36 protein-coding genes and 1 pseudogene (1 of these 37 cut by a window edge) are annotated in these 45,213 nt (G+C 58.6%); 14 read left to right on the top strand and 23 right to left on the bottom strand.

The genetic code is table 11. The annotated features are described in order from the left end of the window. The 5 genes from JTJ32_RS25080 to JTJ32_RS25060 form a co-directional block, all read left to right on the top strand. A partial coding sequence (locus JTJ32_RS25080; protein WP_328823994.1) for an RHS repeat-associated core domain-containing protein occupies positions 1-2,835 on the top strand: 2,835 nt, incomplete at its 5' end. A 313-nt stretch (positions 2,836-3,148) separates the two neighbouring features. Next, on the top strand, positions 3,149-3,700 hold the full coding sequence (locus JTJ32_RS25075; protein WP_099227236.1) for a fimbrial protein: 552 nt from the start codon (positions 3,149-3,151) through the stop codon (positions 3,698-3,700). Between the two features lie 98 nt (positions 3,701-3,798). Beyond that, a complete protein-coding gene (locus JTJ32_RS25070) occupies positions 3,799-4,551 on the top strand; it encodes a fimbrial biogenesis chaperone (protein ID WP_099227235.1) in 753 nt (250 codons plus the stop codon). A gap of 39 nt (positions 4,552-4,590) precedes the next feature. Next, positions 4,591-7,095: a fimbria/pilus outer membrane usher protein gene (locus JTJ32_RS25065; protein ID WP_210043648.1), complete on the top strand. Its 2,505-nt coding sequence runs from the start codon at positions 4,591-4,593 to the stop codon at positions 7,093-7,095. A gap of 49 nt (positions 7,096-7,144) precedes the next feature. Next, positions 7,145-8,218 carry a fimbrial protein gene (locus tag JTJ32_RS25060; RefSeq protein WP_099227233.1) on the top strand — a complete coding sequence of 358 codons (1,074 nt, stop codon included), beginning with the start codon at positions 7,145-7,147 and terminating at the stop codon, positions 8,216-8,218. A gap of 13 nt (positions 8,219-8,231) precedes the next feature. Here the strand turns inward: JTJ32_RS25060 and JTJ32_RS25055 are convergent, their stop codons facing one another. The 3 genes from JTJ32_RS25055 to JTJ32_RS25045 form a co-directional block, all read right to left on the bottom strand. Further along, positions 8,232-9,683 carry a hypothetical protein gene (locus JTJ32_RS25055; protein WP_236059449.1) on the bottom strand — a complete coding sequence of 484 codons (1,452 nt, stop codon included), beginning with the start codon at positions 9,681-9,683 and terminating at the stop codon, positions 8,232-8,234. A 145-nt stretch (positions 9,684-9,828) separates the two neighbouring features. After that, a complete protein-coding gene (locus tag JTJ32_RS25050; RefSeq protein WP_210043647.1) occupies positions 9,829-12,009 on the bottom strand; it encodes an autotransporter outer membrane beta-barrel domain-containing protein in 2,181 nt (726 codons plus the stop codon). A 205-nt stretch (positions 12,010-12,214) separates the two neighbouring features. Next, positions 12,215-14,230, bottom strand: coding sequence for a hypothetical protein (locus tag JTJ32_RS25045; RefSeq protein ID WP_236059446.1), 2,016 nt, complete (start codon positions 14,228-14,230; stop codon positions 12,215-12,217). A gap of 305 nt (positions 14,231-14,535) precedes the next feature. On the opposite strand from JTJ32_RS25045, the gene JTJ32_RS25040 reads away from it, so the two are divergent. From JTJ32_RS25040 to JTJ32_RS25030, 3 genes and pseudogenes are all read left to right on the top strand, one after another. After that, a complete protein-coding gene (locus JTJ32_RS25040; RefSeq protein WP_184323297.1) occupies positions 14,536-15,285 on the top strand; it encodes a response regulator in 750 nt (249 codons plus the stop codon). Then, positions 15,282-16,337, top strand: coding sequence for a sensor histidine kinase (locus tag JTJ32_RS25035; RefSeq protein ID WP_099227230.1), 1,056 nt, complete (start codon positions 15,282-15,284; stop codon positions 16,335-16,337). The genes JTJ32_RS25040 and JTJ32_RS25035 overlap by 4 nt, the downstream gene beginning before the upstream one ends. A 158-nt stretch (positions 16,338-16,495) precedes the next feature. Further along, positions 16,496-16,588, top strand: a pseudogene (locus JTJ32_RS25030) (EF-hand domain-containing protein); the annotation flags it as partial. Positions 16,589-16,651: 63 nt separating this feature from the next. On the opposite strand, the gene JTJ32_RS25025 reads toward JTJ32_RS25030, so the two are convergent. The 8 genes from JTJ32_RS25025 to JTJ32_RS24990 all read right to left on the bottom strand — a co-directional run bounded on the left by JTJ32_RS25025 (position 16,652) and on the right by JTJ32_RS24990 (position 23,076). After that, entirely contained in the window at positions 16,652-17,701 is a 1,050-nt protein-coding gene (locus JTJ32_RS25025) for an AI-2E family transporter (protein WP_210043646.1), read from the bottom strand. A gap of 91 nt (positions 17,702-17,792) precedes the next feature. Then, a complete protein-coding gene (locus tag JTJ32_RS25020; protein WP_408004639.1) occupies positions 17,793-18,623 on the bottom strand; it encodes a DUF4892 domain-containing protein in 831 nt (276 codons plus the stop codon). Positions 18,624-18,750: 127 nt separating this feature from the next. Then, positions 18,751-19,602, bottom strand: a complete 852-nt coding sequence (locus tag JTJ32_RS25015; protein WP_210043644.1) for an alpha/beta fold hydrolase — start codon at positions 19,600-19,602, stop codon at positions 18,751-18,753. After that, positions 19,599-20,420: an alpha/beta fold hydrolase gene (locus JTJ32_RS25010; protein WP_210043650.1), complete on the bottom strand. Its 822-nt coding sequence runs from the start codon at positions 20,418-20,420 to the stop codon at positions 19,599-19,601. Before JTJ32_RS25010 ends, JTJ32_RS25015 begins: the two co-directional genes overlap by 4 nt. Before the next feature lie 297 nt (positions 20,421-20,717). Next, complete coding sequence (locus JTJ32_RS25005; RefSeq protein ID WP_099227225.1) at positions 20,718-21,161, bottom strand: hotdog fold thioesterase; 444 nt, start codon at positions 21,159-21,161, stop codon at positions 20,718-20,720. Positions 21,162-21,228: 67 nt separating this feature from the next. Beyond that, positions 21,229-21,684 carry a phosphohistidine phosphatase SixA gene (gene sixA / locus JTJ32_RS25000; protein ID WP_210043643.1) on the bottom strand — a complete coding sequence of 152 codons (456 nt, stop codon included), beginning with the start codon at positions 21,682-21,684 and terminating at the stop codon, positions 21,229-21,231. After that, a complete protein-coding gene (locus JTJ32_RS24995; protein ID WP_210043642.1) occupies positions 21,681-22,025 on the bottom strand; it encodes a DUF4389 domain-containing protein in 345 nt (114 codons plus the stop codon). Before JTJ32_RS24995 ends, sixA begins: the two co-directional genes overlap by 4 nt. A 25-nt stretch (positions 22,026-22,050) precedes the next feature. Next, entirely contained in the window at positions 22,051-23,076 is a 1,026-nt protein-coding gene (locus JTJ32_RS24990) for an NAD(P)H-dependent glycerol-3-phosphate dehydrogenase (protein ID WP_099227222.1), read from the bottom strand. Positions 23,077-23,360: 284 nt separating this feature from the next. Between JTJ32_RS24990 and JTJ32_RS24985 the strand changes: the two genes are divergently transcribed. The 4 genes from JTJ32_RS24985 (at position 23,361) to JTJ32_RS24970 (ending at position 28,304) form a co-directional block, all read left to right on the top strand. Further along, positions 23,361-25,286 carry a response regulator gene (locus JTJ32_RS24985; protein ID WP_210043641.1) on the top strand — a complete coding sequence of 642 codons (1,926 nt, stop codon included), beginning with the start codon at positions 23,361-23,363 and terminating at the stop codon, positions 25,284-25,286. A gap of 220 nt (positions 25,287-25,506) precedes the next feature. Next, complete coding sequence (gene fabA / locus JTJ32_RS24980; protein ID WP_024686114.1) at positions 25,507-26,022, top strand: 3-hydroxyacyl-[acyl-carrier-protein] dehydratase FabA; 516 nt, start codon at positions 25,507-25,509, stop codon at positions 26,020-26,022. A 10-nt stretch (positions 26,023-26,032) separates the two neighbouring features. Then, the gene (gene fabB, locus JTJ32_RS24975; protein WP_099227220.1) at positions 26,033-27,250 is read left to right on the top strand and encodes a beta-ketoacyl-ACP synthase I; all 1,218 of its coding nucleotides are present in this window, start codon (positions 26,033-26,035) and stop codon (positions 27,248-27,250) included. 202 nt (positions 27,251-27,452) lie between these two features. Then, positions 27,453-28,304 (top strand): pirin family protein, encoded by an 852-nt coding sequence (locus tag JTJ32_RS24970; RefSeq protein ID WP_210043640.1) that lies wholly within the window; start codon positions 27,453-27,455, stop codon positions 28,302-28,304. A 17-nt stretch (positions 28,305-28,321) separates the two neighbouring features. Here the strand turns inward: JTJ32_RS24970 and JTJ32_RS24965 are convergent, their stop codons facing one another. After that, the gene (locus tag JTJ32_RS24965) at positions 28,322-29,056 is read right to left on the bottom strand and encodes a dienelactone hydrolase family protein (RefSeq protein WP_210043639.1); all 735 of its coding nucleotides are present in this window, start codon (positions 29,054-29,056) and stop codon (positions 28,322-28,324) included. 91 nt (positions 29,057-29,147) lie between these two features. Next, positions 29,148-31,055, bottom strand: a complete 1,908-nt coding sequence (gene htpG / locus JTJ32_RS24960) for a molecular chaperone HtpG (protein WP_210043638.1) — start codon at positions 31,053-31,055, stop codon at positions 29,148-29,150. Between the two features lie 333 nt (positions 31,056-31,388). On the opposite strand from htpG, the gene JTJ32_RS24955 reads away from it, so the two are divergent. After that, positions 31,389-31,661: a hypothetical protein gene (locus JTJ32_RS24955; RefSeq protein ID WP_004882571.1), complete on the top strand. Its 273-nt coding sequence runs from the start codon at positions 31,389-31,391 to the stop codon at positions 31,659-31,661. 81 nt (positions 31,662-31,742) lie between these two features. Here JTJ32_RS24955 and brnQ read toward each other — a convergent pair whose 3' ends face one another. The 10 genes from brnQ to sdhC all read right to left on the bottom strand — a co-directional run bounded on the left by brnQ (position 31,743) and on the right by sdhC (position 44,827). Then, on the bottom strand, positions 31,743-33,056 hold the full coding sequence (brnQ, locus tag JTJ32_RS24950) for a branched-chain amino acid transport system II carrier protein (protein WP_210043637.1): 1,314 nt from the start codon (positions 33,054-33,056) through the stop codon (positions 31,743-31,745). A gap of 317 nt (positions 33,057-33,373) precedes the next feature. Next, positions 33,374-34,255 carry a succinate--CoA ligase subunit alpha gene (gene sucD, locus JTJ32_RS24945; RefSeq protein WP_004882573.1) on the bottom strand — a complete coding sequence of 294 codons (882 nt, stop codon included), beginning with the start codon at positions 34,253-34,255 and terminating at the stop codon, positions 33,374-33,376. Then, positions 34,255-35,421 carry an ADP-forming succinate--CoA ligase subunit beta gene (gene sucC / locus JTJ32_RS24940; protein ID WP_004882574.1) on the bottom strand — a complete coding sequence of 389 codons (1,167 nt, stop codon included), beginning with the start codon at positions 35,419-35,421 and terminating at the stop codon, positions 34,255-34,257. The genes sucD and sucC overlap by 1 nt, the downstream gene beginning before the upstream one ends. Positions 35,422-35,627: 206 nt before the next feature. After that, a complete protein-coding gene (lpdA, locus tag JTJ32_RS24935) occupies positions 35,628-37,064 on the bottom strand; it encodes a dihydrolipoyl dehydrogenase (RefSeq protein WP_099227216.1) in 1,437 nt (478 codons plus the stop codon). Between the two features lie 164 nt (positions 37,065-37,228). Next, a complete protein-coding gene (odhB, locus tag JTJ32_RS24930) occupies positions 37,229-38,452 on the bottom strand; it encodes a 2-oxoglutarate dehydrogenase complex dihydrolipoyllysine-residue succinyltransferase (protein WP_210043636.1) in 1,224 nt (407 codons plus the stop codon). A 41-nt stretch (positions 38,453-38,493) separates the two neighbouring features. Next, entirely contained in the window at positions 38,494-41,325 is a 2,832-nt protein-coding gene (locus JTJ32_RS24925; RefSeq protein WP_184323285.1) for a 2-oxoglutarate dehydrogenase E1 component, read from the bottom strand. Positions 41,326-41,585: 260 nt separating this feature from the next. Continuing rightward, a complete protein-coding gene (locus tag JTJ32_RS24920) occupies positions 41,586-42,290 on the bottom strand; it encodes a succinate dehydrogenase iron-sulfur subunit (RefSeq protein ID WP_004882578.1) in 705 nt (234 codons plus the stop codon). Positions 42,291-42,302: 12 nt separating this feature from the next. After that, a complete protein-coding gene (gene sdhA, locus JTJ32_RS24915; protein ID WP_099227213.1) occupies positions 42,303-44,075 on the bottom strand; it encodes a succinate dehydrogenase flavoprotein subunit in 1,773 nt (590 codons plus the stop codon). Between the two features lie 3 nt (positions 44,076-44,078). Continuing rightward, on the bottom strand, positions 44,079-44,447 hold the full coding sequence (sdhD, locus tag JTJ32_RS24910) for a succinate dehydrogenase, hydrophobic membrane anchor protein (RefSeq protein ID WP_004882580.1): 369 nt from the start codon (positions 44,445-44,447) through the stop codon (positions 44,079-44,081). After that, positions 44,441-44,827, bottom strand: a complete 387-nt coding sequence (gene sdhC / locus JTJ32_RS24905; RefSeq protein WP_004882581.1) for a succinate dehydrogenase, cytochrome b556 subunit — start codon at positions 44,825-44,827, stop codon at positions 44,441-44,443. Before sdhC ends, sdhD begins: the two co-directional genes overlap by 7 nt. Positions 44,828-45,177: 350 nt before the next feature. On the opposite strand from sdhC, the gene gltA reads away from it, so the two are divergent. Further along, positions 45,178-45,213, top strand: the start of a protein-coding gene (gene gltA / locus JTJ32_RS24900) for a citrate synthase (protein ID WP_004882582.1). Its footprint extends 1,254 nt past the window's final position; 36 of the gene's 1,290 nt are visible here — the first part of the coding sequence; the start codon lies at positions 45,178-45,180; its stop codon lies beyond the right edge, outside the window.

Below are 45,213 nucleotides of genomic sequence, written 5' to 3'. Positions count from 1 at the left end.
CTGACGCGCCATTTCGGCTACGACGACTGGGGCCAGCAGATCAGTGAAACCGGACCGGATGGAGTGGTCAGTTTCAATGTGACGAACCCTTTTGGCTGGACCACCGACCAGGGCTGGTACATGCCCGCGCGCAGTACCTGGCGACAATCACGACGTGACGATCCGCAACGACACGGCATGACCGAGACGCGATTGAACCTGTTCGGCAAGCCGGAAAGCGTCGAACGCTTCCTGGATGACAACGGCAGCCTTCTCCCTGATAAAAGACAGAGCCTGGGACGCCAGGTCTATCGCTACGACGGGCTGGGCCGTGCTGTAGAAGAAATCGATACGCTGGGTCACTCCAACCGCTATCGATACGATGCGTTCGATCGTCTTGTAGAAAACGTGCTGCCTGACGACACCGGTATTTTGCGCGAATACGCCGCTCACAGCGCCGGATCACTTGCCAGTCGACTAAGCATTCGCCGGCCCGGTCAGCTAAAACCCGATGTGGAAGCAGGCGAGCAATCATTCGATGGTCTGGGCCGGCTGACGCACCTCAAGGTCGGACCAAGAAACGAATACTATCGCTACGACGGCGGCCAGACGCTCGTCAGCGAGCGCATCACACCAGGCAAGCAATCAATCCACTACGCTTACACCCCAGGCTTGACCAGCGAACCGACCAGCACCGAGGCCGTAGACGAAAAAGCGACCTTCAGTTACGACTTCAAAAGTGCGTACATGACCTCGTCATCCAACAGCCAGGGCAAACGCCACTACGAATATGATGCTGCCGGAAATTTGAAAAGCGACATATGGGAAGCCAATAACACTAAATGGACCACTGAATACCTCAGCTCCCTGCAGGGTCGTTTATTGCAACGCAACGAGGTGAGCGGGTTGAAGACATTGCTGGGCCATGACGCGCTGGGGCGCACGGAAAGCATCAGCCAGCATCGCCTCAGGGCTGCACTGCACTACGATGCGCTGGGACGTATGCAGCGCATCGTGACCACCGACACCGACCGAAGGGTCAGCCTGCAAACCCGCCTGGAGTACGACGACTTCGACCGCGAAATATCGCGTACGCTGAGCCTTGACGGCCAACCTGACCGCACCCTGAGCCAGGTATGGCGAGTGGATGACCAGTTGCAAAGCCGACACCTGCAGGAGGCGGATACCAGCCTGCTGCTCGAGCAGTTTGCCTACGACAGCCGCGGGCGCCTGATCCTGCATACCTGCTTAGGCCTCAATCTGCCCCTCGATCGTTATGGTTATGAAATTGTCAGCCAGGGCTTTCGCTTCGATGCGCAGGACAACATCACATCGACCGTTACCCGGTTTGCTGATGGCACCATGAATCGAACCCAATACAGCTACAGTGCACAAGACACTTTTCAGCTGGTGCGGGTCAGCCACAGCCATCCTCGTTACAAACCACAAACGACTGACTTCAGCTATGACGACGACGGCAATCTGAAGAAAGATGAACTGGGGCAACAGTTGACCTACGACAGCCAGAGTCGGTTGCTGTCTGTGCACAGCGACAACGGCACCCCCCTGAATCAGTTTCACTATGACGGCCATAATCATCTGGTCGGCGTCATTGAAGGCGGTCAACCAGCCGCTCTGCGCTTCTATGCAGGCAACCGCCTGAGCGCCATGATTCAGGATCAGAGCACCGTCCAGTACCTGTATAGCGGCGACATGCCGCTTGGCCAACAAAAAGTCGATGCGCAGGCAGAGACTCGCCTGTTGATGACCAATGCCAGCAATACCGTGCTTGGAGAAAGCACCGAAGGGGCTCTGCGCCTGGCAACGTACAGCGCCTACGGTGAAGCCAGTGGCGATGAATTGCACTGCCAATTGGGTTTCAATGGGGAATTGCGCGACACAGTAAGCGATTGGTATCTGCTGGGCAGAGGTTACCGGGCCTACAATCCGGCGCTGATGCGCTTCCATAGCCCGGATGCCTTGAGCCCTTTCGGTAGCGGCGGGCTAAATCCGTACAGTTACTGCCTGGGCAATCCGATTGCCTTTCAAGACCCGACCGGGCACAGCGTCGGCAAACTGCCGTACCGTAACTTCGAACCCAACCGGACCGCGATTTTCACCAGCCTGCTGCTGACAGCGGCATTCACAGCGCTGGCGGTTACGACACTGGGCTCAACGGCACCGGTAATCGGATTGTCGCTCACCGGGATAGCCCTGGATATTGTCAGTACGGGTTTCCATGTTGCGGCATTCAGTCAGAGCGACCCGGAAAAGGCCCAGAAGCAGTTCGAGACCGGTAATGTATTTGCACAGACGGGCATGATCCTGGGTTTGGTATCCATAGCAAGTATGGCGAAAGGAGCAAGCAAGGGTACGCTGAAGGCAGCGGCAAGCGCTGAGGACTTGACAGGTTTGTCCAGAAGGGCAAGTAGCGCGGAGTCGGCAAGTAGCAGCTACTTCGACACTTATTGGGTAGAAGGCGGAGAAGAGATGATGAGCGGACTGAACTACATGGAAAACAGAAACCGTCTCTGGCTACGACGCGGATTTGGAAACAAGGTAAACATGAACACTCCGGTCGGTACAGGCTCTGCCAAATTTGCCGATCTCTTCGACGATGCCGGAGGGTACGTAAAAGGAGATCTTCAGATGGGTGATTACGAAACGCTGCAAAATCCACTGTTCGGCCGCCGCCATTCAGCGCCTGCTTCATTGGGCAGCAACACGCCTGCCAGTCCGCCGGCTTCTCCGGTCCCCCCTAAAGTCACACCGGTTCATCAGACGAGCTACATTGCAGCCGCTCAAAGGGCGCGTGGCATTTCACCGCATGATGCCAGCAAACTTCCTGCTATGTAACAACCTACATGGCAGCGGAAAACATCAGGACGAACTTCAGTCGCGACGCCCGGCGGTCATGCTTATCAGACGCTGACGACTGAAGTCACCTCACACACACTAAGGAAGATTCGCACACACGTACGGATTTCTCCTATATCTGCCTGATCTATTCACAACTAATCTGTGCGCCGCTTGTAGGACGATACTTACAAATATTTCGCAACAAACCTACCAGCATGGAAACATCAACTTACTTATAACCCTGTAAGCCGAACAGTTGTGCAGCTCGTTCAAAAGACAGAAGCATCAACTGCCTTTAAAGGAATATTCAATGAAACGCTCTTTGCTCGTACTGCCGTTAGCCGTGATTCTGAACACCGCGAGTATGTCGACGTTCGCCAACAGCGGCACGATCAACTTCACCGGCAGCATCACCTCCACCACTTGCCCGATCCAGATCATTGATCCCGTTACCGGCAATCCGACCGGTAGCCTGGTTAACATAGGTACCGTTTCGGCCAGCCAGTTCACCGTCGCCGGCCAGGAAGTCGGCAACCGCGGATTCGGCCTGCGCCTGATCCCCGGAGGTGGTTGCACTGTCAACGCAGGCGATACCGCAGCCGTAACGTTTACCGGCGTCAAGGACACCACCGGTGACTACTTCGCGTTCAAACCTGTCAACGGCCCAGCGTCCGGCGTCGTTGCCTCGATCCGTGACGACAAGGGCGCCCTGGTCGCCAACGGCAAGGCATCCCGCGATTTCGACCTGGACGTTACTGCGCCAACCGACATGATGTTCTATGTCGCACACCGCTCCACTTCCGCCACCGTCACTGCTGGCAGCACCGAAGCAGACGTACGCTTCACCATCGCCATCAACTGATCACCGCCCGCTCGCCGCGCCACCCGCGCTTGCGGAGGGACGGCGAGTCTCGCTCGATGAGCGTTATCGCAGATCCGCATCCTGCAACAGGTACACCCATGTCGCTCTCTACCTTGCTGCCAGTACGCCGCGCTTTGACGGTTTGCCTGGCCGTTTCATTGTTGGCCGGATATTTGCCCTTCGGCCATGCCGCACTTGTTGTCAGTGGCACACGTGTTGTCTTCCCAGGCGACAAGCGCAGCGTTTCGCTCATTGTCTCCAACCCGGGTGAAAGGACCTATGCAGTCCAGACCTGGGTAAATACTGTGGCAGACGACACCACAACTGCCGTGCCCTTTATCACCAGTCCGCCGTTGTTCAAACTTGAACCCGGCAAGGAACAACAGGTCAAGCTCAACGGCCTGCCAAACGATTTGCCAAGTGATCGGGAATCGCTTTTCTACTTCAATGTGCAGGAAATCCCCGAAGCGCAGAAGAGTGATCAGAACAATGCGCTCAACATCGCTTTGCGAACCCGTCTGAAGCTGTTCTATCGCCCTGCCGGGTTAAAGGGCAACCCGGTGGAATCTCTGCGGGAACTGCAATGGTCGGTTGACCGGGTCGGTGACAGGGCGCAACTAAGGGTCGACAACCCTACCCCTTTTCATATGTCCTTCATTCGCATCGATATCAAAGGCAACGGGCAATACCTGCGCCTCAACAGCCCGGCAATGGCAGCCCCCATGAGCAGCCAGACCTACGTGCTCAGTGGTATCGACCCCGCCGACGGACTGCAGGTCACTTTTGCCAACCTGAACGATTACGGCGGCATCACACCCGACCTGACGGCCAGGGTTCGGGTCAGTCCCTGATCACTCATCCGCTTCAGTCGCACAGCCAGGAATTCCTTCATGCTTTTTTTCACAGGACCGTCGTGTCTGACGGCCCACCTGCGCCTGACATTCATCTTGATCGTCAGCAGCAGCGCATGGCCGTGGCACGCCAACGTTCATGCCAGCGACTTCCAGTCAGGTTTCATGCGCCAGAACGGCACTGAGGGTGCTGCGGCTGCGACGTTGGCCCTTGCAAACCTGGACAACGAAGACAATATCGCGCCAGGCCGCTATCACGTGAGCATTCTGGTCAATCTGAACCACTTCGATGAGCGAGCCATTGAGTTTTTCCCGGCTGATGGACAGCAGCGCCTGATGCCATGCCTTTCCCGAGGCCTGCTGGAAGAGATCGGGGTTCGCCTGGCCAGTCTCGTCTCCCCAACGCCTGCAGGTGACGCTTGTATTGATCTCGCCACGTTGATTTCCGGAGCGGGAGTCAGCTTCGACAGCAGGAGGCTGACCCTGTCATTGTCTATCCCGCAAATCGCTCTGCGTCGTGACGTGGTTGGCTACGTCGACCCGGCTCGCTGGGACTCAGGCATCAACGCCGCTTTCGTCAACTATCAGGTATCGGCCCAACAGGGCTCCAGCCAATATGGCGGCAATCAAAACAGTGATGACCTGTACCTTAAAGGTGGTTTCAACCTGGACGGTTGGCGGTTTCGCAGCAGCCAGTCGTTGCGCCGGAACAATCAGGGACAGCGTGAATGGACGAGAGCCTATACCTACGTGCAACGCGATTTGCCGGGTACTCGGGCCAATGTAACGCTGGGTGAAACCTTCACCTCCGGAGAGGTATTCAGAAGTCTGCCGCTCAAAGGCATGGTGATTGCAACTGATATGGAGATGTTGCCGGATGTGCTGCAAGGCTACGCACCGGTGATTCGGGGTGTCGCCAACAGCCGTGCAAAACTTGAGGTCTTCAACAACGGCTACCCGCTCTACTCGACCTATGTCAGCGCTGGCCCCTATGAAATCGACGATCTGAGTCTGGGGGGCGGCAGCGGCGAACTGGAAGTGGTCCTGACCGAAGCCGACGGCCGCATCAGGCGTTTTACACAGCCTTACTCCACGCTTGGCAATCTCATGCGCGAAGGCGTCTGGCGCTATAGCGCCTCCTTGGGCCGGTACAACGCCACGGGCAACCTGGAGACCCCCTTGCTGATGCAAGGCAGTCTGGCCATCGGCACCGGGTGGGACTTCACATTGTATGGAGGCCTGCAAGGCAGCGAATTTTACCGTGCAGGCAATCTCGGCGTGGCGCGTGACCTTGGTGTACTGGGTGCTCTGGCTATCGATGTGACTCGCTCGACCGCCGATCTGGATGCCCCTGACACCACCAGCGTCTCCGGTCTGAGCTACGCCATAAAGTATGGCAAGGCCTTCGATACCGACACGACGTTGCGTTTCGCCGGCTACCGCTACTCCACCGAAGGTTATCGGGATTTTGATGAGTCCGTGCGTGAGCGCCGTCGGGATCGCTCATTTCGAGGCAGCCGACGCAGCCGACTGGAGGCAGCAGTGTTTCAGAACCTGGGCAGGACCAGCTCCTTGAGCCTGACCCTTTCACAGGAGGATTTCTGGAACAGCAGCTATCAGCAGCGCCAGTTTCAGCTCAACTTCAGCCACCATTACCAAGGCGTGAGCTACACGCTGTTCGCCTCGCAGTCGCTGAACGACGAGCGCTCGCGCAATGATCGACAGTTCGGCCTGAGCCTCTCCTTTCCGCTGGAACTGGGGCACTCGAACTTCGCAACCCTGGGCTATAACAACCAGAATGGTCAACATAGCCAGACAGCACGCCTGACTGGCAGCGCCCATGAAAACCGCCTGGGCTATAGCGCGTCCCTCAACAGGGATCAGAATCAGCGTCAATCGGCCTCACTGTCTGCCTCCTGGCAGGCGCCCTACGCCAGCCTCGGCGCGGGTATCAATCAGGGCAGCGATTATCGAAGCGCCTCGCTCAACGCCAGCGGCGCGGTACTGCTGCATGGCGAGGGAATCGAGCTGGGCCCTTACCTGAGCGATACCTCGGCACTGGTTGAAGTACCAGGCGTTGCCGATGTAGGCATCAGCAACGCTGCGGGGGTCAGCACCAATGCACAAGGTTTTGCACTTGTGCCTTACATGCGCCCCTACCGGGTCAACCGCGTGGCGCTGAAAACCGATGATCTGGGCCCGGATGTGGAGATCGACAACGGCGTGGCACAGGTGGTGCCGCGACGTGGCGCAGTGGTCAAAACCACGTTTGCAAACCGATCGATCAGCCGCATGATCCTGACGCTCCGTACTCGCAAGGGCCAGCCGCTACCGTTCGGTGCACAGGTCAGCGATGCGACAGGTCAAGTGCTCGCCGTCGTCGGCCAGGGGGGCCAGGTACTGCTGGCCATCGGCGAACAGCCACAGACGCTGGAGGTACGCTGGGGACAACAATCCGAACAGACCTGCCAAATCGATCTGAATCCTGGCTCGATGGAACAACGACAGGGCTATCGCCTGCAGACATTGACGTGCAGCCCATGATTCGAACTCGCAGGCCGGTCTTGTTCCGGCGCCTTACAGGACATCTTGCATGAAGTTTCCATCACAATTACGCAACGTCTCTCTTGTGTTGCTGGCAGGTTTCGAGATGCAACAGGCTCTGGCGCAGAGCACCTGCTGGGTCAGACCCGACAACGTACACACAATGACTTACCCGCTCGGTCTCGGCACCGTCTATGTGCCAAAGGATGCCAAAACCGGTAGCGTCATCGGTGTATTCGATCAACCTTTCTCGCTGACGTCCAATGAAGGCCGCTTCGTACAGTGTGAAAACGATGGTGCTCACACGCTGGCGTTCAACGCTGTGGCACAGGCACCCATCCATGCCGGGACGCTGCCGCCTGTCATGGGGGAGGACGTTAACGGAAAAGTATTCGAAACAGGCATCTCAGGAGTCGGCGCGATGATCAGACTCGGACACCCTTTTGACGGTGTGGCACCGGGCTCCTTCGTCCCGTTGACCCGACCGGTGGTGCCGTTCAACGCGTTACTGACTGCCGATGTCACCCTGCCCGTCAACCCGCTGACCGGCAGGGTCACGCTCATCAAGACCGGGCCGATTCTACCCGGACCACAGGTTGTGGACACTGCCTTGTTCTATGGCAGGTTCAGCCTGATTCCACGAACCATGGAATTTCAGCTCAGGGCAACGGTGATGCAGGCACAATGCGACTCCGCGGTAGTCAGTGACGATCCGGTCAAGCTGGGCGACTGGAGCAGCGCACACTTTACGGCTCCGGGAACAGGTACGACACCCGTCACGTTCAGTATTCGTCTGGGCAACTGCGAATCCGATCCGGGCGATGTCAACATCGCCTGGGCCAATATTCGACTCGATGGTGTCAGCGGCTCAGTACCGGTTCCCGGCGTGAGCGGGGCATTTTCCCTGACCAGCGACTCCACGGCCCAAGGAATCGCTGTGCAAATCATGCGCAGTGATGGAACGACGCCAATACCGCTGGGCCAGGATGTGCCGATGATCACGGTATCGCCAGGCAACACGGTGCTGGACATGAGCGCCCGCTATTACCAGATTGAGGATAAGACACAGGTCAGGCCTGGACTCGCCAAAGGGGCTCTGAACTTTACCGTCAGCTATCAATGACCGTATGGGATGTTCACTGCACCAGCGTCAGGTTCAGCGTCGGGAACAGTTCCTCGCTCGCCCCATTATCGAAGCTGACCTTGACCTCGACGGTCAGCGCACCCAATGGAATGGTTTGCAGGTCAGCTTTTTGCACGTCCACCGCCAGATAGCCAGTATCGATGTCGTGCTGAGTCACGGCGTAACGATCCAGTGCCGGCAGAGGCGAACCCGTGGATAGCAACGTGAGGCTGACCTGCTGGGCAACCGCCATAAACATCCAACGGCTCAGTCTGAACGTTGCATACCCATCCACATTGGCGAGGCTGAGCCGGCCGGATGAAATGCCCGGACGGGCACACTGGACTGTCGGCCAGCGCTCGCCTGCAAGCCTCTGCACGCTCAACTCATGATGATCCGACTCCACAACAGACCCGTTACCGCTTACCCGGTAATACACCGGGATGTTTCTGCCCATATGCGGGGGAACGTACTCCGGCGGTACACTGAATCGTTTGCCGGTCAGGTCCGCCGCCCTGGTTTGATACTCGCCATAGGTTCCAGGGGTGGACCATTGTACTTCGATCACATCGCCGGGCTTGAAGACTGCGGTATCGGGGATCACAACCGTCACGCCACCACGAGCACTATAAGGATCAAGGCGGCTGCTGATCGAGCTGCCGACAGCCTCTGCCACCGTGGGGCTGGGCAGCAGACGCGGAACCGGCTGAGCATTGATCGTAAGTTTGACCCGCTCTGAATAACTCGTCTCGTTTCCTGCCCGGTCGCGCAGTTGATAGAAGGCGAAACGCTCACCATCCCCCCGGTCAACGATCATGCGGCCCGGAAACACCAGCGACAGTGGCTGGCTTTCTCCGCGGGACAGCGTTCGGCTGCCTACCTCATCACCTGGCGACACGTGAGACTGATCGTCGCTCCAGTACCAGACGATGACATCCCCTGGCTTGAAATCCGTATAAACCGGGACTAGCGCTACTGCCTGATCTCCGTGATCAAGCAAATATTGCTCTGTGATGGTGTCCGTATCGAATGCCAATGGGCTGACGAAAGAGCCGATGACTGGCGGTGTCAGGTCGATGCTGACGGGCTGCGTGCCGGAGAAGTTAGTGTCACCATTGGGGGTTATCAATTCGTACCATACCTCATGAAGCCCCTGAACCAGGCGAATCACAGGTACTTCGAACAAAAGCTGGTCCGAGGGTATGACCGGGTACAGGTCACTGTCCCACTCACGCTCCTCAACCAGATGTTGAGTAAGGCCCGTCTTCCAGTACAGACGCAGGACGGTTTTAAAGCCTGAGATTGGAATATGCACCCAGGCGGGGATACTCACTGGCAAGGGACGGGTGACGGCGCTGGCAGGCAGCAGATCAGTTTCATCCCATTGGGGATCGTTGGGCAGCAATGCGGCCACTACTGGCGGGGGCAAGTTTTGTTGCGGGGATTGCTGAGCAGTCGTCATCATGAACTCTCCATCAACATGCCTCCTGGCCAGGAGTCATGACCGGTTAACTGCCATACATTCAATACCTCCATTGCCGATTTCGACACTCTCAGAATTGCGAGGTTGATAGAGAAAAAGGCCGTAATGGCCTTTTTCTTTCTTGCACTTACCAGTTATAACGCAGCCCGATATTGGCACCCCAGGGTTGTTCGATATGATTGCCTCGGCTGTAATCGAAATCGGCATGCACGTGCCACGCGTCCGAGAGGGACATGGCCATGCCTACGCCCAACTCGCCTCGAGAGCCTGATAAATCGTTATTGAATCGGTTGTCATTGACCTGTACTTCATTTTCGTCAATGAACTCATGAACCAGCGCGGCACGGATATAAGGCTGCACAATACGTCCATCACCCACATCGAAGTTACGCCCCGCGGTCCCGCCCAGTTTCGCCAGCAGCGAACCGGTCCGTTCGCCTTCGGCGCGCATGCCGCTGGACAACTCATAGTCCTTGCCGCCGACTACAAGACCGGATACTTGCCCGAAGGGTTCGATGAAGTAACCGTTGGCCAGACGGATGTGTCGACCGATCTCCAGAGACGCACCCACTCCATTATTGTCGTAGTCACTTGTGGCCTGCTGCCCGTCACTCATGGTGACATCAGCTTTGTTACGCAAATGATTGATCTTAACGACGCCGTCAAAGTAATAACCACTCTGTTCGTCCAGCCACGTCGCGTAGGCACCGGCATAGTAGCTGTCGACCGTGCCGGTAGTGCCGCGCTGCAGGTCGAGATCGGACTTGCTGTAGCCGGCCATGACACCCACCAGCCATTGCCCGTCACCCACTGGCAGCGGTGCGTCCGCCCCCAGGCTCAATCCACTCATGGATTGCCGATAGCCGACACCTGCGCTCTGCTCCACATCGTAGCGACTGCCGTAAGCTCGCATCCAGCCCCCGGCGTTACCGGGATGGCTTCGCAACTCGCCCATGCGTGTACGCAACGTCGTCATTTCACCGTACCAGATCGTCGGCGCGGCATTGAACAGAGCCAGCACCGAGCTTGTACCCGGGCTGATCGTCCTGGTAGCGGCATCCAGATACCAATCATTGCCTTCGCGCACCAGATCATAAGACCACGTGCCTTGATCGACAGGCCCGCCTAACAGGCTGAATTGCGCATCCCCATCACCGATATGCACCATGTGCAGGCTCGTATCGTTGAGCGGATCTTCTCCACTGGCGGTCACGGCCAGTTGATGATTGCCACTGGCCGTGCCGGAGACGTCGAGAAAATCGTTCTGGCCTCGAGCGAAATCCGCCTCCATGGCGAAGATGCCGCTGCCCGCAAGATTGTCTACCGACAGCTTGTAAAATGCACCTGGCTTACCGAATCGCACCGTCCCACCTGCCATCGCGAGATTTTCAACCTTGCCGTCGCCGGTCATGACCCACTGCGCATTACTGTTGACGGCAAGGCGCTCGACGTTTTGCAGGTTACCCGTCAGGGTGGCGGAATTCTGAAGCACCAGTTGGGCCGTGGCACCCTCCTCCACGATGACATTGCCGTTCAGTCGACTGTTGTCAACCGTCATGCTTGCAGCAGCACTGCCGGTGACCTCCAGCAAAACGTCTCCCGCCCCTTGAAGCGTCGATCCGTTGTTGACATGGATCTGCGCGGCCGTCGACGGCAGGCCGTAATCGCCCACCAAAATGGCAGCACCGGTCGTGCCCTGTACAGTTGCACCGTCGAGGATCAATGTGTTCGGGGTGGACAGATCGCTGCCTGGGTTAATAGCGACTCCGTTGCCGCCACTGATCGTACCGCCGTAGATGTTTGCCCGCCCGTTACCCATCTGCATACCCCAGGTACCGCCGCTGATCTGAGCGTTGCGAGCGGTGAACTCGCCGAACGTGCCGACCTGGACACCGATCACTCCCCCACTGATGACGCTGTTCTGGACAGTGGCGCTCGATCCACCGGGAACAGTGCTGATGCTACCCAGCGACAATCCTATCGTCGTGCCCGTGATCGTACTGCCGACGATACCGGCAGTGGCGTTCAATAAAGACACGCCTGCACCGGAGCCCGTGACACTGGAACCGTTAAGCACAAGACCTGAGCCCTGCTCGACAATGATATTAAGCGCACCGGCACCATTAGCCGTGAGAGTGGCACCGTTGAAAACACGGTAATCGGTTATCGGTGTGGTCCCATCGATGGTCCTGTCGAACCGTACACCTTCGGCAACGACCTGCTCACCGATCAGCAGAAAAGGAATTAGCGCCAGAGGTTTGAATGAGAATAATAAAAGCGAGCGACCGACAGGCGAGGAATGGTTCATCTAGGGCATCTCCAGACTACGAACTGCTGGTTCGCCTGTCGGCGAACCAGCGAATAACGAAAGGGCGTCAAGAGTAGATAGACACTCCTCCATCTTCTATCAGACAAGTCAACGTTTACCGTAGGAATCTTCCTACAACTAACGGGCGGTCTGAATATCGTTCTGTCGGGATTGCGCACTGCCTCAGTATTGTTCGCTATAACATTCAAGGAAATTCAGGCAAGGACGTTATATTACATGTCCCACTTGGATCACCCAGGTCCTGAATACCGACAACGGTATCGACGAATTGCGAAGTGACGATATTACTATTAATGGACAGTGTATAAATCAAATGAGCATATGCCCAACCATTAGTCGTTTCCAACTGGGCCGGCAGTATATATTTGCTATAAGGCTGCACAAACCATTCGATACCGTTTACGTCTGCATCTGCCCCAATGGTCAACTCCTGGCTCAATTCGGTTCCAGGGACATCCGTCGTCTGGTCTGCCTCTTTCAAGACCCAACTCACGGTAATTTTCTCTCCACCGATCAGGTATCTGGATGCAGGTACGCTCACCCGGTACCCGACCTCACCATCACTGGTACGCTTGCGCAACGAGTCGCAGTTGAGCAGCGAGATACTACCGACACTTGAAATATCCGGGAATGTCGCAGCGGCCAGGATAATTGGCACTGCGTCGACTTTTACCCACGTCTCGTGTGACCGCTGAGGATTGATAAATTCCACATGAGTGATCGTGTAATACACCGGCACGTCGCCCGGCCCACCGGCCTCGATTTCACTCCACCGGACCGTTACTGAAACTTCATCACCGAGGCTTTCAGTGCCGTCGAGCGTAACGGTCGCAGCCAACGCAACGCCATTCCAGTACACCGTGATGACTTCGTCAGCACGGGTAGGACTGTAGAGCTTAATGGTAGCGGTTGCGTCCTTGCCTTGATCGGCATCTATCAGGTGGTCAGGTGTCGCCGAGTCGCCCGTGACGACCACGGGATTCAGAGAGATGTTGACCGGATCCGGCTCATCCGGATTTACAGGCCCCGGGTAGGCAAGATTGACGTCTACCTCAATGCCGTCGGCACTGGGCAGGGGGAAAGGCGTCGTGCCGCGCAGCACCTCGTAGGTGACCGGCACAGTCATGTCATAAGGGGCGGAGACGGGAGCCGTGTACTCGCGCTTGAGGTGCTCCCAACTGACGACAACTTTAACCGGAAAAGGGTTATCCCCTTCCCCGATTCGTTTTGGTGTCAGCTTTGTTGCTCCCCATTTGACCACGACATCGTCATCGGGAATGTACTGATCAAACCCTGGAATCTCGACTGTCACGCCCAGCCGTGCATCCGCCAGGTCGATCAAACCGTCACTGGCCAGCGGAACAACAGGGGGTTTCAGGTTGGCAGGCAATGGCCCTCTCGCGACCGCAACGGTCCGCACACGAGAGGGTCTGCTGCGGTTTCCGGCCTTGTCGAACAGCTCATACGCCACATAGTGATCCCCTGATGGGTAGCGCTCCACCAGATTACGTGCCACCAAGACTCTCCGGTCTGCGGGTAGCAGTTGCGATACATCCGGGACGATCGGTTGATCGGGGGGCGGAACCTTGTCCGACCAGACAATCGCAATCGTTACAAACGCCTTCTTGTCTTCAACAAAATCCGGCACTGTCACGAACACGCCATTGTCGGCGTCAAGCACTGCGTCATCGACTGAGCCGGGGTCATCGATAGCGGGAGGATCGTCAGGACCGTAAGGCGGAGTGCGGTCCACAGTAATCGGCTGGTCCAGGGAGTATTCGATGTTGGCCGAGTTCCAGCCTTTTACACCGTACCTGAAATGGAACAGGCCTTCACTGCGTAGGAAGTGCCTTTGCTCAATGAATCGGTCCAACGGAAAGGTTTCAGTAATAGGAGTGGTGAAGGATTCACTCAAAAGTTCAATGTACTCGCTGGAACCGTCGGGTCGCCATTCAAAGTGCAAATCCTCCAACGCACCGGGCGGTGGATTTGTCTGTCGCCAGTCCTCCACCTTGATCGCGAGATTTCCCTTCAGTGCAGCAATGGGAAGCAGCCCGTCGGCATCTCCAGAAAAGGCATCGACGACGGTGACAGGGGGCAGTTGCATGCTCCTGTAGCTGTTTAATTCCCTCTGTTGCCTGATGTAGCGTTCTCGTACCTGCCTGGCATGCAGTGCATCATATTTGGGTTTTGAAGGCATGGTTGAATCTCCGGTCTGTGCATTGCATAGCCGCTAAGCGGGCCGTCGGCCATGCGGGGCGCGCCGCCCTGCCTGTCAGTGGACATCCAGAGTGAATCAGGCACCACTCCCGGATCTGCCAGCTTGACAACTCATCGCCCGGGGATTTCAGCCGTGACATGGAAAAATGTGTCTGAATTGATACAGTGAGGACATGCGCACGACATTCAGAATCGACACGCTTGCGCACCGCACACCAGACGCCCGAATCCAGCCATGGCAAGCGGCTCGTTCATGACAGGCAGCCAGCGAGACAGCAAACACTTATGCAAGCAATGACCGACAGTGCGGCCGATGATGGGGCCACTGAGCAGCGCTGGACCACCCGCGCCCTGATCGTCGATGACGACGTGGCGATCCGTGAACTGCTGTGTGATTACCTCACGCGCTTCAACATCCAGGCACGCGGCGTGACTGACGGCGCCCAGATGCGCCAGGCCCTGAGCGAGGAAAGCTTCGACGTAGTAGTGCTGGACCTGATGTTGCCCGGCGAAGACGGCCTGTCGCTGTGCCGCTGGCTGCGCAGCACCTCGGACATCCCGATCCTGATGCTGACCGCCCGCTGCGAACCCACCGATCGGATCATCGGCCTGGAACTGGGTGCGGATGACTACATGGCCAAGCCGTTCGAACCCCGCGAGTTGGTCGCGCGCATCCAGACCGTCCTGCGTCGGGTTCGCGATGAACGCAGCGATCAACGCAGCACGATTCGCTTCAACACCTGGCGCCTGAACAGCGTGCTGCGCCAGTTGACCGCGCCTGACGGCCTTGTGGTGCCACTGTCGAACGCCGAGTTTCGCCTGCTTCGGGTCTTCATCGAACGCCCGCATCGCGTGCTGAGCCGCGAGCAGTTGCTGGATGCCGCCCGTGGGCGCTCGATCGAGGCGTTTGATCGCAGCATCGACCTGCTGGTCTCGCGTCTGCGCCAGAAACTGGCTGACGACCCGAAGAACCCGCAACTGATCAAGACTGTACGCGGCGAAGGCTATCTGTTCGATGCCAGGGACCTGGGTTGATCCGCAGGTTCGATACGCTCTTTGCGCGGCTGTTCGGCGGCGCGCTATTGGCCATCCTGCTTGCGCATCTGCTGGCGTTCATATGGTTCATGAATTACGGCATGCACCCTATGCCGCCTCCGCCCATGGTCGAACCCTCTGCGCAACATGATCAAAGCCGTCCGGATAATCAGGGTGAACGACGCAGGCCGCCGAGGCCGCCCTTACTGGGCGGCCCGGTGGTCCCGCTGATCTTTCAATTCATCACCCTGATCATCGCCGCCTGGTACGGCGCCAAGGCGCTGAGCCGTCCCGTACAACGCTTGAGCGACGCCGCCGAACGCCTGAGCGAAAACCTTGACAGCCCGCCGCTGGAAATCTCCGGCCCGCGGGAAGCACGTCAGGCCGCGCAAACCTTCAACCTCATGCAGCACAAGCTGCGCGAGCAGATGCAGCAACGCGGGCGCATGCTCGCAGCGGTTTCTCATGACCTGCGCACCCCCTTGTCGCGGCTCAAGCTGCGTGTCGAACAGATTCAGGAACCCAGGCTGCACGGGCAAATGACCCAGGACCTCAATGACATGATCAACATGCTCGATGCGACCCTGGCATACCTTAACGAACACCGCAGGACCGAAATACTTCAGCAACTGGATCTACAGGCGCTGATCGAATCACAGGCCGAAAACGCCCAGGACAACGGCGACGATGTTCAATACGAGGGCCAGTGTAAACCGCTGAAGACCCAGCCCATGGCGCTGCGCTCATGCCTGCATAATCTGGTCGATAACGCCCTGCGCTATGCCGGCAGCGCCCGGATTGTGATCGAGGACAGTGCTGATGGGGTCAAGGTCTCGGTCATCGATCACGGCCCAGGCATTGCGCCGGAACTGCATGAGAGCGTATTCGAACCGTTCTACCGCCTGGAAGGCTCGCGCAACCGCAACTCAGGTGGCGTCGGCATGGGCATGACCATCGCCCGCGAAGCCGCACGACGCATCGGGGGCGAGCTGACACTTGAACAGACGCCCGGAGGCGGCCTGACAGCGGTGCTGCATTTGCCTCGTCCTTGAACAGCGGCTTATCGGCCTTGTTACACACCTCACCCTCCTCGACAAACGCTGCCTTGAGGCTGCATGCACCGGCACACCGTTGCCGGCCATCGTCATCTCAGGGCAGTGAGCACGATGATCAACGGCATCGGCAACGATGGATTTTCAGCTGAAAGCCCCAGGCCCTGGGCAAGATGATCGCCGCGCTGGGTGAGCGCTATGAAACCGAAGGCAGCAAGCCGGTCGGGCGGTATCTCGATACGGCGGCCTGAGAAACGAAGCCGCCGCCGGTGTCTACCGCGCGACGGGACCGTGATGCAGCGCAAGACATTGAATCAGCGTGGCGTGCGACCACGCTCACTGCCGACCCAATCCGTCAACAGGCTGTAAGCCACTGCCAGCAACGTCGGTCCGATAAACAGACCGATAAACCCGAACGCCAGCAGCCCGCCAAACACCCCCAGCAATACGATCACCAACGGCAAATTGCCGCCGCGGCTGATCAGGTATGGCTTGAGCACGTTGTCCACGCCACTGATGATGAACATGCCCCAGATGCCGAGGAACACGGCCATGCCATATTCGCCCTGCCACACCAGCCAAGCGGTGGCAGGCAGCCACACCAGGGGCGGGCCCATGGGGATCAGGCTGAACAGGAAGGTCAGAATGCCCAGCACCAGCGCGCCGGGAATGCCTGCGATGAGGAAACCGATCAGCGCCAGCACCGCCTGGGCAGCGGCCGTGCCGATCACACCGTTGACCACCCGTTGAACGGTACCGGCGACGAGATCCAGATAATACTGGGCGCGGTCGCCGATCAGGCGTTCCAGCAGGCTGAGCACGAAGGCTGCCAGACGCGGGCCGTCGCGGTAGAAGAAGAACGCGAAGACAATGCTCAGGGTCAGCTCGAGAATGCCGCCGCCGATCTGCGCACTGCGCGCCAGCAGCCAGTTGCCGACTTCGCCCAGATAGGGTTTGACCGTGGCCATGAACGCAGCGCCCTGCTGATCGATGGTGGTCCAGAAACCCACCAGCCGCTCACCCACGATAGGAATACCCGCCAGCCACGCGGGCGGATCAGGCAAGCCATCAACCTGTACATCCCTGACGAACGCCGTCGCGTCACGCACGTGATCGGCCAGGTTGAAACCCAGCCACACCAGTGGCGCTGCCACCAGTAACAGCCAGCACAGGCTCATGACCAGCGCCGCCAACGACTCGCGCCCCTTGAACCAGCGTGTCAGCAGGCGCATCAGCGGCCAGCTGGCAAAGGCCAGCACCGCGCCCCAGACCAGTGCCGACCAGAACGGGGCCATCACCCACAGGCAAGCGCCGAACAGGGCCAGCAGCAGGATCTGAACCAGTAGACGATCGTTGTTGAACATGAAGGGCCTGCAAGAGGAAATCGGAAGTGGCGAGCATAAAGACGAACACGGCTCGCGTCAGCTGTATTCGCCATGGACGGGAAACAGATCGTTAGCGAATCACCTCAATGGACAGACCTTTTTTATCGGTACTGCCGGTTTCCAGCCGTGCCGCACGCACGCCCTTGGCGATCAGCGCCTCGCGCCATGCAGCAGCGTTGGCTCCGGAAACGGTGGCTCGCAAGGTACTGTCAAGGTTGAGTCCGCGCGAGATCAGCGTCACCCAGACCTCCTGGGGTTCGCCACCTAGCCTTGGCAGATCGAGCTTGCCGGTGCTCTTGAGCTGACGCAGCAAGGTGGCCGAGGTGGGCAGGAGATCGCCCAGGGGTGCGGCTGACTCGAACTGCTCGACATGCAGATAGGCGCGACGATTGCCTCGCGTGATGCTGTAAAGCGCAACCAGCGTGTCGGTATTGGGCTCGGCAAGACGCAACAGCAAATAAGCCTGCCGGTCATCAGCACCATACAGTTTGGAGTTGCCGAACACCTCGTTGGCCCACAGGCTGCTCTCACCACAGTCACGGGCCTGACACCAGAACAGCAGCTCGGCACCCTGTTGTTGCAAGGCTTCGCGTGCGGCAGTGAAGGCATCGTCGGAAGCGTGTTCAGCAGGCAGTTGATAGGTGACCGAGGTCAGATTGCCTCGCGCACTGACCTGACCATCGAACCGCAACTGGCCGCTGATCTTGCGGATCGAGCCCATCGGATAGATGCGCTCGAGCTCGGCCCGTGGGCGATAGTCAACGATTTCCGAGCCAGTCAGACGCGGCAGAATCTGCAGGTCCTGACTGCCCGGCAGATCGGCAGCTCCGACCATGGCACTGAAGACCGTCGCAAGGAATGCAACGAATGGAACACTTGATACACGCATGAGTGCTCTCATTGGCAGGCGGACGAAAGTAAAGCGCGAGGGGCATTGCCGACAAGGCAATCTTGCAGAGTGGAGGATAGGTCCATCGTGGTTGGCTCCTGTTTCAACCTGCTCAGCGTCGGCAGTTGCCGACCGCAAGTCAAGAAGCAGCGAAGAAGCGATTGAAACAGCGTGCAACAGCGCACGCGCCCTCCTCATCATCCAGATGCAGATGATGGCCGCCCTGCAAGGTTTCGATGCCGAAAGGCAGACGTTCGATCACCTCGTGTTTTTTCGCCAACATGCCTTGCCGGGCGATGACCAGTTGCGTCGGACAGCGCACATTATTGATGAACGCCATCGCCTGCTCGTGCGTCAGACGCGTCGCAGAAGGCAGCGTCAGGCGGCTGTCGCTGCGCCAGGTGTACCCGCCCGGCACCGGCATCAGTCCGCGCTGCGCCAGCCACTCGGCGGCCTCGCGGCTGACCGCCACCACGCCCTTCATGCGCGCCTGAATGGCCCGGTCCTGATCCTGATAAACCGGCTTTTTCTTGCCGGGCAAAGCCAGTTGTGCCTGCAGCGCAGCGCCCATTCGTTCGGCGGCATCAGCCTCGCCGGTCAGCGGAATCAGGCCGTCGATCAACGCAAGCCGGGCAACCCGTTCAGGCAGCGCGCCGGCCAGCATGACCGAAATGATTGCCCCCAACGAATGCCCCAGCAGCGCGAAGCGCGACCAGCCCAACTGCTCGGCGACCTGTAAAACATCGAACACATAATCGGCCAGGGCATAGCTGGCACCCGCCGGCCGGTGATCGGAATGACCATGTCCGGCAAGGTCCAGCGCCACGATGCGCAGGCCTTCAAGCTTCGGGGCAAGCCGCGCAAAGCTGTTGGCGTTGTCGAGCCAGCCATGCAGCGCGATGACCGGCATGCCGTCTTCAGGACCAAACAGATGCGCCGCCAGCTCAATGTGCCCGAGGCTCAGCCGTACTTCCTCGACAGGACACTTCATGCAGAGGTTTTCCCGGCATGACGTCGTGCGCTGCGTTCATCCCAGCGCATGAACAGTGATTTGAGCAACTGTGCCGTTTCATCCGGCCGCTCCAGTGGAAACATGTGCCCTCCCGGCATCGACAGGTATTCGCCTTCACGCATGCGCCTGGCCAGATAGCCATGGTGCGGCATGATCACACGGCTGTGCTTGCCACGCACCATTGCCAGCGGCACCTTGAGATGCCGCGACGGAAGCGGGCTGGTGTGCGGAATGCTGCGATAAATGCTGATCTCGGTGGCCGGATCGAAGCGCAGGCGCAACTGCTCGCCATCCTGCTGCAGCCCGTGCTGCAGATAGGCGTCCAGGCATTCCGGATCGAACCGGCGAAACAGCGTCTTGCCGGAAAAATAGGCCCGGGCCGATTCCAGGTCGGCGAACGCCTCGCGACGCCCCAGTGTTCGACCCGCAGGCGTGATCCGGTCAATGAACCCCAGGCGCTTGGCTGCGCGGATGAATAACTGATCAGCCAGCCCCAGCACAGGCGAATCGAGCATCACCACCCCGTGGTAAAGCTCAGGGCAACGCAGGGCCGCATGCAAGTGCAACAACCCGCCCAGCGAATGCCCAACCCCCCACACCGGCCCGTCCTGGTCACGCAAATGATGGATCAGTTCATCGACCAGATTCAGCCAGTTGTCGTCGACAGGAAAACGCGGATCATGGGCATGCTGTTCCAGATGCGCGACCGTATATTGAGGTCCCAGCGCAGCGAACAGTTTGCCGTAGGTGGCCGAGGGGAAGCCGTTGGCGTGGGCGAAGAACACGGGCTGGGGCATGCCGATAGACTCAGGGACCGGACGAGTAGCCATTGTGCGCACCGGCCTTGAGCCACGACAACGATTGGAACTGCCATCAAAGGTGTCACTCCGGCCATCGCACCGCGTTAATGCCATGACCAGAGCAAGACGCTTTCACAGCTTCTCGGCAAATCAACCAAACGACGCGTTCATGTAAGCGATCTGAAACTCACAAGCCTGCATGACCAGCGCGCTGACGTCGGCAGAGGGTGCGGATTGGATTGTCTGTAGCCCAAACCGGAACAATGGGCGCCGCTTTGATCGCCAAGACTCGAATCAGCGAGCTGGCGGCTCCTGCCCGTGTGGCACCACCGCGACGGTCAGTCGCGAGATACAGCTCAATTTGCCTTCATCAGTCGTGATTCGAATGTCCCAGACATGGGTGGTGCGACCGAGGTGCACCGGTTTTACCACGCCTGTGACTCGTCCGGAACGCACGCCACGCAGATGGTTGGCGTTGACCTCGAGCCCTACGCAGAAAAATTTGTCCGGATCCACGACCAGATAGCTGGCCATCGAACCCAGTGACTCGGCGAGCACGACCGACGCCCCTCCGTGCAGCAGGCCGAAAGGCTGATGGGTACGCTGATCGACCACCATGCTGGCGGTCAGGGAGTCGTCCGTGAAGGCTTCGAAGCGGATATCCAGCACTTCGCCGATGGTGTTCTTCTGCGCCTTCATCAGGGCGTCGATATCAGGGGTGACACGCCATACACTCATGTTCAGTCCTTTTTATGGTGGGGTGACGCTGGTTTTCACACGGCGAGCGGCCAACTTGCGGGTCCGCTCAAACGTGACGAATGCTGTTGAGGTTCATGCCGCCCGCAAGCACATGCTCGCCTTCCAGCTCGGCAAGGCTGGCCGTACTCATCGGCTCGGCATGCTGATAACTGCCGTGGACCAGCAGCCCGATAAGAGCGCCGACCAAAGGCTGGTGGCTGACCAGCAGGACTTCGTCAACCGCGAGTGTCGCCAGATGGTCCAGAACCTCTCGCGGATCGCTGTCTGGTGTCAGCCAGGACACGGTCACGATCGCGTCATCGAAGCCGAGCGACCTGTGCACCAGTCCGGCCGTCTGCTGCGCGCGGACATAAGGGCTGGCAAGGATTTTCTGCAGTGGCTTGTCGGTCAGGTGGACAGCGCTCTTGAGCACTTCTTCGCGACCGTGAGCGGTCAGTTCTCGCTCGGCATCGCTGCGCGCCCTGGACTGGGCTTCACCGTGGCGCAGCACCCAGACCTTCATAGCTCAGGCTCCTCGTCGCGCACCGGATGCGGTGCCGGCGCAACACAATGCGCCGCTTCGCCCTCCGGAACGCGAGGCGTTGGCCAATCGGCGAACGGCCAGGGTTTCTGATCCGAATGAAAGGTGCCGAAACGGCCAATCTGGGCCAGGAACTGGCTGAGGCTGTCGCCAAAATTCATCAGGCTGCCGCTGGGTGCGCCGTAGATCAGGCGATAGCCCAATTGCACCAGCACCACGCCTGCCAACACCACTTCCGCGACCTGCCAGACAATGATGAACAGCAGCATCCAGAGGATGCGCAGCGCGATGGATTCGTTCTTCTGGGTATTCGACTCGTTCAAGATCCTTCTCCCGGCTGAGGTGGTTTCAATTGAAGCCCGTGATTGAAATGAAGTCGACGTCCGTCTTGGGCTCGGCGCGCATCAGCGCCTCGATCACCTGATTGAGCGTACGACCTTCGAAAAGGATGGCATGCAGGCCCGCGACCAACGGCATATAGACCTGAACTTCCTGGGCTTTGACCTTGAGCACCCTGAGGGTGTTCACCCCTTCTGCAACCTCGCCCAGACGCGTGACAGCCTCGTCCAGCGTCAGCCCCTGGCCCAGCGCGAACCCGACCTGATAATTGCGGCTCTTCGGCGACGAACAGGTGACGATCAGGTCGCCGACTCCGGCCAGCCCCAGAAAGGTCATTGGATTGGCACCCTGGGCCACCGCAAAGCGGGTCATCTCGGCCAGCGCGCGCGTGATCAGCATGCTTTTGGTGTTTTCCCCCATATCCAGTGCCACGGCCATGCCGGCGATGATCGCGTACACGTTCTTCAGCGCCCCGCCCAGTTCGACACCGAACCGGTCAGCGCTGGCATACACACGAAACGTACGACCATGCAGAACAGCCTGCACCTGCTGACACAGCGCCTCGTCTTCGCTGGCGACGACCGTGGCGGTCAACGCATGCTCGGCGATTTCCCGTGCCAGATTTGGTCCGGACAACACACCGATGCGCGCCTGTGGCACGATCTCTTCGAGGATCTGGCTCATCAGCTTGAAGGTCTGTGCTTCGATACCCTTGGTCAGGCTCACCAGCATCTTGCCGCTCAGGCATTCGACGTGAGGTGAAAGCACACTGCGCAGGGCGCTGGAGGGCAATGCGACGAAAATCAGCTCGCTGCCTTCAAGCGTTGCGGCCAGATCGGTGACAGGCTCCACTTCCGGCCGAACCTTGATGCCCTTGAGGTAGCGCGGGTTTTCACGATTGACGCGAATGGCCTCCGCCTGCTCGGGATCACGCATCCACTGGCGAACCTGATGACCGTTTTCGGCCAGAAGATTTGCGATGGCCGTGCCAAAGCTGCCGCCACCAAGAACCGCTACAGGCTGCTGCGTGGTCATAAATCAATCCATCCTGGGCCATTGATTGGCGATGTCGGCATTATACGGAGCGTTGCGTCATCGGCCAGCGTCAAACGCGCCAGAGCCTGTCAGCAAATAATAAGGTGTCTGGAAACTGCCGCCATCTCGGTTAACATGCGCGCACACTGCATGCATTATCGTGAACATCGCCTCTTGCGCAGCCAGACCGATGCCACTGATGCACTGAAACAAACCAGCGAGCGCACCGGCATGGATGCATCAATCGATTTTCAGGGACAGGCCCCTGCCAACCGGGGCTGGCGATGACGTTTCGTCACTGGGACATCAATACCCGCACGCAAATGATCAGCCTCGGCCCGGCGCTGCTTCTGACTGTCCTGCTGATTGGTTTCTTCACGTTCGTGCGCATTCAGGATCTGCGCCAGGAGCTCAATCACACCGGCCAGCTGATCGCCAACCAGTTGGCCCCTGCTGCCGAGCCAGGGCTGCTGGTCGGCGACACCGAAAGCCTCAAGGGCCTGATGCGCGCCACGCTGTCCATGCCCAGTGTTCGCTATGTAGAAATTCAGGACAGCTCCAACACCGTTCTGGTCTACATCGATCAACCACGGGAAAACGAGCACCAGACCCGTCAGATGGAAATTTTCCAGGCACCGGTGCGTGCCCAGCATCTGGTGGTGCAAAAGGCTCCTGCCACAGGCGCGCAAACCCCGACGACAGGCTCCAGACATTATCTGGGCCGGGTATTGGTCGGCATGTCCAGCGAGGCCTTCAACCGACGCCAGCAGGAGATCCTGCTCAAGGCCGGCATCCTGGCGCTGTGCGCACTGTTATTCACCTTTCTGCTGGCCAGACGTCTTGCGCTCAGCCTGTCGCGCCCGATCAGCCGTATGGGTGAAGCCCTGAAGGCCATTCAGCAAGGCGATTACCGAACGCCGCTGCCGGTCAGCGACGATGCCGAGCTTGGCGCGCTGGCGCGGCACATCAATAACCTGGCAGCGAATCTGGACAAGGCCAGTCTGGAGCAGCAGCGTTCCATGGCACAGCTTATCCAGACCCGTGAGGAAGCGGAACAGGCCAACCGTGCCAAATCCGACTTTCTGGCGATGATGAGCCACGAATTGCGCACCCCCATGAACGGTGTGCTGGGCATGCTGCAACTGTTGGAAACGACCCGCATGACCGACGAGCAGAGCGAATATGCTGCGCTCGCGACCGAGTCCACCGAGCATCTTTTGCGGGTCATCAACGACATTCTCGATTTCTCGCGCATCGAACGCGACGCGCTGCAAATGGAAGGCATTGCGTTCAATCTGGCCGAACTGGTCAACGCCTCGACCCAGGCCTTCAACCACAACGCACAGCAGCGCAACCTGCAGCTGAATCTGCACGTTCAGCCCGGTCTGGGATCGCTGACGGTCATTGGCGACCCGACGCGCATCCGGCAGATTCTGGTCAACCTGATCGGCAACGCGCTGAAGTTCACCGAAGAAGGCAGCGTCTGCATCAAGGCTGGCTGGAGCCTGATCGATGACGACCAGTTGCTGTTTGCCTGCACCGTTCAGGACAGCGGGATCGGCATTCATGCCGACATGCTGGAATCCATGTTCGACGCCTTTCAGCAGGCCGACAGCTCCATTTCCAGACGCTACGGCGGAACCGGTCTTGGGCTGCCGATCGCGCGCACGTTGGCCGAGCGCATGGGCGGCACCCTGCACGCACAGAGCGAAGAAGGCCAAGGCTCACTGTTCACCCTGCAGATCCCACTGCCGGTCTCACGGCAACTGCCCGTCGATAAGCGCCAGCCACTGTCGGCCCTGGACGCCTCGGGCAAGGAACGCAGTGTTCTGCTGGTCGAAGACAATCCGGTGAACCGTACCGTGGTCCAGGCGATGCTGCACAATCTGGGATGCCGGGTGGACATCGCCATTGATGGTGCCCAGGCCGTGACCATGGCCAGTGCAGGAGAATACGGTCTGATTCTGATGGACTGCCGACTGCCGGTCATGGACGGCTATGAAGCCACGCGTCGGATCAGGCAGCTGGAAGGTCTTGAGCAACTGCCGATTATCGCTTTGACGGCCAATGCACTGCAGGGTGATCGTGACGCCTGTTTACAGGCGGGCATGGACGACTACCTCGCAAAGCCATTCAAACACGCTGATTTACAGCAGGTTTTGCGGCGCTGGCTATTCTTTCGGACACCTGCGACTGGCGATAAATGTTAAATTGCGGCAGTCTTGACCTTCTGATCGACCCTTAACGGCGGTCGAATGACAAAATTCAGTGCACAGGTGTACTTTGATTTCTCCTGTCCTGTGACTTTCACTACAACGCAACAGTCTATGAGTAGGCTGCCGGACATAGTCCTGGCAAATTAGTCCGCCAGGACTGGCGTTTGGGCCAGTGGCGCCCCAACCTGCCGCACAAGATCATTGAGGAGCTCGCATGACCAAACAACACGCCTTTACCCGGGAAGACCTGCTGCGCTGCAGTCGTGGCGAGCTGTTCGGCCCAGGTAATGCGCAACTGCCCGCCCCCAATATGCTGATGGTTGACCGCATTACGCACATCAGCGAAGAAGGCGGCAAGTTCGGCAAGGGTGAGTTGGTCGCCGAACTCGATATCAATCCTGACCTGTGGTTCTTTGCCTGTCACTTCGAAGGCGACCCTGTAATGCCGGGCTGCCTGGGCCTTGACGCCATGTGGCAACTGGTCGGTTTCTATCTGGGCTGGCAAGGCAACCCCGGCCGCGGGCGTGCCCTGGGTTCGGGTGAAGTGAAGTTTTTCGGCCAGGTCCTCCCGACCGCCAAAAAAGTCACCTATAACATCCATATCAAACGCACCATGCGCGGCAAACTGGTCCTGGCAATCGCCGACGGTACCGTGAGCGTTGATGGTCGCGAAATCTACAGTGCCGAAGGTCTTCGTGTCGGCCTGTTCACTTCCACTGAAAATTTCTAAGGGTAATCGCATGCGCCGCGTCGTTATCACTGGTCTGGGTATTGTTTCCTGCTTGGGCAATGACAAAGACACCGTCACCGCTAACCTGCGTGCCAACCGCCCTGGCATCAAATTCCAGCCGGAATATGCCGAAATGGGTCTGCGTAGCCAGGTTGCCGGCTCCATCGACCTCAACCTCGAAGAACTGATCGATCGCAAGATTTTCCGTTTCGTCGGCCACGCGGCAGCCTATGCCTACCTGGCCATGAAAGACGCCATCGCTGACTCCGGCCTGACCGACGAGCAGGTGTCCAACGTGCGCACCGGCCTGATCGCTGGCAGCGGCGGCGCGTCGACGCTGAATCAGATGGAAGCGCTGGATATCCTGCGTGAAAAAGGCGTCAAGCGCGTCGGCCCTTACCGCGTCACGCGGACCATGGGCAGCACCGTTTCCGCCTGCCTGGCCACGCCCTTCAAGATCAAGGGTGTGAACTACTCCATCTCGTCCGCCTGCGCCACCAGCGCCCACTGCATCGGCAACGCTGTCGAGCAGATCCAGTTGGGCAAGCAGGACATCGTCTTCGCAGGCGGTGGCGAAGAAGAACACTGGAGCCAGTCGTTCCTGTTCGATGCAATGGGCGCGCTGTCGACCCAGTACAACGAGACGCCGGAGAAGGCTTCCCGCGCGTACGACGCCAAGCGTGACGGTTTCGTCATCGCAGGCGGCGGCGGCATGGTCGTGGTCGAGGAGCTGGAACACGCGCTGGCGCGCGGCGCGAAGATCTACGCGGAAATCGTCGGCTACGGCGCGACTTCCGATGGCTATGACATGGTCGCACCAAGCGGCGAAGGTGCCATCCGCTGCATGCAGATGGCACTGTCGACCGTTGAAGGCCCGATCGACTACCTGAACACCCATGGCACCTCGACCCCGGTCGGCGATGAAATGGAAATGAACGGAGTGCGTGCAGTCTTCGGCGACAAAGCCCCGGCGATCAGTTCCACCAAGAGCCTGTCAGGTCACTCGCTGGGCGCCGCTGGCGTTCACGAAGCGATCTACTGCCTGCTGATGATGGAAAACAAGTTCATCGCCGGCTCCGCCAACATCGACGAGCTGGACCCGAAAGTCGCTGACATGCCAATCCTGCTGGAAACACGGGAAAACGCAAAGCTCGATCGCGTCATGAGCAACAGCTTCGGCTTCGGCGGCACCAACGCCACGCTGGTTCTGCAGCGCTACCAAGCGTAAGCAAGAACCCGTGCAAGACAGAAAAGGCGCCTTTCGAGGCGCCTTTTCCGTTTTCGGACTGCGGTACGCAGCAGGCTGGATGAAAACACTTGTCGGGGCGGCTTGCCGCAGGAAATCGGTCATGCCGACCATGACGTTCTCCCCTCGCCCTGCCCGCGTTATGATTCCAGACACTCCCTGACCGACCATCGAGACCCGAACCATGCTCACCCTCACACCACGCGCCGAAACGGTGGAAGGCCAGCCGATTCTGCGTCCCCTGCCCTCCGCACGCTGCCGCAGCATCGGGCCATTCGTATTCTTCGACCACATGCTGGCGACGGATTACCCGCCAGGCACCGGCATGGATATCCGCCAGCACCCGCATATCGGCCTGTCGACGCTGACGTATCTGCTGGAAGGCGAACTGCAGCACAAGGACAGCCTGGGCAGCGACCAGTGCGTCAAGGCAGGAGATGTAAGCTGGATGACGTCAGGCGCAGCCATTGCTCATATCGAACGCACACCGGCCCCCTTGCGGGTGCGCGGCTCGCGCCTGCATGGCCTGCAGATCTGGCTCGCGTCACCTCGCGACCATGAACAAGGTCCAGGTCATTACAGCTATCACCCGGCACACAGCCTGCCGCAACGCGACAATATGGGCATTTTCATACGGATGCTGGCCGGTAGCGGCTTTGGACTGCAATCACCCGTACCGGTGCTCTCAGACACGCTGTACGCCGAATTGCGCCTGCAGACCGCCACAACCCTGGCGATCGAGCCGGAACATCAGGAGCGCGCGCTGTACGTTTTAGAGGGTGAAGCTGCACTGGACGGCACGCCGGTCTTGCCCTGCACGCTGGTCGTGCTGGAGCCGGGAACCACTGTCAATCTGTGCGCGGAAAGCGAATGCCATGCCGTTCTGATAGGCGGCGCAGCACTGGACGGGCCGCGTCGCATGAACTGGAATTTCGTTGCCAGCGATCCCGTACTGATCGAAAGCGCACGCCGTCGATGGGCAGAGGGCGACTGGCCGACCGTTCCGGGAGAAACGGGCCGGATCGAGCTGCCTTGATCCGGCCCTTGATGCTCTTATTTCTCGTTGAACACTTCGTTCAACAGATCGTGCATTGACTTGAAGGCGCGCGCAGCGACCTTGGCGTCGTACATCATCTTGCCCGGAACATTGGCGTGCGGATCGGTGAACGAATGGAAGGCGCCACCGTAGTTGTGCAACTGCCAGTCCACATTCGCCGCATTCATTTCGTCTTCGAACGCCAACTGCTGATCTTTGGGCACCATCGGATCCGATGCGCCGTTCAGGACCAGAACAGATCCCTTGATATTGCCGGCATCGGCAGGGTTTGGCGTGTCCAGCGTGCCATGGAAGGATATGGCTGCCTTGAGGTCTGCGCCGCTGCGTGCCAGCTCCAGTGAACAGCAGCCGCCGAAGCAGAAGCCGAACGTCGCGATACGTTTGGCGTCCAGTGACACACCTGCCTGACTCAGCAGCAGATCAAGACCGGCCTGCATGCGCTTGCGCAGCAATGCACGATCATCTTTCAGCGGCATCATCGCTGCGCCTGCTTCATCACCATTGGCCGGGCGAATTTTCTGACCATAAAGGTCGGCCAGCAGTACCACATAGCCCTGCTCAGCCACGGCCTTGGCGATGTCTTCGGCGCCTTCGCTGACACCCATCCAGTTGGGCGCCATCAGCAGACCCGGACGTGACGAGGTGGCGCTGGCGTCGTACACGAGACGACTTTCATAGGGCTGGCCATCAATCTGATGCACCACGGAACGGACAGTAATCTTGCTGCTCATCGCTGACTCCTGATCATTTGAGTTTCGAAAAAATACAGTGCGAAAGCACAAACAAAAAACCCGCCGAAGCGGGTTTTCTGTCATTCGGTCATCAAACCGACAGTTCTACCAACAGCTTGTTCAGACGGCGCACGTAAGCGGCCGGATCTTTGAGGCTGTCACCGGCAGCCAGTGCAGCCTGATCGAACAGGATGTGCGACAGGTCGCCAAAGCGCTCTTCGCTCTGCTCGGCGTCCAGTTTGCCGATCAGAGGGTGCGCCGGGTTGAACTCGAAGATCGGCTTGGAATCCGGAACCTTCTGACCACTGGCTTCCAGAATCTGACGCATCTGCAAGCCCATGTCCTGCTCGCCGATGGCCAGAATTGCAGGTGAATCGGTCAGACGATGCGACACACGCACTTCACTGACAGACTCGCCCAAGGCCGTCTTGATACGTTCGATCAAGCCTTCCTTGTCCTTGGCGATTTCCTCCTGAGCCTTCTTGTCCTCTTCGGAGTCAAGTTTGCCCAGATCCAGATCACCACGTGCCACATCGACGAAACCCTTGCCATCGAAATCGCTCAGGTAGCTCATCAGCCACTCGTCGATACGGTCGGTCAGCAGCAACACTTCAATGCCTTTCTTGCGGAAGACTTCCAGGTGCGGGCTGTTCTTGACCTGAGCGTAGGACTCGCCGGTCAGGTAGTAGATCTTGTCCTGACCTTCCTTGGCGCGAGCCAGGTACTCGGCCAGAGAAACGCTCTGCTCGCCACTCTCGTCGGAGGTGGAGGCGAAGCGCAGCAGGCCGGCGATCTTCTCCTTGTTGGCGAAGTCTTCTGCCGGGCCTTCCTTGAGGACCTGACCGAAATTCTTCCAGAAGCCCTTGTACTGCTCAGGCTCGTTCTTCGCCAGCTTTTCCAGCATGTCGAGGACGCGCTTGGTCAGCGCCGACTTCATGGAGTCGATGATCGGGTCTTTTTGCAGGATCTCGCGGGACACGTTCAACGACAGGTCATTGGAATCGACCACGCCCTTGATGAAGCGCATGTACAACGGCAGGAACGACTCGGCCTGATCCATGACAAACACGCGCTGCACATACAGCTTCAGGCCACGCGGCGCTTCGCGCTGATACAGGTCGAACGGAGCACGGGCCGGCACATACAGCAACGAGGTGTACTCCAGCTTGCCTTCGACCTTGTTGTGGCTCCAGCTCAGCGGGTTCTCATAGTCATGAGCGACGTGCTTGTAGAACTCCTGATATTCCTCGTCCTTCACGTCGGAACGGGAACGGGTCCACAGCGCGCTGGCGCGGTTGACGGTTTCCCACTCGAGCGCCGGCGCCTCTTCACCTTCTGCCGCCGGAGCCTGCTCTTTCGGCAGCTCGATAGGCAGAGCGATGTGGTCGGAATACTTCTTGATGATGTTGCGCAGACGGTAGCCATCAGCAAACTCGTCTTCGCCGTCCTTAAGGTGCAGGACGATGCGTGTTCCGCGCTCGGCCTTGTCCAGGGTCGCGACTTCGAACTCGCCCTCACCCTTGGACGACCAGTGCACACCTTCGCTGGCAGGCAGGCCCGCGCGGCGACTGAACACCTCAACCTGACTGGCGACAATGAATGCCGAGTAGAAACCGACGCCGAACTGACCGATCAGGTGCGAGTCCTTCTTCTGGTCGCCCGAAAGGTTTTTCATGAAATCAGCTGTACCGGATTTGGCGATGGTCCCCAGATGGGTGATCACATCGTCACGGCTCATACCAATGCCGTTGTCTTCAAGCGTCACGGTCTTCGCGTCCTTGTCGAAGCTCACGCGAATCTTCAGCTCAGCGCCGCCTTCCAGCAACTCAGGCTTGGACAGCGCCTCGAAACGCAATTTGTCGACCGCGTCAGACGCGTTCGAGATCAATTCGCGAAGGAAGATTTCCTTGTTGGAATACAGCGAATGGATCATGAGGTGAAGCAGTTGCTTTACCTCGGTCTGGAAGCCCAGGGTTTCCTTTTGAGTTTCCACACTCATGGTCATCAAACTCCGATCTGGATGGCATAAGCCGCCACGTGAGGCGTGAACCTGTGTGGCAGCGGGTAGTCATCAAAGTGGGGGCTGGACGAGGGATTTCAAGAGCGAAGTAATCAATCGGTGCATTCCGGTTGCCGGCCGGGCCATGAACTTCTTCGTCGCCCCGGATCGGCACGCAGATGAGTAATAGCATCGACTGCTGTCTGCGAGCTGTTTCAGATCGAGGCAACGTGAATAAAACAGTGGGATTAAATAATCTACCGAGTCGCCTGGAACTTAATTTACACGGGCATGCTCTTAGGCACGTGGATACTCAATAAGGAGAAATACCCCATGCGTAAATCTTTAGCCTATGCCTTGATGCTTTCTGCCACTCTGGGTCTTGCCGCCTGCGACAAAAAATCCGAGAACACTCAGCAAGATGCCAATAAAGCTGCCCAACAGTCCCAGGAGTCGATGGAGAAGGCTCAGGAAAAAGTGAACGACGCTGCCAAGGAAAGCCAGGAAGCCGCTCAGAAAAACGCTGAAGCCGCTCAACAGCGCGCGACCGAGAACGCCAACCAGGCTCCGGCCCCGGCGACTGAAGCTGCACCTGCAACCAAGTAAAGATATCGGCTTGCAGAACTACACATAATAAAGCCCGCTTAGGCGGGCTTTATTATTGCGCGTTTAGTTATATGACCGGCCTCATGCCAATGCTTCGCTGCGCTTGCCTTTTATTCTGTCGATAATAATGGCACCCGCCAGCGTTATAACCGATGGAATCAACCATGCCAGGCCCTGCTCACTCAACGGCAAGTTAGCCAGGACGTTCGGCAGGTATTCGGTAAACCCGGCACCTTTTATCGCATCGATCAGCCCGAAGATCAGCGACACCAGCATGACCGGAGCCACTACCCGTCCCTGACGCTGCCAGAAGTCCTTGCAGAAGCTCAACGCGACCAGAACGATGCAGGGCGGATAAATAGCGGTCAGCACCGGAATAGAGAACATGATCAGTTTGGTCAGGCCCAGATTCGACACCAGCAGCGAGAAGACAGCCAGCATCACCACCAGCGTCCTGTAGGACAGCGGCAAGACCTTGGCGAAATACTCGGCACAGGCGCAGGTCAGACCTACCGCCGTCACCAGACACGCCAGGGAAATCAGCACTGCCAGAAAGCTGCTGCCCAGCGAACCGAACGTATGTTGCACATAGGCATGCAACACCACTGCGCCATTGGTGGCGCCCGCAGCCACTGCATGGCTGCCGGAGCCCAGCCGGAACAGGCTGATGTACACCAGCGCCAGCCCTACACCGGCAATCAGTCCGGCGATGATCGCATAACGCGTGATCAGCCGTGGCGATTCGACACCCCGCGAGCGAATGGCGTTGACGATGACGATACCGAAGACCAGAGCCCCCAGCGTGTCCATGGTCAGGTAGCCATTGATGAAGCCCTGCGAGAACGGCGCCGCCGTATAAGCAGGCTCTGCGGTGCCGATGTCACCTGCTGGCAGCGCAAAGGCGGCGATACCCAGAATCGCGAGCGCGAGGATCTTCAATGGCGCGAGAAAGCGCCCTACCGTGTCCAGCAGGCGACCCGGATACAACGACACCCAGAACACCACCAGGAAATAGACCAGGCTATACAGGGCCAGCGCCATTGGGCTGTCACCGGTCAGAGGTGCAAGCCCGACCTCGAAAGAAACCGTGGCCGTGCGAGGTGTGGCGAACAAGGGGCCGACGGCGAGGTAGCACACCGCTGCCAGAATACCGCCCGCAACCTTGCCGATCGGGCTGCTCAGCGTATCCATCGCGCCGCCGACCCTGGCCAGGGCAATCACCGTCACTACCGGCAGACCTACGGCTGTCACCAGAAAGCCCAGCGCGGCGATCCATACATGAGGACCGGCCTGCAGACCCACGATAGGCGGGAAGATGATATTGCCTGCCCCGACGAACAGGGCGAACGTCATAAAACCAAGTGCCAGGATGTCCTGGCCTTTCAACACTTTCATTGCGAAGGACCACACAAAATCGAGATAAGGGAAATGACGTCACCCATGAATGAGGTGAACGCAGCCCGTCAGCGTAAGACGTGGCAGTACCTTGCGACGTGCCCCTTGTGAGGGCGACGCAAAAACGGGGCACAGGGTAGCGAACTCAGGCAACAAATGCACTATCACAGGGCAACCATCCGATATACGCCCTTTATCAGCGCGCCCCTGCATGACAGCGAATACCGACCTGCCCTGTGAAGCTTTATCAACGACCAGAACGCACAAAGGCCACCCGAAGGTGGCCTTTGCCGATTGCTCGAGAACGTAAGCGAGGCTTACTTCACCGGCCAACCGGTCAGCTCGGCCAGGGCCTTGCCGATGTCTGCCAGGGAACGAACGGTTTTGACGCCCGCGTCCTGCAGCGCAGCGAATTTCTCGTCTGCAGTACCTTTACCGCCGGAGATGATTGCGCCCGCATGGCCCATGCGCTTGCCCGGAGGAGCAGTCACACCCGCGATGTAGGAAACAACCGGCTTGGTCACGTGTGCCTTGATGTAGGCAGCCGCTTCTTCTTCAGCCGAACCGCCGATCTCACCGATCATGACGATCGCTTCGGTCTTCGGGTCTTCCTGGAACAGTTTCAGGATGTCGATGAAGTTGGAGCCCGGGATCGGGTCACCACCGATACCGACGCAGGTGGACTGACCGAAACCGGCGTCAGTGGTCTGCTTCACAGCTTCGTAGGTCAGGGTGCCGGAACGCGACACGATACCGACCTTGCCTGGCAAGTGAATGTGACCTGGCATGATGCCGATCTTGCACTCGCCCGGGGTGATGACACCTGGGCAGTTAGGGCCGATCAGGACCACACCCAGCTCGTCGCACTTGACCTTCGCTTCCAGCATGTCGATGGTCGGGATGCCTTCGGTGATGCAGACGATCAGCTTGATGCCGGCGAATGCAGCTTCCAGGATCGAATCCTTGCAGAAAGGAGCCGGAACGTAGATAACCGAAGCATCGGCACCCGTGGTGGCGACAGCTTCTGCAACAGTGTTGAACACCGGCAGGTTCAGGTGAGTAGTGCCACCCTTGCCTGGTGTCACGCCGCCAACCATTTTGGTGCCGTAGGCAATGGCTTGTTCGGAGTGGAAGGTACCCTGCGAACCAGTGAAGCCCTGGCAGATAACCTTGGTGTCTTTATTGATCAGGACGCTCATTATTTGCCCTCCGCAGCTTTGACGACTTGTTGAGCAGCGTCGGTCAGGCTGGTAGCCGCGATGATGTTCAAACCGCTTTCTGCCAGTACTTTAGCGCCCAGTTCAGCGTTGTTGCCTTCAAGACGAACAACAACCGGGATTTTCACGCCGACTTCTTTCACTGCACCGATGATGCCTTCGGCAATCATGTCGCAACGAACGATGCCGCCGAAGATGTTGACCAGTACTGCAGCGACGTTGGTGTCGGACAGGATGATCTTGAACGCTTCGGTAACGCGTTCCTTGGTAGCGCCGCCGCCAACATCAAGGAAGTTTGCAGGCTTGCCGCCATGCAGGTTGACGATGTCCATGGTACCCATGGCCAGACCGGCACCGTTGACCATGCAGCCGATGTTGCCTTCCAGCGCCACGTAGTTCAGTTCGAACTTGGCAGCGTGAGCTTCGCGCGGGTCATCCTGCGATGGATCGTGGAAAGCCTTCAGCTTTGGCTGACGGTACATGGCGTTGGCGTCGATGTTGATCTTGGCGTCCAGGCAATGCAGATCGCCGTCAGCCTTGATCACCAGCGGGTTCACTTCCAGCAGGGCCAGGTCGTGGTCCTGGAACAGCTTGGCCAGACCGGTGAAGATCTTGGCGAACTGAGTGACCTGCTTGCCTTCCAGACCCAGCTGGAATGCCAGATCGCGACCCTGGAATGGCTGAGCGCCAACCAGTGGATCAATCGTGGCCTTGAGAATCTTTTCAGGAGTGTCGTGAGCGATCTTCTCGATGTCCACACCACCTTCGGTGGAAGCCATGAACACGATACGACGGCTGGAACGGTCAACAACAGCGCCCAGGTACAGCTCTTTGGCGATATCGGTGCACGACTCGACCAGGATCTTGGTCACTGGCTGACCATTGGCGTCAGTCTGGTAAGTCACCAGACGCTTGCCCAGCCACTGCTGTGCGAACGCTGCAGCGTCTTCCTTGCTGCGAACCAGCTTTACGCCGCCCGCTTTACCGCGACCACCTGCGTGAACCTGGGCTTTGACGACCCACTCGGTTCCGCCGATCTTGTCGCAGGCTTCTGCTGCTGCTTCGGGGGTGTCTACTGCGTAGCCTTTGGATACTGGCAGGCCGTATTCAGCGAACAGCTGCTTACCCTGATACTCGTGAAGATTCATGCTTATTACCGTCTTCGTTTAGGTACTGCGCATTCGGTGCTGCACGTCAGCGTGCCGCACCACCTGTGACCGCTACTCCGGGTGGACTCCTGAACGGCCGTCGGGCCATCCTGAAGCCGCCTGAGAGGTCGAGTCCGATGCAGATTCCGCGGTGATTCCTGCTGGCAGGATTCACGACGGGCACTGCATCGTGGTTTCTTGTTGTCTCAGCGTTTCTTGCGGTTCTGGATGTGGATGGCACCGCCATTCACTGCCAGGGCCGCTTCGTGCAGCGCTTCGGACAGAGTCGGGTGCGAGAAGACCATCATGCCGAGGTCTTCGGCGCTGCTGCCGAACTCCATTGCGATAGCACCCTGCTGCACCAGTTCGGCAGCGCTGGGGCCAATCACGTGGACACCCAGAACGCGGTCGGTCTTGGCATCGGCGATGATCTTGACGAAGCCACCGGTATCGTTGGCGGCCATGGCGCGGCCACTGGCTGCGAACGGGAAGGAGCCGACGTTGACTTCAACGCCTTCAGCCTTCAGGGTCTGCTCGGTCTTGCCGACCCATGCGATTTCCGGGTGGGTGTAGATGACCGAAGGAACCAGATCGTAGTTCATCTGGGCCTTGTGGCCCTTGATGCGCTCGACGACCATGATGCCCTCTTCCGACGCTTTGTGCGCCAGCATCAGACCACGAACCACGTCGCCGATCGCATAAACGCCCGGAACGCTGGTGGTGCAGTGATCATCAACGAAAATGAAGCCGCGCTCGTCGATGTCGACGCCGCTGTCGGCGGCCAGCAGATCAGTCGTCACGGGACGACGGCCTACGGCAACGATCAAGCGGTCGAAAACGATCTTCTGTTCGCCGGAAGCGTCGGTGTAGGTGACTTCAACTTCCTCGCCGTTGACTTTCGAGCCGGTCACGCGAGCGCCAAGCTTGATGTCCAGACCCTGCTTGGTGAAGGTCTTCAGCGCTTCCTTGGAAACCGCCTCGTCAGCTGCCGGAATGAATTTTTCCAGCGCTTCCAGAACAGTCACCTGAGCGCCAAGGCGAGCCCAGACGGAACCCAGTTCCAGGCCGATCACGCCAGCGCCGATCACGCCCAGGCGTTTTGGCACTTGCTGGAATTCCAGTGCACCGGTGGAGTCGACGATGACTTTCTGATCGACCGGAGCCGGTGGAATGTCGATCGGACGCGAACCGGAAGCCAGGATCACGTGATCCGCCTCAATGATTTCGACCGTACCGTCAGCACCGGTCAGCTCGACCTTCTTGCCAGCCAGCAGCTTGCCGTGGCCTTGCAGAGTGGTGACGCCGTTGGCTTTGAACAGGCTGGCAACGCCGCCGGTCAGGCCTTTGACGATAGTCGACTTGCGACCGATCATGGCCGGCACATCCATGGACACTTCGGAAGTCGAAATACCGTGGACTGCAAAGCCGTTCTTGGCTTCGTAGAATTTCCAGGAGCTGTCCAGCAGTGCCTTGGACGGAATGCAACCCACGTTCAGGCAGGTACCGCCGAGGGCCAGTTTGCCCTCCTTGTCCTGATATTTCTCGATGCAGGCAGTCTTGAGACCAAGTTGCGCAGCCTTGATGGCGGCAACATAGCCGCCAGGGCCTGCGCCAATCACTACCACGTCGAATTTCTGGGACATAAAAAGATTCCTTTTTAGCTGCGAGCTTCAAGCTGCAAGCTGCAAGCCGCTCTGCCTTGCGGCGTCGCTGGCTTGCGACCAATTCATAAGATGCAACACATCAGCCTCGGGCTGCACACCGACCCGATCACTCAGGCCGACACGTGCACCCCTTGGCTGCTTCATCAGATATCCAGCAGAAGACGCGCTGGATCTTCCAGCAGGTTCTTGATGGTAACGAGGAAGGTTACAGCTTCTTTACCGTCGATCAAACGGTGATCGTACGACAGCGCCAGATACATCATCGGGCGGATCACGACCTGACCATTGACTGCCATGGGACGCTGCAGAATGTTGTGCATGCCCAGGATGGCTGCCTGCGGCGGGTTGACGATCGGTGTCGACATCATCGAACCGAAGGTACCGCCGTTGGTGATGGTGAAGGTGCCGCCAGTCATCTCGTCGATGGACAGCTTGCCGTCACGCGCCTTCTTGCCGAAGGTGGCGATGCCGCCTTCGATTTCAGCCAGGCTCATGTGCTCGGCGTTACGCAGAACCGGTACAACCAGACCACGGTCGCTGGAAACCGCAACGCCTACGTCAGCGTAGCCATGGTAGACGATGTCGGAACCGTCGATCGACGCGTTGACAGCCGGGAAGCGCTTCAGTGCTTCGGTAGCGGCCTTGACGAAGAACGACATGAAGCCCAGACGTACGCCGTTGTGGGACTTCTCGAACAGGTCCTTGTACTTCGAACGCAGCGCCATGACTTCAGTCATGTCCACTTCGTTGAACGTGGTCAGCATGGCCATGTTCGACTGGGCTTCAACCAGACGCTTGGCCACGGTTGCACGCACACGGGTCATCGGTACGCGCTTCTCGGTGCGGTCGCCAGCGGCAACGACAGGCGCAGCAACGGCAGCAGGCTTGGCAGCTGGAGCAGCGGCTGGAGCGGATTTCTTCGCTTCAATGGCGGCAACCAGGTCTTCCTTGGTGATACGGCCATCTTTACCGGTGCCTTTGACGCTGGCCAGGTTGATACCGCTTTCTTCAGCCAGCTTGCGTGCGGCTGGCGCAGCAATCGGATCTTCATCGTCAGCGGCAGATGCAGCAGGCGCCGATGCGGCAGGAGCAGCGGCGGCAGCAGGAGCAGGAGCAGCGGATGCAGTTGCACCGGCGTCCAGGGTCGCAATCAGTTCATTGGACAGGACAGTGTCGCCCTCGCCTTTAACGATCGATGCCAGCACGCCGTCAGCTTCAGCCAGAACTTCGAGGACAACCTTGTCAGTCTCGATGTCGACCAGCAGCTCGTCACGTTTTACCGCTTCGCCCGGTTGCTTGTGCCACTTGGAAATGGTGCCGTCGGCAACGGATTCCGGGAAAGAGGGGGCTTTGATCTCGATAGCCATTATCTGTAATTCCTTAATTCGGTTTCTAATGCTCGAAGGCGTTAAACAGTGAAGGCATCTTGCAGGAGTTTTTCCTGCTGCTCGGCGTGCATCGAAGCGTAGCCACAGGCTGGAGCGGCAGAAGCATCACGACCTGCATACTCGAGAACGAGCTCGCGCTTGTGGTTGCCCACACTGCGACGCAGATGATGCTGACTGCTGTACCAGGCGCCCTGGTTCATCGGCTCTTCCTGACACCAGACCACATGCTGCAGGTTGGTGTAAGGCGCGATCGTTTCCATCAGATCATCTTCAGGGAACGGATACAGCTGCTCGATACGAACGATGGCGATATCTTCACGGCCTTCGGCACGGCGTTTTTCCAGCAGGTCGTAATAGACTTTGCCGCTGCACAGCACCAGACGTGTGACCTTGGCCGGGTCGAGGGTATCGATTTCCGGAATGACAGTCTGGAACGAGCCTTCGGCCAGTTCTTCGAGCGTCGAAACCGCAAGCTTGTGGCGCAACAGCGACTTGGGCGTCAGCACAATCAGTGGCTTGCGCAACGGACGGATCACCTGACGGCGCAGCAAGTGGTAGATCTGGGCCGGCGTCGTCGGTACACACACCTGAATGTTGTGCTCGGCACACAGTTGCAGGTAGCGCTCAAGACGTGCGGAGGAGTGCTCCGGGCCCTGCCCTTCATAACCGTGAGGCAACAGCATGGTCAGACCGCACAGACGGCCCCACTTGTGTTCGCCGCTGGTGATGAACTGGTCGACAACCACCTGGGCACCGTTGGCGAAGTCGCCGAACTGGGCTTCCCAGATGACCAGCGCGTTAGGCTGGGTGGTCGAATAGCCGTACTCGAATGCCAGAACCGCCTCTTCCGACAGGAACGAGTCGTACAGGTCAAAACGAGGCTGACCGGCATACAGGTTCTGCAGAGGAATATAGGTGCCTGCGTCCTTCTGGTTGTGCAACACGGCGTGACGGTGCGAGAACGTACCGCGACCGATGTCCTGACCCGTCATGCGGATCGGATGACCTTCGAACGCCAGCGTGGCGTACGCCATGGTTTCGGCATAACCCCAGTTGATCGGCAAGCCACCGGCCTGCATCTTCTGGCGATCTTCGTAGATCTTCTGGACCTGACGCTGCACGACGAAGCCTTCCGGCAGCTCCATCAGCTTGGCGGACAGTTCCTGCAGGGTCTTGAGATCGAAACGGGTGTCGTGACGCGCAGTCCAGGCGTGACCCAGATACGGACGCCAGTCCACGAACAATTCCTTGTTCGGTTCCTTTACCAGGCTTTTCACAACGTGCAGACCATTGTCCAGCGCGCTGCGGTAGTCGTCGACCTTGGCCTGAACACGGGCCTCGTCGAGGATGCCGGTCTTGATCAGATGCTCGGCATACAACTCACGGGTGGTGCGCTGCTTGGTGATCTGCTGGTACATCAGAGGCTGGGTGCCGCTAGGCTCGTCAGCTTCGTTGTGACCGCGACGACGGTAGCAGACCAGATCGATGACGATGTCACGCTTGAACTGCATGCGGTAATCGATCGCCAACTGGGTCACGAACATCACAGCTTCAGGGTCATCGCCATTTACGTGGAGAATCGGTGCCTGAATCATCTTCGCAACGTCGGTGGCGTACTCGGTGGAACGCGAGTCCAGCGGGTTGCTGATGGTGAAGCCTACCTGGTTGTTGATGACGATGTGGATCGTGCCGCCCGTCTTGAAGCCGCGGGTCTGCGACATCTGGAAGGTTTCCATCACAACGCCCTGGCCTGCGAAGGCGGCGTCGCCGTGAAGGGAGATCGGCAGCACCTTGTCACCGTTCGGATCGTTGCGACGATCCTGACGCGCGCGCACCGAACCCTCGACCACCGGAGACACGATCTCCAGGTGAGACGGGTTGAATGCCATGGCAAGGTGAACTTCACCGCCTGCGGTCATGACGTTGGAAGAAAAGCCCTGGTGATACTTGACGTCACCGGAACCCAGTTCCACTTTCTTCTTGCCTTCGAACTCGTCGAACAGGTCGCGCGGGTTCTTGCCGAAGGTGTTGACCAGTACGTTCAGACGGCCACGGTGGGCCATGCCGATCACGACTTCCTTGGTGCCGTAGGAGCCGGAACGCTGAATCAGCTCGTCGAGCATCGGAATCAGGCTCTCGCCGCCTTCCAGGCCGAAACGCTTGGTGCCCGGGTATTTGGTGCCCAGGTATTTTTCGAGGCCTTCGGCAGCGGTTACGCGCTCGAGCAGATGGCTCTGGATGTCAGCCGAAAAGGCAGGACGACCGCGTACGCTTTCCAGACGCTGCATGAACCAGTTGCGCTGCTCGGAATCCACGATGTGCGTGAACTCGGAGCCGATGGTGCGACAATATGTCTGCTGCAACGCTTCGTGGATTTCGCGTAGGCTCGCTTCCTCTTTGCCGATGAACAAGTCGCCGGCGCGGAAAGTCGTATCCAGATCGGCATTGGTCAAGCCGTAATGATTGATCGACAGATCGGCGGGCGCAGGACGCTGCCACAGACCCAGCGGATCGAGCTGGGCAGCCTGATGGCCGCGCATACGATAAGCCTGGATCAGTCGCAGAACTTCAACCTGCTTCTTCTCGTGCTCGCTGCTCACACTGCCGGCGGACACCGGTTGAGCGCGGCGCTGGTTTTTGGCCAGCAACACGAAATGATCGCGAATGGTCGAGTGCGATACATCAGTGGCAGAGCTGCCATCAGCTGGCAACTTCTGAAAGTAGGTGCGCCATTCTTCTGGCACAGCGTTAGGGTCGTGCAGGTAAAGCTCATAGAGCTCTTCCACATAGGCAGCGTTACCACCGGATAGGTGGGCACTGTTCCACATGCGCTGCATCACGCTTTCTTGCATGCTTGGTCACCCTCGGTAAGGGGACACCACCGGCGAAGACACCAGAGCAATCCTGAAATAGTCGTGTGCAGCGACTGTATCAAGTCACCAGGGAATCACGCAGATAGTCCGGGTACCAGCCCGGATGCCCCTGCTGGTCTCATTTCTTCAAAATAAGAGCCGCAGCCTTGCGAGCTACTGCTCAGGTTAAAACCACGGCGCCGGTTGAAGCCTGCGCCGCAGCCATTTCAGTACAACGATGTTACAGGTAAAGCGATGAATCAGACGCCGTTCTGCAGAAGCATGTTGCGAACGTGACCGATAGCCTTCGTCGGGTTAAGGCCCTTCGGACAAACGTTGACGCAGTTCATGATTCCGCGGCAGCGGAACACGCTGAACGGATCGTCCAGTGAAGCCAGACGCTCACTGGTCCGGGTGTCACGGCTGTCAGCCAGGAAACGATAGGCTTGCAGCAATGCGGCCGGGCCCAGGAACTTGTCGGGGTTCCACCAGAAAGACGGGCAGGATGTCGAGCAGCAGGCGCACAGAATGCACTCGTACAGGCCATCGAGCTTTTCGCGCTCTTCCGGGGTCTGCAGACGTTCGATGGCCGGAGCCGGCGTGTCGTTCTGCAGGAATGGCTTCACCTTCTCGTACTGCTTGTAGAAGATGCTCATATCGACGACCAGGTCACGAATGACCGGCAGGCCCGGCAGCGGACGCACGATCAACTTACCCTTGGCAACCACGGCAGACACAGGCGTGATGCACGCCAGGCCATTCTTGCCGTTCATGTTCATGCCGTCGGAACCGCAGACGCCTTCACGGCACGAACGGCGGTACGAGAATCCTTGATCCTGTTCTTTGACCAGGGCCAGCACGTCCAGCACCATCAGGTCCTTACCACCGGTATCGACCTGAAATTCCTGCATGAACGGCGCAGCGTCCTGCTCAGGGTTGTAACGATAAACACTGACTTGCAACATATCGGTCACCCCTTAATAAGTCCGAATCTTAGGTTCAAAAGTCGGAACAGTTTTCGGCGAGAAGTTCACGGCACGCTTGGTCACGCGCTTGTCACCCGGGAAGTACAGGGTGTGGCACAGCCAGTTTTCGTCGTCGCGATCTTCAAAGTCTTCACGGGCGTGAGCGCCGCGGGACTCTTTACGATGCTCTGCGGCAATCGCTGTAGCTTCGGCGACTTCCAGCAGGTTTTGCAGTTCAAGCGCTTCGATACGGGCAGTGTTGAACGCCTGGCTCTTGTCGTTGATCTTGACGTTGGCGATACGACCACGCAGGTCGGCCAACTGGGCGATACCTTTCTGCATGTATTCGCCGGTACGGAATACACCGAAGTAGTTCTGCATGCAGCTTTGCAACTCTTTACGCAGCGAGGCAACGTCTTCGCCTTCGGTGCGTTCGTTCAGACCGGCAAGACGCGCCAGAGCGGCGTCGATGTCGGACTGGGAGGCACGGGTGTAGTCAACGCCTTCACGCAGGGCCTGCTCAAGGTGGATACCCGCAGCACGACCGAACACCACCAGGTCGAGCAACGAGTTGCCGCCCAGACGGTTGGCACCGTGAACCGACACACAAGCCACTTCGCCTACTGCGAACAGACCCGGAATGATCTGATCCGTTCCAGCGGCGTCCTGAGTGATCGCCTGACCGTGAATGTTGGTGGCAACGCCGCCCATCATGTAGTGGCAGGTCGGCACGACAGGAATAGGCGCGGTCGCCGGGTCAACGTGTGCGAAGGTCTTGGACAGCTCCATGATGCCTGGGAGACGGCTGTGCAGCACTTCCTCACCCAGGTGATCGAGCTTGAGCATCACGTGATCACCGTCAGGGCCACAACCGTTACCGGCAATGATTTCCTTGACCATGGAACGCGCAACGACGTCACGACCGGCAAGGTCTTTCGCGTTCGGAGCGTAACGCTCCATGAAACGCTCGCCATGCTTGTTGATCAGGTAACCGCCTTCACCACGGCAACCTTCGGTGACCAGTACACCTGCGCCAGCGATGCCGGTCGGGTGGAACTGCCACATCTCGATGTCCTGAACCGGCACACCGGCGCGCAGGGCCATGCCGATACCGTCACCCGTGTTGATCAGGGCGTTGGTGGTCGAGGAGTAGATACGGCCTGCACCGCCAGTGGCCAGTACAGTCGCGTTGGCGCGGATGTACGACGTTTCACCGGTTTCGATGCAGATGGCGATGATGCCGACGAACGCGCCGTCCTGGTTCTTCACCAGATCCACTGCGTAGTATTCGTTCAGGAATACGGTGCCGGCTTTCAGGTTGGCCTGGTACAGAGTGTGCAGCAGTGCGTGACCGGTACGGTCGGCAGCAGCGCAGGTACGTGCAGCCTGACCACCCTTGCCGAAGTCCTTGGACTGACCACCGAACGGACGCTGGTAGATACGGCCCTGCTCGGTGCGGGAGAACGGCAGGCCCATGTGCTCGAGCTCGAAGACCGCTTCCGGGCCTACGGAACACATGTACTCGATCGCGTCCTGGTCACCGATGTAATCGGAACCCTTGACGGTATCGTACATGTGCCAGCGCCAGTCATCGTTCGGATCGGCCGAAGCGATTGCGCAGGTGATGCCACCCTGGGCGGACACAGTGTGCGAGCGGGTCGGGAAGACCTTGGTGACCACGGCAGTCTTGTGACCACCCTGAGCGAGCTGCAGCGCAGCGCGCATGCCCGCACCGCCACCACCAATGATGATGGCGTCGAAAGAAAGCGTATTTGTGTTAGCCATGGATCAGATACCCCAAAGAATCTGCACACCCCAGACGAAGTAGGCGAACATCAGAACGCCGCATACCGCCTGAAACAGGAAACGTACTGCAGTCGCGGACTTGCCCAGCGCCATCGGCGTCAGGTAGTCGGTCGCGATGGTCCACATGCCGACCCAGGCGTGAGCGCCGAGGGCAACGAGGGCCAGCAGACTGAAGATGCGCATCCAGTTGTTGGCGAACAGATCATGCCATTGGGCGTAGCTCAGACCCGGGTGAAAGACCATGTATCCGATCAGGAAGATGAAATAAGCCGCGAGCACGACCGCAGAAACACGCTGCGCCATCCAGTCATAGAGGCCCGAACGTGAAAGGTTGGTGACGTTGGTTACCATATCCATACTCCTGCCAGAAGAATCAGTACCACGGAAACCGCGATAACGATTTTGGAGCCCAGCTTGCCGCCTTCCAGCGTCTCGCCCACTCCCGTGTCCATGATCAGGTGACGGATACCGGCCACCAGGTGATACAGCAGGGCAGACAGCAGCCCCCAGATGACAAGCTTGGCCAGCGGGCTGGTCAGACACGCTTTTACTTCACCGAAGCCCTCTTCGGATGCCAGCGACTTGTCCATTGCATACAGCATGATTGCAATACCGACAAAGAGGATGACACCGGAGATACGGTGAAGGATGGACGTGTAAGCAGTGACTGGGAGCTTGATGGTCCTTAGGTCTAGATTTACAGGTCGTTGGCTATTCACGGCTTTTTTCACACTGAAGAGCCCCTAACAATCAGGGCAAGTTGTTGGGAAGTGCACTGGTCAGGTACCCACCACCCAGGAAGTGACGACCCCCTTCGAACAGGCCCAAAAGCCCCCGGCGGTCGGACGCCGAGTATAGACAGTTAGGTTACTAATGACAACGCACAGACTTACCGCCAATAGCGGATTGCGCTCGTCACGCAAAAGGCGTAAACGGCAGTAAACAGGCCGGAAAAAATATGCAGCAAGGCCTTCTGGAACGCGACTTTAGCCAAATTGACTTTAGAATTTATCTCACTATAGTGATGCGGGCCCTGCGTGGGGGGCCTGTCTGATGATTTGAAGCATAAATAGGAGGCCACATGGCTGACAAAAAAGCGCAGTTGATCATCGAGGGC

Origin of the sequence: Pseudomonas alliivorans (assembly GCF_017826695.1) — a bacterium.
GTDB lineage: Bacteria > Pseudomonadota > Gammaproteobacteria > Pseudomonadales > Pseudomonadaceae > Aquipseudomonas > Aquipseudomonas alliivorans.
This window is presented reverse-complemented; position numbering and strand designations above follow the sequence as displayed.

Coding starts and splice junctions, on each gene's coding strand:
- JTJ32_RS24920 (WP_004882578.1), bottom strand. CDS start 42,290: ATGTTGCAAGTCAGTGTTTATCGTTACAACCCTGAGCAGGACGCTGCG.
- odhB (WP_210043636.1), bottom strand. CDS start 38,452: ATGGCTATCGAGATCAAAGCCCCCTCTTTCCCGGAATCCGTTGCCGAC.
- JTJ32_RS25075 (WP_099227236.1), top strand. CDS start 3,149: ATGAAACGCTCTTTGCTCGTACTGCCGTTAGCCGTGATTCTGAACACC.
- sucD (WP_004882573.1), bottom strand. CDS start 34,255: ATGAGCGTCCTGATCAATAAAGACACCAAGGTTATCTGCCAGGGCTTC.
- JTJ32_RS24970 (WP_210043640.1), top strand. CDS start 27,453: ATGCTCACCCTCACACCACGCGCCGAAACGGTGGAAGGCCAGCCGATT.
- htpG (WP_210043638.1), bottom strand. CDS start 31,055: ATGAGTGTGGAAACTCAAAAGGAAACCCTGGGCTTCCAGACCGAGGTA.
- JTJ32_RS25065 (WP_210043648.1), top strand. CDS start 4,591: ATGCTTTTTTTCACAGGACCGTCGTGTCTGACGGCCCACCTGCGCCTG.
- JTJ32_RS24955 (WP_004882571.1), top strand. CDS start 31,389: ATGCGTAAATCTTTAGCCTATGCCTTGATGCTTTCTGCCACTCTGGGT.
- JTJ32_RS25055 (WP_236059449.1), bottom strand. CDS start 9,683: ATGATGACGACTGCTCAGCAATCCCCGCAACAAAACTTGCCCCCGCCA.
- fabB (WP_099227220.1), top strand. CDS start 26,033: ATGCGCCGCGTCGTTATCACTGGTCTGGGTATTGTTTCCTGCTTGGGC.
- JTJ32_RS25025 (WP_210043646.1), bottom strand. CDS start 17,701: ATGTTCAACAACGATCGTCTACTGGTTCAGATCCTGCTGCTGGCCCTG.
- JTJ32_RS24925 (WP_184323285.1), bottom strand. CDS start 41,325: ATGCAAGAAAGCGTGATGCAGCGCATGTGGAACAGTGCCCACCTATCC.
- sucC (WP_004882574.1), bottom strand. CDS start 35,421: ATGAATCTTCACGAGTATCAGGGTAAGCAGCTGTTCGCTGAATACGGC.
- JTJ32_RS24990 (WP_099227222.1), bottom strand. CDS start 23,076: ATGACCACGCAGCAGCCTGTAGCGGTTCTTGGTGGCGGCAGCTTTGGC.
- lpdA (WP_099227216.1), bottom strand. CDS start 37,064: ATGTCCCAGAAATTCGACGTGGTAGTGATTGGCGCAGGCCCTGGCGGC.
- JTJ32_RS25040 (WP_184323297.1), top strand. CDS start 14,536: ATGCAAGCAATGACCGACAGTGCGGCCGATGATGGGGCCACTGAGCAG.
- JTJ32_RS25050 (WP_210043647.1), bottom strand. CDS start 12,009: ATGAACCATTCCTCGCCTGTCGGTCGCTCGCTTTTATTATTCTCATTC.
- JTJ32_RS25020 (WP_408004639.1), bottom strand. CDS start 18,623: ATGAGAGCACTCATGCGTGTATCAAGTGTTCCATTCGTTGCATTCCTT.
- JTJ32_RS25005 (WP_099227225.1), bottom strand. CDS start 21,161: ATGAGTGTATGGCGTGTCACCCCTGATATCGACGCCCTGATGAAGGCG.
- fabA (WP_024686114.1), top strand. CDS start 25,507: ATGACCAAACAACACGCCTTTACCCGGGAAGACCTGCTGCGCTGCAGT.
- JTJ32_RS25015 (WP_210043644.1), bottom strand. CDS start 19,602: ATGAAGTGTCCTGTCGAGGAAGTACGGCTGAGCCTCGGGCACATTGAG.
- sixA (WP_210043643.1), bottom strand. CDS start 21,684: ATGAAGGTCTGGGTGCTGCGCCACGGTGAAGCCCAGTCCAGGGCGCGC.
- JTJ32_RS24985 (WP_210043641.1), top strand. CDS start 23,361: ATGACGTTTCGTCACTGGGACATCAATACCCGCACGCAAATGATCAGC.
- sdhA (WP_099227213.1), bottom strand. CDS start 44,075: ATGGCTAACACAAATACGCTTTCTTTCGACGCCATCATCATTGGTGGT.
- brnQ (WP_210043637.1), bottom strand. CDS start 33,056: ATGAAAGTGTTGAAAGGCCAGGACATCCTGGCACTTGGTTTTATGACG.
- JTJ32_RS25070 (WP_099227235.1), top strand. CDS start 3,799: ATGTCGCTCTCTACCTTGCTGCCAGTACGCCGCGCTTTGACGGTTTGC.
- JTJ32_RS25010 (WP_210043650.1), bottom strand. CDS start 20,420: ATGCCCCAGCCCGTGTTCTTCGCCCACGCCAACGGCTTCCCCTCGGCC.
- sdhD (WP_004882580.1), bottom strand. CDS start 44,447: ATGGTAACCAACGTCACCAACCTTTCACGTTCGGGCCTCTATGACTGG.
- JTJ32_RS24965 (WP_210043639.1), bottom strand. CDS start 29,056: ATGAGCAGCAAGATTACTGTCCGTTCCGTGGTGCATCAGATTGATGGC.
- JTJ32_RS25060 (WP_099227233.1), top strand. CDS start 7,145: ATGAAGTTTCCATCACAATTACGCAACGTCTCTCTTGTGTTGCTGGCA.
- JTJ32_RS25045 (WP_236059446.1), bottom strand. CDS start 14,230: ATGCCTTCAAAACCCAAATATGATGCACTGCATGCCAGGCAGGTACGA.